This is a genomic window from Bradyrhizobium sp. UFLA05-109 (genome assembly GCF_054185165.1).
Window position 1 is genome coordinate 53,928 of record NZ_JBBIAR010000032.1, and the last position, 52,869, is coordinate 106,796.

The following is a 52,869-nucleotide window of genomic DNA, read 5'->3' on the forward strand; positions in this document are numbered from 1 at the left end:
CGCGCCGCCGCCGCCGCCCAAGGTGGATGTCGCAGTGCCCGTGCAGCGCGCGGTGACTCGCTATGTCGAGGCCACCGGCAACACCGCGCCGATCAAGAGCGTCGACCTCGTCGCACGCGTGCAGGGCTTCTTGCAGACGATCGACTACCAGGACGGCACCTTCGTCAAGGAAGGCACACAGCTCTTCACGATCGAGCCCGAGACCTACAAGCTCAAGCTCGAGCAGGCGCAGGCGGCGGAAGTCGGCGCGCAGGCTACGGTCAAGCAGGCAGAAGCCGATTTCAAGCGGCAGACCGAGCTCGTGCAGCGGCAGGCGGTGTCGCAGTCGACGCTGGATACCTCCACTTCCACCCGCGACAATGCCCAGGCCAGCCTGCAGCAGGCCCAGGCCAATACGCGTCTCGCGGCGATTAACTATGGCTACACCAAGGTCAGCGCACCGTTCGACGGCATCGTCACCGCGCACCTGGTCTCGGTCGGCGAGCTCGTCGGCGTCTCTTCCCCGACGCAGCTCGCGACCATCGTGGCGCTGGACCCGATCTGGGTGAACTTCACGGTCAACGAGCAGGACGTCCTGCGTATTCGCGCCGAGGCGCTGCGGCGTGGACTGACCGTCGCCGACCTCAAGCAGTTGCCGGTCGAGGTTGGGCTGCAGACGGAGACGGGCTATCCGCATGAGGGCCACCTCGACTATGTCTCGCCCACTCTCAATTCGTCGACCGGCACGCTCGCCGTGCGGGGCCTCGTTCCCAATGACAAGCGGGTGTTGCTGCCCGGCTACTTCGTCCGAGTCCGGGTGCCCTTCGAACAGGACAAGAATGCGCTCCTTGTTCCTGACACCGCGCTCGGCAGCGATCAGGGCGGCCGTTATCTCCTGGTGGTCAACAAGGAGAACACGGTCGAGCAGCGCAAGGTGCAGATCGGCGCCCTGGACAATGGTCTGCGCGTGATCGAAAGCGGCCTGCAGCCGGACGACCGTATCGTGATCGCTGGGCTGCTGCGGGTCATCCCGGGCCAGAAGATCGATCCCCAATTAACGAAGATCGAGCAACCACAGGCGTCTGCCAAGTAGGAGCAGTCGGCCATGATCTCAAAATTCTTCATCGAGCGGCCGGTCCTCTCGAACGTCATCGCGCTCCTGATGATCCTGATCGGCGGCGTCGCGCTGTTCAATCTCGCGATCGCCCAATATCCCGACGTGGTGCCGCCCACCGTTCAGGTCACCACCCGCTACCCCGGCGCCAGCGCCAAGACGGTGATCGACACGGTCGCGCTGCCGATCGAACAACAGGTCAACGGTGTCGAGGACATGCTCTACATGCAGTCCTACAGCGGCTCCGACGGCACCTACACGTTGACCGTGACCTTCAAGATCGGCACCGACCTCAACTTTGCGCAGGTGCTGGTGCAGAACCGCGTCTCCAGCGCGCTCGCACAACTGCCGCAGTCCGTTCAGAACCAGGGCGTCACCGTTCAGAAGCGGTCGACCGCGATTCTGCTGTTCGTGACGCTCACGTCGCCGGATTCCCGATTCGACAGCCTGTATTTGAGCAACTACGCCACCATCAATATCCGCGACGAGCTGTCCCGCCTGCCAGGCGTCGGCAACGTCACGGTGTTCGGCGCCGGCCAGTATTCGATGCGGGTATGGCTCGATCCCAACAAGCTGCTGGCCCGCGATCTGGTGCCGCAGGACGTCATCAATGCGATCCAGCAGCAGAGCCAGCAGGTCTCGGCCGGCCAGGTCGGCGCCCCCCCGACGCCGCCGGGTCAGGCGTTCCAGTACACACTCAACGTCAGCGGCCGGCTCGACGACACCACCCAGTTCGAGAACATCATCGTCAAGACCGGCACCAGCGGCGATGTCACGCGCGTGCGCGACGTCGGCTGGGTCGAGCTGGGCGCGCAGACCTACAGCCAGATCTTCTCGCTCAACAAGCAGCCCGCCACCGGCATCGGCGTATTCCAATCGCCCGGCGCCAATGCGCTGCAGGTCGAGCAGGCCGTCGAAAAGAAGATGGCGGAACTCGCCAAGCGATTTCCGGAAGGCATCAAATACGACACACCGTTCGACACCACCAAATTCGTGCAGGCTTCCGTGCATGAGGTCTACATGACCCTGATCGAGGCCGGTCTGCTCGTGCTGGTCGTGATCCTGGTGTTCCTGCAGGACTGGCGCGCGATGCTGGTGCCGGCGACGACCGTGCCGGTGACCATCATCGGCGCCTTCGCCGCGATGGCTGCGCTCGGCTTCACCATCAACATGTCGACGCTGTTTGCGATCGTGCTCGCGATCGGCATCGTCGTCGACGACGCGATCGTCGTGGTGGAAGGCGCCGCCCACAACATCGAGCAGGGCATGAACGGTCACGATGCCGCGATCCGGGCGATGGACCAGCTGTTCGCGCCGATCGTCGGCATCACCTTGGTGCTGATCTCGGTGTTCCTTCCGGCGTCCTTCCTCGCTGGGCTCACGGGTCGCATCTATTCACAATTTGCACTGGTGATCGCCGCGACCGCGCTCCTGAGCGCCATCAACGCGGCGACGCTGAAACCGACGCAGTGCGCACTATGGCTACGGCCAACGGTGCCGCCCGAGCAGCGCAACTTCTTCTACCGCGGCTTCAACGCCATCTATAACCGCGTCGAGCGGGGCTATATCCGGCTGATCGGCGCGCTGGTCAGGAACAGCACCATCTCGGTCGCGGTTGCGCTGATTCTGATCGGCATCGGCGGCTACGGCCTGTCGCGCGTGCCGACCGGCTTCCTGCCGATCGAGGACCAGGGCTATCTGATCGCTGCTGTGCAGCTTCCCGATGGCGCATCGCTCGAGCGGACCCAGAAGGTGCTCGACAAAGCGAGCGCGCTCATCACGGACACGCCGGGCGTTCAGCAGGTCATCACCATTGCCGGCATCTCCGCGCTCGATAACAGCGCGAGCCTCGCCAACGCGGGCGTCGCCTACATCATCCTGAAGGACTGGGACGCGCGGGGCAAAGGCGAGGATCTGCGCTCGCTGGTGTTTGGCCTGAACGACAAGCTCGCGACCGTCATGGAGGCGCGCACGCTGGTGCTGCCGCCGCCGCCCATCCAGGGCATCGGCAACGCGGCCGGCTTCTCGATGCAGGTCGAGCTGCGCGACGGCAATAGCGACTTTGCAAAACTCCAGGCCATCACCGGCGCGATGGTATCTAACGCCCAGAGCCAGAGCGCGCTCCAGCGCGTCTCGTCCTCGTTCCGCTCGGCGGTGCCGCAATTCAACGTCGAGATCGACCGCATCAAGACCCAGACCCTGCACGTGACGACGGACCAGGTGTTCTCGGCGCTGTCGACCTATCTCGGCTCGTCCTACGTCAACCAGTTCAACAAGTTCGGCCGCGTGTTCCAGGTCTATACACAGGCCGACCCGGCGTTCCGCGTCACCGAGCGCGACATCGCCAACATGCAGGTGCGCAACTCGAACGGCGACATGATCCCGATCGGCACCGTCGCCACGATCACGCCGGCCACGGGCCCGTCGCTGATCAGCCTCTACAATCTCTATCCCTCCTCGACCATCGTCGGCCTGCCGGCGCAGGGCTATTCCTCCGGCGAATCCCTGCAGCTCATGGAGGAGATCGCTGACAAGACGCTGCCGCCCGGCACCGGCTTCGAATGGACCGCGATGTCCTATCAGGAGAAGGCCGTCTCCAACCAGATCTACTGGGTATTCGGCCTTGCCATGCTGCTGGTCTATCTCGTGCTCTGCGGCCAGTATGAAAGCTGGTACGCGCCGATCTCGGTGATCCTTGCCGTGCCTCTGTCGCTGATCGGGCCGATGCTGGTGCTCAATGGCCTCAAGATCGACAACAACCTCTATTGCCAGATCGGTCTGATCCTCCTGATCGCGCTGTCGGCGAAGAACGCGATCCTGATCGTCGAGGTCGGTCTGGAGCTGCACGTCCGCGACGGCAAGCCGCTCGTGGAGTCCGCAATCGAGGCGGCGCGCGCCCGCTTCCGGCCGATCCTGATGACGTCGTTCGCCTTCATCCTCGGCGTCGTGCCGCTGGTGCTCGCAACCGGTGCCGGCGCCAGCGCCCGCAAGTCGATCGGCATCACGGTGTTTTCGGGCATGCTGGCCTCGACCTGCCTCGCGGTACTGTTCGTACCCGCCTTCTTCGTGGTGGTGCAACGCTTCGAGAACTGGCGTGGGTCGAAGAAGAAAGCGCCGGTGGCGCAGCCGGTCGCGGAGGCGAAATCCTAGCGTTCTCCTCTCCCATCGGGGAGAGAAACAAAAAGTCGAAAACAACCCCATGCAAAGTAGCCGATGACGCCGGCACGGCAACTTCGTATTTTACGAAACAATTTGACACGTCGGGCAAATCAGGTGCATGATGTCATCATGGCAGCACGTGAGGGACGACCCAGCCGGACCCGCTGCTGGCTCTCGCGACTAGCAGGCGGCTCTCGGACGAAGATGGTGATGTCCGGTGTTGTGCATGGCCGACGAGAGAGCGGAAGTCGCGCTCGGTGCGGCGTCCACTTTGCCGCCGGCTGTCGCTTCGGCGATGCCGCCAGTTCCGCAGACAAAGAAGCTGCATCCGTTCGAGGCGCAACTGTTGAACTCAACAAGGTTCGAAAATCTTGGCCCCGGGTATGCTCGCCGGGCGTACGTAACCACCAACTCTCGATCCTGAGTCTCCGGGAACGGCGTTCGGATCTGGCACGCCCCCACGATCAGTGTGCACCGCGCGTGTAGAGCGGCGATGCTTGTGACACACGACCCAACTCGGACATGAGCCATGTGCTTCCCACAAATAGATAAACATGGCTGACCAGTCGACGCCGGCGCGGCATGTTATCCTGGTGTTGAGTGCGAAGGGGCGACCGGATAATTTCTTCTCATTGGTATTTGAACCCACTATTCGAACCTCCATTTAAGGCGCCCCGGTCATTTAAGAATCTCCGGTCATCGACGAGGGAGGGTCAACATGACCAAGAGCACGATCTCGGAGAGCATGCCGACGATAGCGCTGCACGATCAGGGCGTGCCCGACACGCCGCTTGCGAAAAAACCGCTCGTCCCGAAACCGGGCGCAGCGAGCAAGGGCCGGAACCTGCGCGCGCGGCTCCCTTTCGATCGCGTCGTTCTGCTGCTGCAGGGGGGCGGCGCGCTCGGCGCCTACCAGGCGGGCGTCTATCAGGCCTTGGCCGAGACCGGACTTCATCCCGACTGGGTCGTCGGCATTTCGATCGGCGCCATCAACGCCGCCATCATCGCCGGCAATGCGCCCGAGAGACGCGTCGACAGGCTGCGCGAATTCTGGGAGGAAATCACTGCCTCTGCCATGGGATTCGACGCCGACGTCGTCGGTCTTTTTGAACGAGGCGAGGCTGCGCGCGCTCTCGCCAATCAGGTGAGCGCGGCCACGGTTGCCTGCGCGGGAACGCCGGGATTCTTCAGGCCGCGACTCCCTAATCCGTGGCTTCATCCGCCCGGTACGATCGAGGCGACGAGCTACTATGACACGCGGCCGCTGAAAGCCACGCTCGAGCGCTTCGTCGACTTCGACCTCGTAAACTCCGACAATTGTGACACGCGTCTCAGCCTCGGCGCGGTGAATGTGCGAAGCGGCAACCTGGTTTACTTCGACCCCGGGACGCAGGTGATCGTACCCGAGCATGTGATGGCCAGCGGCGCGCTGCCGCCCGGCTTCCCTGCCATCGAGATCGAGGGCGAGCACTATTGGGATGGTGGCCTCGTCTCGAACACGCCGCTCCAGTGGCTTGTGACGAACACGCGCGTGACGGGCCAGCGGATGCCTGACGCTCTCGTGTTTCAGGTCGATCTGTGGAGCGCACGCGGCGAGTTCCCGCGCAACCTCGCGGAAGTCGCGACCCGTCAGAAGGAGATCCAATACTCGAGCCGCACCCGCGCCTTCACGAATTTCCTCAAGCTGCTGCACAGGGTGGAATCTTCCGTCGCCACGCTCCTTGACCAGCTGCCGGACGAGTTCAAGCGAAGCGATGAAGCCAAGTTCCTGGCCTCGAGCTCGCAACGCCGTGCTTACAACCTCGTGCACCTCATCTATCGACCGAGGGGCTACGAAGGCGACTCGAAAGACTATGAGTTCTCCCGGATGTCCATGGCGGAGCATTGGCGTTCCGGCTACCACGACGCCATGCGCACGCTGCGCCATCCCGAGGTACTCGAGCGCGCCGGCAATGGCCACGAGTTGACCATCTTCGACTTTAGCGGTGATCGCGATTGAGCCGCGGGCCGCGAGACGCGGCGCCCCTTCGACACACATACATCAGGAGATTCAGCGATGAGAGAAAACGACATTCGCGAGCGAGCATTTGCGATGCCATTGACGAGCCCGGCCTATCCGCCGGGGCCCTATCGCTTCGTCAATCGCGAGTATCTGATCATTACCTACCGAACCGATCCGGAGAAGCTGCGCGCACTGGTGCCGGAGCCACTTGTGTCGGACGGCGACATAGTCAAATACGAGTTCATCCGCATGCCGGATTCGACCGGCTTCGGCGACTACACCGAGACGGGCCAGGTCATTCCGGTCACGTTCCGCGGCCGCCAGGGCGGCTATTCGCACTGCATGTTCCTCAACGACGAGGGGCCGATCGCCGGCGGCCGCGAGCTCTGGGGCTTCCCCAAGAAGCTCGCCGATCCTACGCTACACATCGAGATCGACGCGCTTGTCGGCACGCTCGACTACGGCCCGGTGCGCATCGCCACCGGCTCAATGGGCTACAAGCACAAGACTTCGGATTTGGCGGCGGTGAAGGCATCGCTCGCGGCGCCGAACTTCCTCCTCAAGATCATTCCGCATGTCGACGGCACACCGCGCATCTGCGAGCTCGTCGAGTACTATCTCGAGGACATTACCGTCAAAGGCGCCTGGACCGGCCCGGCCGCGCTCGACCTCCACGCGCATGCGCTGGCACCGGTGGCCGAACTGCCAGTGCTCGAGGTCTTGTCGGGCGTCCACGTTATCGCCGATCTGACCCTCGGCCTGGGCAAGGTCGTGCACGACTACTTGCGCTGAAAGGCGAAGGCTGGCTCATGCAGCCCGCGCGCGTCTCAAGCGCAGTTCGCCGTCTTCAAGGACGTCTTGCGGGCGGTCCCACCTCACGCCTGAACTGAGAGCGCCGACCTACGCCGCATTGGTGATGACGTCGTTCGCCTTCATCCTCGGCGTCGTGCGGCTGGTGCTCGCAACCGGCGCTGGCGCCAGCGCCCGCAAGTCGATCGGCGTCACCGTGTTTTCGGGCATGCTGGCCCCGACCTGCCGTGTTACCCTCCGTTGGTCGTCCTCAAGCGTTGATTGAGGATCGAATGAAGCGGCGGGAGTTCAGAGCACCAAGAGGAGGGTGAAATGAACAAACTGTTCAACACTGCGCTCACGTTGGTTGGTACAGGTGGGTTCGCTATCTCGTTTGTCACTCCGGTACCGGCGGAAACCGAACAAGTTCACTTCTACAACTCGCCTGCGGCGGCAGCGGCGAAATTGCCATTCAGTCAGGCAGTACGGGTTGGAGACGTTTTGTATATGTCAGGGGCAATCGGCGTCTTGCCGGGCAAAATGGAGTTGGCTTCGGGTGGGATAGAACCGGAGACGAAGCAGACGATGGAGAATATCGGAGAGGTCTTGAAGGGAAACGGCCTGACTTTCGACGACGTTTTCAAATGCACCGCAATGCTCGCGGACATGTCAAAATGGGGTGCATTCAACAAGGTTTATGTGACGTATTTCAAACCAGAGCATATGCCCGCGCGTTCCGCGCTGGGCGCTAACGGTTTGGCTTTGGGTGCCCAAGTAGAGTTGGAATGCTGGGCGTTCGCCCGCAAATAGGTGGTTGGTCGGATGCGATCACTCTGACGCTGGATGACCGCTTCTGGCCCATGACGTCGATCCCGGAAGTGCTCGGTATGGCCGCTGTTGAAGGATAACCGGGCCACCTTGCGAAAGCGCGAGGTCCACGACGCGTAGTGCAAGATCGTGGTGTGTTACGGACTTGCCGATTGGTGTGGGTGGCGGGCTGCGGCGACACAGCGCCACGGGAGGCAGTAATGCCATCGTCATCGGCCGTGCCGCGGCGCTCGGCAAGCCAAGCACAGAGCACGCGGTGCTCCCACGCGCACAACGCCTCAGATGTCATTGCTTGCTGGCTGCCGATGCCGACATCGTGGCGGCTTGGAGGCTCTGCTGCCAATACAACTCGATTTGCTGAATCAACGCGGCCGGCAAGGGAACGTAGTTGAGCATTTCTGCCTGGGATCTGCCGCTTTCTAGGGACCAGCGAACGAAGTCGACGGTGGTTTCCGCCCTCTCCGGCGACTTCGGTTGCTTGTGCATCAACACGAATGTCGTGGCCGTGATGGGGTATGCATCTTCCCCGGGAGCATTGGTGAGAACGAGATAGAAATCTTTCGCCGTCGTCCAGGCTGCGCTCGAGGCTGCTGCCTGGAATGATGCGGCATTGGGGCTGACGAAGTTGCCGGCGCTGTTCTGCACCGCGCCGAAGGAGATCCTGTCGAGCCGTTGCAGCGCGTAGGAATATTCAAGGTAACCGATCGAGCCGGGGACCAGACTGACGAGCGAGGCGACGCCATCATTGCCTTTCCCGCCCAGCCCGAGTGGCCACTCGACCGAGGTGCCCTCTCCTACGCTCGCCTTCCATTGCGAACTGACCTTCGAGAGATAGTTCGACCAGTTGAACGTTGTCCCGGACCCATCGATGCGATGGACGACGGTGATCGACTTGGCCGGCAGCTTCAGATCAGGGTTGATCGCCTGAATGGCCGGATCATTCCATGATCTCAGCCTGCCGAGGTAGATGTCCGCGAGCATCTGCCCTGTGAAGCGAATCTGGCCCGGCTTCACGCCCTCGATATTGACGACCGGAACGACGCCCCCGATCACGATCGGGAATTGCAACATGCCGAGTTTCTCCAGCTCTTTCGGATCGAGCGGCATATCGGTCGCGCCAAAATCGACGGCTTCCTTCTTGATCAAGCCGACGCCGATGCTCGAGCCCACCGCTTGATAAGTGACAGTGTTGCCGGTTGTCGCCTTGTAGGCGTCGATCCATTTCGCCATCACGGGCGAAACGAAAGTGGAGCCCGCACCCTTGGTCTCGGCGGCCAGGCTTTGGGTCGCAATGACAAGGGCGGTGAAAATGAACGGTAGCCGGAAAAGCGCCATCATGGACTCAACCCTATCAAGTCGAGCAAGCAGCACGTGTGGCATATGTCACAAAAATGTAACAAAAACGAAATGTCGGCGCCAGCAAATTTCGCGTTTCACTTTGGGTCCAAAGTGGCCCCGCTTGTGAGTGGCCGCCACACGCACGGGTTAACCAAGACTGGTGAGCCCGACCTGGAAGCCGCCGAGGTGAAGTCCTAGGCTTTCTCTGCGGGCGTCTGGCGTGCCTCTCCGCTTGATACCAGAAGCACCGAAACCTTCGACTGCCTGAGCACCGCATCAGCAACGCCGCCCAAGGAGAGACGATCGGCCTGGATGCGGTCGACGCCCATGACCACGAGATCGACATCGGTGGTTTCGATTTCCCGGAGGATCGCCGCCTCCGGCGCCCGGCTCACGCGCAACGTCGTTGTGATGTCAACGTCGTAACGGGCGGCGAGATCGCTGGCGTCCTTCAGAATGCCTGCCTCCTGGCTCAATCCGCGCGACGCACCGCGCTGCGCGCCTTTGTCCCGGGTCGTCGCCACATAGATCACGCGGAGCGAGCCTGATCCCGCCTGCGCCAGCGCGACCGCGACTTCCGCGCCGCGCTTGGAGACGCCGCTGCCGGAGACCGGAACGAGAATGTTGAGCGCGTCGGGCATCGGTTGCTTCAAGTGCTTGCCCTTGGCTGCCACGATCGCAAGCGGTCCTTCGAACTGCGCTGCGATGTCTTCGACCTTCCGATCGAAACGGTCCTTGGTCGCGGTGACCTTGTCGACGCCCACGACCAGCAGGTCAAAACCCTTCCGCGCTTCGTCGGCGATCGCCTCGCCCAGCTCCGCCCGCCTGGTTCGCGTGATCACGTCGACATGGCCACCCTCTCCGCCGCCATCGCCGGCGACGGCTTCGGCAGCTTTCTTCACCACGGCTTCGTGACTCTCCCCTTCGCTGGCTCCCTTTTCCTTTCTTTGTTCCTCCGCTCGTCGGCCAATATGCAGCACCGTGATCGGCAGGCCGCGCGTGCCGGCGATCAGGCCCGCGATGTGGGCAGCAAAGGTGGCATTGACGCTCTCGTCCAGCGCCAGCAAGGGCCGCTCGAGATTGGCTACAAAACCGCGTTTCTCGAATTCCTCGCGCTCCAGCCGCTCCCTCTCTTCCTTGTTCATCGGCAGCTTCGACAGCGCCGCGCGCAGCATCGGCGGCATTGCCATTGTCGTCACGATCGCCATCGTCACGATCATCGTGAACAGGTTCTGGCTGAGCACGCCGATGGAGAGGCCGATGGTCGCGATGATGACCTCTGTCGAGCCGCGCGCGTTCATCCCGCTCGCGAGCGCCAGCGATTCCCGGTAGCTCAGACCGCCTACGGTGCCGCCGACAAACGCGCCGCCGAACTTGCCGACGCTCGCGATCAGGACGAGCAGCCCGGTGAGCATCAGCAGATAGGGATCGCGAAGCACCGAGAGATCTGCGCTGAGCCCGGCGAGACCGAAGAACACCGGCATGAAGAAGCTCGAGATCAATCCGCGCAGTCGCTCGTCGATCTGCCGGGTCAGGATCGGGGACTCCCCGACCAGGATGCCGGCGACGAAGGCGCCGAGCACGGTGTGCACGCCTATCAGATGTGTGATCAGCGCCATGGCGCCCATCAGCAGCAGGATCACGGTAATAACCGGCGCGGTGCTGACGAGGGTATCGTTGGCCCAGCGGATGAGCTGGAACACCAGCCGCCGGCCGACGGTGAAGCTGACGGCGAGGAAGGCCAGCGTACCGATCACGGCCTTGGCGACGGAAGCGACATCGAGCGTGCCTTGCGATGCGAGGCTGAAGATAACAGCGATGATGATCCAGCCGATGGTGTCGTCGATGACGGCGGTCGCGACGATGATCTGGCCGACATTGCGGCGCATGAAGTTCATCTCGCGTACGACCACGGCCACGATCTTCACCGACGAGATCGACAGCGCCGTGCCCATGAACAGCGATGCCACCAGCCGCTGCTGCGGATTGGGCAAGAGCGCATCGGGCAGGAATTCGCCGAGCGCGAAGCCGCAGGCGAAGGGAACGATGATGCCGGCAATCGAGATCACGATCGCCGCCTTGCCAATCTTCCTGACCAGCTTGAGGTCGGTTTCCATGCCGGTCAGCAGCAACAAGAGCAAAATGCCGAACTGGGCGATGCCATCGATCATCGCCTTCTGCTCCGGCGTCTTCGGGAAGACCGCCTGCTGCGCTTCGGGCCAGATCCAGCCGAACAATGACGGCCCGAGCAGGATGCCGGCAAGCAATTCGCCGATCACCGAAGGCTGCCCGGCGCGCTGCATGACCTCGCCGAGGCCGCGGCCCACGGCGATCAGGACCACGATCTGCGCCACGAGAAGAAATTCAGACGGAGCCGCGGATTTGCCGCCCTCGGCACTGGCCGCAATGGTCGTGAGGACAAGCGCCGCGGGGACGAGGCCGACCGGTCGGAGCAGGCTCCACTGCATACAGATATCGTCCCCTTCGGCTGGTCCGGAGCGGCGCCGGCGGCGACTAAAGCGCGATGGGGCTGAATCGTCAGCGCGCTTCAGGTCGTTGTTCGAGCTTGATCTCCGCGCAAACGCGTTCCGCGTTTGTCGCGCCGGAAAACCGCTTCACACTTTTCCAGATCATGCTCTAGGGGTAGAACCCGCGGGAGGCGGAGCGAGTTCCCGCCTCCGGTGGACGCGATGCGTCAGGCCGGCTGCGGCGTCCTGATCTCGCGCGGCAGGATGATTGCAGCGGCGATGGCGAGCAGGCAGAGCGCGGGCCGCACGATCTCAGTCCTCCTGCCGGACGGACGTCACAAGCACTGGATTGGTCCGTCGACTGCGCCGAGTATCACAATTTGCGTTGCGACCTGTATCATAATCAGATGGAGCATTCCTTGAGCAGGAGATACGGATGAAAATCCGGCCATTCCTTTCAGCGCTCATCATGATGGTGCTTCCGCTCGTGCTGATGACGGTCGCGGGCCGTTGCCTCGCCGAAACGAGGGTCGCGTTGGTCATTGGCAATGGGGCCTATCGCAATGTCCCGCGGCTGACCAACCCGGCGAACGACGCCGCCGACGTTGCGACCGCGCTCAGATCCGTCGGGTTCGAGACGATCGTGGCAACCGATCTCGATCGGGCCGGGATGGACGAGGCTGCGATCCGCTTCTCGCGCGCGGCACGGGACGCCGACATTGCATTGTTGTACTACAGCGGCCACGCGCTTCAGTTCGGAGGAGTCAATTACCTGGCCCCGATCGACACGCGATTGACTGACGTGGCAGACTTGCGACGTCTGGTCCGCCTGGACGACATAGTCGCCGACCTGCAACAGGCCAGGAACCTGCGCATTCTCGTGCTCGATGCCTGCCGTGACAACCCTTTTGCCAACGAGTTGAGGCGTTCGCTCGGTACCAACCGGGCCATTCCACTCCAGCGAGGATTGGCCAAGCTGGATAATGCGCAAGGGATGATCGTCGCCTACGCCACCCAGGCCGGGCAAACCGCAGAGGATGGCGACGGACGCAACAGCCCGTACACCACTGCGTTTCTCGAGAACATCAAGGCGCCGGAGGAGATCGGGACGATCTTCCGCAGGATCAGCTCCGACGTCTACGAAACAACCAAGCACAGCCAACTGCCCGAGCTTTCACTGTCGATCATCGGTGAGTTCTATTTGCATGGCAAGGTGGACATCTCTCCCACGCCTGGGCAGTCGGTCCTGACGCGCACTTTGCTGGGTACGCCGTTCAATCCCGACGAAGTCCCGTTCTTGTGCGATCAATGCCGTGCGCAAATCAAAGCCGGCTTCGTCGGCAAGCCCTTGCACTCAGCTCTGGTGCTGTCGTTTGACGGCGGCTCCTACTGGGCGACGGGACGGCACACTGCCCTGGAGGCGCGTGCCGGCGCGCTGGCTCAGTGCCTGGACGCCAATCGGCCGGGCTGCTTCGTCTATGCCATCGATGGCCGCATCAGCTGGGATGAACCGCCGCCGCCCCTTCCGATCGAACCCTGGATTTCATCGAACTCCGGCGGAGCCCAGCCTTTGAACATCCAGGACATCGGCGCGATACATGCGAGTGACCGCGAGAGGGCCACCCGGATGTATCGGGAATTTCACGGCAAGGCTATCGCCGTCGGACCGGACTGGCAGTGGACAATGACGGGCCGGGCCGACGCCGACAACGAAGCCGCACGTGTGGTCCTGCAGCGATGCGGCTACATCACCCACTCTCCCTGTCGCGTGGTCGCAATCGGCGATTCCTTCGTCGTCGACCGCACCCTGAGAGAGTCCGTGCCTCGCTCGCTGCCCGCAAGGCCGCTGTTGCAGAACGTGACCGGTCCCGATTACGTATTGAGAGGGCCGCAACTTCGGACCAGCGAGATTCCCTTTGTCTGCGATCAATGCCGCAAACAGATCGAACAGGATCTCAGCACCAAGCCCGCCCATACGGCGCTCGCAATTTCCTTGTCCGGCCGCTACTGGACCACGTGGGGACGCGGTAGCGCCGAGGAAGCCCGAACGCGTGTCCTCGGCTCCTGCCTCGGTGCATCACAATCAATGTGTTTCGTCTATGCCGTCGACGGAGAGGTGGTTTGGAAGGAAGCGCCTTTGGATGTTCCGCCTGCGCCCTGGTTCAACCATGCAAGCGAAAAGCCGTTGGCGGTGAATGAGCCAGGCCTCTTTGCCGATCCGGCGCGGAAGTTCATCGAGCAATTCTATTCGCCGGCGTCCGGCCCAAAAGCCATCGCGATGGGCCAAGGCGGTTACGTCGGATACGCGTTCGGGGCGCAAATGAAATCCGAAGACGAGGCGGCGCGCCTCGCACTCGAACGTTGCGGCTTTCTGATCCAGGCGACATGCAGCATCGTTGCCATCGGTGATAATTTCGTCATCGACATCGAGGCTATCAAGCGCCTGCGCCGTTGATCGGTTACGGACCGATCAAGCCCCGAGAACGCCGGCGCGGTGCGCCTCAGGTGGCCTGCGCGACCGGGTTGCGGATCTCGCGCGGCAGGATGATCGCAGCCGCGATGGCGAGCAGGCAGAGCGCGGCGAAGGCCCGCAGCATGGTGACGAAGCCGCCTTGTTCGTAAAGCCAGGCGACCAGGCCGACGGAGGCCCCGGCCGCAGTGAAGCCGACGAAATAGCGCACCGCATAGGCGCGCGAGCGCCATTCCTCGGTGGTGTATTTGCCGACCATGGCATCGTTCACCGTGACCTGCCCGAACGCGCCCATGACGATGCCGATCGAGACCACGATCAGCGGCAGGTTGGACAGGCTCGCCGCCAGATACAGGAACGGCGCCAGCATGAAGGACAGCGGCAGCGCCACCGTCTTCAGCGAATAATGATCGAGCAGCCGGCCGATCGTGTACTGCGTCATCGCTCCGAACACGTAGACGCAGGCTGCGATGACTCCTAACAGGGCCGGGCTTCTGGTGAGATCGGCGAGCCGCTCCGCAAACAATTTCGGCAGCGCCACCGTGACGGCATTGAAGGTCGTCGAGATCGCGATCACGACGATCAGCAGCGCAAGGACTACGCGCCACATGTCCTGCTTGGCCACCCGCGCCTGCGCGGCCGCCTGCCTGCTGCCCTTGCGATCCTCATGCGCGACAGTCATCGCGAAGGCGATGCCGATCAGCATCGTGACGACGCCTGGAACGATGAAGGCAAAACGCCAGCCGAGATATTGCCCGATCACGCCGGTGACCAGTGCGGACGACGCAACGCCGAGATTGCCCCAGACGCCGTTGAGCCCCATCTCGCGGCCGAGCCTGTCGGCATAGGACACGATCATCGCGGTGCCGACCGGATGATAGATCGAGGCGAAGACGCCGATTGCGAGCAGCGCCGTGCCGAGCTGCATCAGCGTCTGCACGAATCCGACTGAGATCATGGAGGCGCCGATGCCGATGAAGAAGATCACCATCATGTGGCGGCGGCTCCAGCGGTCGCCCAACCAGCCGGTGAGCAGCGATCCCGCGCCGAAGGCGATGAAACCCGGCGTCGCGTAAGGCAGCAGCTCGGAATAGGCCATGCCGAGCGCCGGCCCCATGATGATCACGGCGGCAGCGAAGATCAGCATCGCATAGTGATCGATGAAATGGGCGGCGTTGACGAAACCGATCACGCGGCCGGGGCTGTTCATGACGTGCGAATCCTCTCCTATCCCGAAATGGGTTATATGTCGGAGCCATGACGGGATGCCGCCAATGACTGTCGTCGAAACGCCAATCAAGGAAGTGCGCGGAAACCACCGCTCGACCGCGGGCGTGCACCTCGTCGCGCGCGACTATCCCAAGGGCCTGCGGCTCGACCCGCACATGCACCGCGAGGCGCAGCTCGTCTATGCCGCGAAAGGCACGATGCAGGTGACCACGCCCAAAGGACGCTGGCTGGTGCCGCCGGACCGCGCGGTCTGGGTCCCGGCCCACCTCGAACACGCCATCGACGTGCTCGCCGACATCGAGATGCGCACACTCTATTTCGACCTGCCCTGGCTCAAGCGCGAGCAGCGCGCCAAGGGGCTGGCCAAGGAGTTCGTGGTGCGGGTGTCGCCGCTGCTGCACCAGGCGATCCTGGCGCTGTTTGACTCTCGCAATACGTCGGAGCGCACGGAGCTTCTGGTTCGCCTGGTGATGCTGGAACTGCATCAGGCCGAGGATTCCGCGACCTTCGTGCCGCTGCCGCGCGAGCCGCGCTGCCGGCGCGCCGCCCTGATCGTGCTCGACGATCCGACCGGGAGCTACGAGATCGAGGCGCTCGCGCACGAGGTCGGAACCTCCGCGCGCACGCTGTCGCGGCTGTTCTCCTCCGAGACGCAGCTCAGCTTCAAGAGCTGGTGCCAGCGCGCCCGCATCGCAGCCGCGATCGAAAGACTGTCAACCGATGCCGACGTATCGGTCAAGCAGCTCGCCTCCCAGCTCGGCTATGCCAGCGTCCCAGCCTTCTCCGCCGCCTTCCGCCAGGTGACGGGCCGGACGCCGACGGAGTTTGCGCGGAAGGGGTAGCTCCACCGCGCGCCGTCATCACCCGCTTTCGCGCAGCATGACAGCTTTCTCGGGACGCATGGCATGGTTAAGATGCCAAATTCCCCCGCTTGATTGTGATAAGCTTGCGCCTAAATCCCGTGTAAGCTTCCGCACTGCACAAGCCAGATTCGAAAAGCCAAATGGCCAACGCCTTTTTCTCCGACCTGCTCGCCACCATCTCCGAGCGCGGCCGCACCCTGCTTCGCCGCGGTGACACCTCGGACACAAGACAGGACGCCGATGGCCTGATCGAGCTCTGCGAGGCGCTGCTGTCGGGCCGGGGCGAGGCCTCGGGCACCGCGATGGCGCGCGAGGTGCTCGATCACTATCAGGACCTCGATGCGGCCGGACGCCGTGCCTTCTTCGCGGCATTGGTGCGCGATTTCGGCCCCGATCGCGAGAAGCTCGCCCAGACGGTCGAGAAATGGCGCACCCAACCGAGCGACGAGGACGCCAGCGACCTGCATTTCGCCTCTGAGCCGCGTCGACAGGAATTAATCCGCCGCCTCAACCGCGCACCGGGCGGCACCGGCGATCTCGTCGCCATGCGCGCCGACCTGCTCGGCATGATGAACGGGCACACCGACCTCGCCGCGCTCGACCGCGACGTCGTGCATCTCTTGAGTTCGTGGTTCAACAGGGGGTTTCTCGTGCTGCGAAGGATCGACTGGTCGACACCGGCCAACATCCTCGAAAAGATCATCCGCTACGAGGCCGTGCACGAGATCAGCGACTGGGACGATTTGCGCCGCCGTATCGATCCGGTCGACCGCCGCTGCTACGCTTTCTTCCATCCGGCGCTGGTCGACGAACCCCTGATCTTCGTCGAGGTGGCGCTGACCGAGACGATCCCCGGCGCAATCGCGCCCCTGCTTGCGGTCGACCGCGAGCCGGTGCCGACCGAGCGCGCGCGCACGGCCGTGTTCTACTCGATCTCGAACACACAACGGGGCCTTGGCGGCATCTCCTTCGGCAGCTTCCTGATCAAGCAGGTGGTCGAGGAGCTACGCCGCGAGCTGCCCAAGCTCGACACCTTCGTGACGCTATCGCCAGTGCCGGGTTTCATGCCATGGCTGAAGCAGGACAAGGACCTGCCGCTGTCCGATGAGGATCGCGAGGTGCTGAAGCATCTCGACGAGCCGAAGTGGTTCGAGAATGCGGAGCTGACCGCGCAGCTTCGCGGCGTGATCGAGCCGCTCGCTGCCTATTATTTCCTGAAAGCGCGCACCTCGAAGGGCCGGCTGATCGATTCCGTCGCCCGCTTCCACCTCGGCAACGGCGCGCGACTGGAGCGCGTCAACTGGCTGGGAGACCTTTCGCCCAAGGGCCTGCGCGAATCCGCCGGTGTCATGGTCAACTATCTCTACCGCCTCGAGGACATCGAGAAGAACCACGAGGCCTACGCCAACGACGGCACGGTCGTCGCGTCGAGCGCGGTGAAGAAGCTGCTCAAGGGCGAGCGGCGGCTGTTGGATATGCGGTTGTCGTAGGCCTACTCAATCGTCCCGGACAAGCGCAGCGCAGATCCGGGACCCATAACCACGGGATTGAGTTTGACGAAGACTCGGAGTTACCCGCTCGCTCCATAGCTCCTCCCTGTGGTTATGGGTCCCGGCCTTCGCCGGGACGACATCGAGTAGTTGGCGCGACCTCGCGTCCCAACCTTACTCCGCCAGCGCCTTCATCTCCTTGTAGAGATCCGTTTTCCCCTCGAACCCGATGCCCGGCAGGTCCGGCATGGTGATGTGGCCGTTCTCGACACGGACGCCGTCGGGGAAGCCGCCATAGGGCTGGAACAAGTCGGGGTAGCTCTCATTGCCGCCGAGGCCCAAGCCCGCCGCGATGTTGAGCGACATCTGGTGGCCGCCATGCGGGACGCAGCGGCTGGGCGACCAGCCATGGGTCTTCAGAACTTCCAGTGTGCGCTGATATTCGCAGAGGCCGTAGGAGAGCGCGCAGTCGAATTGCAGCCAGTCGCGATCGGGGCGCATGCCGCCATGGCGGATCAGGTTGCGGGCGTCCTGGTGGCTGAAGAGGTTTTCACCGGTCGCCATCGGCGCCGGATAAAATTCTGCGAGTGCAGCCTGCAGCGAATAGTCGAGAGGATCGCCGGCCTCCTCGTACCAGAACAGCGGATAATCCCGCAGCATTTTTGCGTAGGCGATCGCGGTTTCGAGATCGAAGCGGCCGTTGGCGTCGACGGCGAGCTGCGCGTCCCTGCCGATCTCCTTCAGCACCGCTTCGATGCGCGTACGATCCTCCTCGATTGGCGCGCCGCCGATCTTCATCTTCACGACATTGTAGCCGCGGTCGAGATAGCCGCGCATCTCGCCGCGCAGCATCGAGAGGTCCTTGCCGGGATAGTAGTAGCCGCCGGCGGCATAGACGAACACACGCGGATTGGCCTTGACGCCATGGCGCTCGGCAAGCAGGTGAAACAGCGGCTTGCCGGCGATCTTCGCCACCGCATCCCACACCGCCATGTCGATGGTGCCGACCGCGACCGAACGCTCGCCGTGACCGCCCGGCTTCTCATTGGTCATCATCGCGGCCCAGACCTTGTCCGGGTCGAGATTGTCGCCGGCAGCATCGAGCAGCGACTTCGGATCGGCTTCGAGGATGCGCGAGGCAAAGCGCTCGCGGATCAGGCCACCCTGCCCGTAGCGACCGTTCGAGTTGAAGCCATAGCCGACGACGCGCTTGCCCTCGCGCACGACGTCGGTGACGACCGCGACCAGGCTCGTCGTCATCCTGGTGAAATCGATATAGGCGTTGCGGATCGGCGAGGAGATCGGCTTGGTGATCTCGCGGACGTCGACGATGCGGACCATGGGCTTGGCTTTCAATTTGTCAGCGCGTCATTCCGGGATGGTCCGAAGGACCAGACCCGGAATCTCGAGATTCTCAGGTGCGCAATTGCGGACCATAATTCTCGCTTCGCGAGCCCCGGAATGACAGTGTTCTATTTCTTATCCCTGAAATACGGCTCGACCGGCCCGTGCACCTTGATCGTGAGCGGATTGCCGTGGCGGTCCTTGGCGTTGCCGGCGGTGACGCGCACCCAGCCCTCGCTGATGCAATACTCCTCGACATTGGTTTTCTCGATACCCTTGAAGCGGATGCCGACGTCGCGCGCCAGGATGTCGGCGTTGTAATACGGGCTGTTCGGATCGACCGACAGGCGGTCCGGAAATTCATCGCTCATGATTGTCTCGCTCACAACAGTGTTTCGATTTGTTGGCGCAGCCCCTCGGGCCGCGCGGTCGGCGCATAGCGCGCCACCACCTTGCCTGCACGGTCCACCAGGAATTTCGTGAAATTCCATTTGATGGACGCACCTAACAGGCCGGATTGCTGACGTTTCAGGTACTCGTAGAGGGGATGCGCGTTGGCGCCGTTGACGTCGATCTTGGCGAACAGCGGAAAGGTGACGTCATAGTTGGTCGAGCAGAACTGCTGGATCTCGCTTGCCTTGCCCGGCTCCTGGCCGCCGAACTGGTTGCAGGGAAAGCCGAGCACCGTGAAGCCACGCGGGCTGAGGTCGCGGTGCAAGTCCTCGAGCCCACGATATTGCGGCGTGAAGCCACATTTGCTCGCGGTGTTGACGATGAGCAGCACCTGTCCCTCAAAGCGTCGCATCGGCACGTCCTCGCCGAGAAGCGAGTTGGCCGAAAAATCGTAGATCGCCGACATCGTTGTCCTTTAGCCCACGGGATCGATCGGTGACGGCGGCACGCCGCCCGCCTCGATCGCCTCGCCGGCGAGCAGGCAGAGGTCCTCGCGATAGCGGCCGGAGACGACATGCACGCCGACGGGCGCCTTGCCGACGAGACCGGTGGAGACGGCGAGGCCCGGCAGTCCCATGAAGGGAATAGCGATCTGTGGCAATTGCGCGTGCCAGACCCGCTTGAAGGATGCCTCGTCCTTGCGATCGAGATGGTCAGGAAACGGCAATTCGCCGGAGACCGGCGTCAGCACCACCGCGTATTTCTCGAAGAACAGCATCCATTCGCGAGTTAGCGTTGCCCGGCGCATCAGTGCCTTGGCATAGGTCGCCTGGTCGAACGGGGTGACCTTGGCGCGGTTGCCGCGCAGGCAGGCGAGCGCGCCGGGATCGCCCTCGCGCTCGGCGGCTTCGAGCGCGGCCTCATAGCCGTCACCGATCCAGAGCTTGGTCTGCCATTCGGCAGCTTCCCGCATCGGCGGGGTATTCTCGATCACCTCCACCGTCCAGCCTGCCCGCTCAAGCCGCTTGCCGGCGTCGCTGACCGCTGCCGTCACTTCCGGTGCAGTCGCGAGCCCGTCTGGCTTGAGGCACAGCGCCGCGCGCTTGGGCATCGCCGGTCCTTCGAGCGGCGCCGGCACCCACCAGGGGTCGCGCACGTCACGGGCCGCCATCGCGGCGAGCGAAATCCGCAAGTCGTTGATGGTGCGCGCGAGCGGCCCGGAGACCGCGCTGATCTGCGGCCCGATCGGGCGCTCCGGCAGGGCAGCGTTGAAGGCGGGAATCCGGCCCATGGTCGGCCGCAAGCCATGCACGCCGCAGGCATAGGCGGGGTAGCGGATCGAGCCTGCGATATCGGTGCCGTGGGCGATGTGGCCGATGCCGGCCGCGACCGCCGATCCGGCGCCGCCCGAGGAGCCGCCCGGGGTCAGCGAGGCATCACGCGGGTTCTTGGTGTCGCCGTGGATCAGGTTGGTGGTGAACCAGCGGTAGGAGAAGGCAGGGCAGTTGGTGCGACCGAGGATGACGGCGCCCGCCTTGCGCAAATTGGCGACGACCGGATTGTCGGCCTTCGCGATCACCTCGCGCTGGATCTTCAGGCCATTGGTGGTGGCAAAGCCCTCCTGGTCGACATTGACCTTCACCGTGACGGGGACGCCGGCCAGGAGTCCCGGATCCTCGCCACGGGCGATCGCGCCGTCCACCACTGCCGCCTGCTTGAGCACATCCTCCGGCCGGTGATCGATCACCGCATTGAGCCTGGGATTGACGGCATCGAGCCGGGCAAGGCCCGCATTGGCGGCTTCGGTGGCGGAAATCTTCCTGGACCGGATGAGAGTGGCGAGGTCGGCGGCCGACAGGCGCCAGAGATCTTGCATGGCATGCTCCGTGTGACCGGGTCTTTTAGCGCCGGTCAGCCGGCAAAGCCATGCGCATTGCGCAGGGGCGGAATCCGGATCGTCAGTGCCGCGTGGCGGATTGATCCGGCAGGTCCAGGAGCGCCTCGGTGAAGGGAAATTCCAGCACGATCTCGCCGTCGTCGTCGGTGACCTCGATGACGGCCTCGAGCAGCGCCGGCTGGGTGCCTTCCGACTTCAGCACCTCCAAAATCATCTGGCGCGCCACTTCCCAGGCGCGATCGGGATTGCGCAGGTCCTCGCCGTCAGGATCCACGATCAATTCGTCGCCGATGCGGGTGTTGAAGAAATATCTGGGCATGCCTGATCCAATGGGGTCGCCTGTAGCGGATTGAAAGCCGCTTCATACTCACAACTGCTTTATCCGGACAGGGATCACGCCCTATCGTCGTTCTTATCGTCATGCTTAGCATGGGGTTGTTTTGCTGTTTTTGCGTCATCTCCGCGGCACGGGCGTGCCTTTCTGCGTTTGCAGCGCAGCATTGCACCAGCCTACTACCTAGGTCGCGGAAGATTTAACTGGCGAACTTTTCCGCCCGCAGTAGTTTAACCGGGGGCGGACACGTCCGATTTCTCAGAAAAGGAGAGCCACAATGGCCTGGAAAGCACCGAAAATCGTCGAAGTGCCGTGCGGCATGGAAATCAACATGTATGTGAGCGCCACCCGCAAGTAAGGGCGGCAATTTCACGTTGAGCGCAGGTGGATCCTTCGGGTGCGCAACATTCCCCGACGAAGGGAGTTGTGTCGGCCTGAGATCCACCTCGACACGTGCCTCCAGGAGACGGATCCATGCTTCGCGTCGTCGTCCTGGGCGCCGCGGCTGGCGGCGGGGTCCCGCAGTGGAACTGCGGGTGCACAGGCTGCCGGACAGCGCGCGCTGACCTCCGACAATTGCAGAGAACCCAGGCTTCGGTCGCCTTCAGCGCCGATGGTGACAACTGGTTCCTGATCAACGCCTCTCCCGATCTTCGACAGCAATTCAACGCCACGCCGCAGCTTCACCCCAAGCCGGGCGAGCTGCGTCACACGCCGGTTGCCGGCGTGATCCTGACCAATGGTGAGGTGGACGCGGTGGCGGGACTTTTGTCGATGCGCGAGGGCTCTCCTTTCACGATCTACGCCCATGACAAGGTGCTGGCGATCCTGAAGGCCAACAGCATCTTCAACGTGCTGAACGAGAAGAACGTGAAGCGCCAGCCGATCGGGGTCGACGAGCCGTTCGAGCCGCGCCTTCCCGACGGCGCACGCTCCGGCATCGAGGTGGTTGCGTTCGAGGTAGCAGGCAAATCGGCCTGGTACCTGGAAGGCAAGGCTCATCCCGGCGGGAGCAGTGGTGCCGGCGACACGCTCGGTTTGAAGATCACGGACAAGTCGACCGGCAGGAGCTTCTATTTCCTCGCCGCCTGTGCCGAGGTCACCGACGCGCTGAGAGCGCAGATTGCCGGCGCGTCGCTGGTGTTCTTCGACGGCACGGTGTGGCGCGACGACGAGATGATCCGGGCCGGACTCGGCCAAAAGACCGGCAAGAGCATGGGACATGTCGCCATGTCCGGCGAGGATGGCGCGATCGCGCGGCTTGCCGACCTCGATATCGACAGCAAGATATTTCTGCATATCAATAACTCGAACCCGGCGTTGCTGCCCTCCTCGCCCGAGCGCAAGGCGGCCGAACATGCGGGCTGGCAGATACCCGCCGATGGAACGGAGATCGTGCTGTGAACGCGATGACGCTGCCCGGAATGACCGCACTGTCGATCGGCAAGGACATCAGGCTCAACTCTGCCGAGGAGCTCGAGGCGACGCTGCGCCACATCGGCGCGACGCGCTATCACAACCTGCATCCGTTCCATAAGCTCCTGCACGGCGGCAAGCTGAACAAGGGCCAGGTGCAGGCCTGGGCGCTCAATCGCTACTATTACCAAAGCACGATCCCGCTCAAGGATGCGGTGGTGATCTCACGCTTCCGCGACCGCGCCACGCGGGTGGAATGGCGGCACCGCATCGAGGACCATGACGGCGATATCGGCAGCGAGGGCGGCATCGAACGCTGGCTCAAGCTGACCGAGGGCCTCGGCCTCGACACGGCCTATGTGGAATCGACCGAAGGCATTCTTCCCGCAACACGCTTTGCGGTCGAGGCCTATGTGCATTTCTGCCGCGAGAAGAGCCCGCTCGAGGCCATCGCCTCCTCGCTCACCGAATTGTTCGCACCGAACCTGCACGAAGAGCGCATCAGCGGCATGCTGGAGCACTATGATTTCGTCAATCCTGATATCATGAGCTACTTCAAGCGCCGCCTGGCCCAGGCGCCGCGTGACGCCAATTTCGCGCTCGACTATGTCAGGAAGCACGCCAGGACTCCGGAGGAACGCGCGTCCGTCTGCAATGCGCTGATCTTCAAGACCAACGTGCTGTGGGTGCAACTCGATGCGCTCTATCATGCCTACGTCGATGGACACATTCCGCCGGGCGCTTTCGTGCCCAAAGCGAGCTGAGAGGAAACAGGAAATGGCCGGGCCGCGTCACATCAGCGTCAGCGAAGCGAGCCGGCCCGTGCTGCCGCGGCATGCCAAGCTGAAATACGACGAGACGCGGAAGGTCTGGGTGATCCTGGCGCCGGAACGGGTGCTGGCCCCCGATGAGATTGCGGTCGAGGTCCTGCAGCTCTGCGACGGCATCCGCAACGTCGGCGATGTGGCTGACCAGCTCGCCGCGAAGTATGCTGCGCCGCGCGAGGCGATCCTGACTGATGTGATCGGCATGTTGCAGGATCTTGCGGACAAGGGCTTTCTCACGGAAGCCCGGGAGAAGACGTCATGAGTGACGTGCTCGGCGACCCCGGTGTTCCCCACGACGTCAGCGATAGCCTGGCGGTACTCGAAAAGCAGCGCTCGACGGCGGAGACGTTTGGCATTCCGCTCGCAGTGCTGCTCGAGGTGACGCATCGCTGCCCGCTGCAATGCCCCTATTGCTCGAACCCGGTCGAGCTCGACCGCGCCGGCAAGGAACTGACGACCGAGGAGTGGAAGAAGGTCTTGACCGAGCTCGCCGAGATCGGCGTGCTCCAGGTCCATTTCTCCGGCGGAGAGCCGACTGCGCGGAAAGACCTCGTCGAGCTCATCAAGCATGCGAGCGACGCCGGCCTCTATACCAATTTGATCACCTCTGCCGTGCTGCTGACGCGCGACAAGCTGCGCGAGCTGGCGGATGCCGGCCTCTGCCATGTGCAGATCAGCTTTCAGGGTACCGAAGATATCGCCGCCGATCGCGTCGCAGGCTACAAGGGCGCGCATCACAAGAAGCTCGAAGTCGCGAAGTGGACACGCGAGCTCGATCTGCCGCTCACGGTGAACGCGGTGATGCACCGCCAGAACCTGCACCAGCTCCCCGACATCATCCAGATGGCGGTCGATCTCGATGCCGACCGGCTCGAAGTCGCCAACGTCCAATACTACGGCTGGGCGCTGAAGAACCGCGCCGCGCTGATGCCGACGGTTGCGCAGCTCGACGAGACCACCCGTCTCGTCGAGGAGGCACGCGAGCGCCTCAAGGGCACGCTCGCCATCGACTACGTCGTGCCGGATTACTACGCGCTGCGGCCGAAGAAGTGCATGGGCGGCTGGGGCCGGCAGTTCTTCAATATCTCGCCAGCCGGCAAGGTGCTGCCCTGCCATGCGGCCGAGAGCATCACCGGGCTCGACTTCGAGTCCGTGCGCTCCAATCATTCGATTGCCTGGATCTGGCAGAACTCGGACGCCTTCAACCGCTATCGTGGCACCGGCTGGATGAAGGAGCCGTGCAAATCCTGCGAATTCCGCGAGATCGATTTCGGTGGCTGCCGCTGTCAGGCCTTTGCACTGACGGGCGATGCGGCCAATACCGATCCGGCCTGCGCGCTGTCGCCGCTGCACGAGACCATCTTCAAGCAGGCCGAGCGCGAAGCCGAAGGCGAGACCAACCGCTTCCTCTACCGCAACTTTGCCGGTGGCACTTTGGAGCCTGACCCTGGGGAGTCCGGCAAGCATGGCGCCTGACGCCGACGCGGCCAAATCGGCCAAACGCGCCGATCCCTTTGCGCCGCTGACTTCGGAAATGCTCGCCGTCTCCGACGGTCACGAGATCTATGTCGAGAGTGTCGGCCGCACTGACGGCATCCCTGCCGTCTATCTGCATGGCGGTCCCGGCGGCGGCTGCCAGCCCGACCATCGCCGGCTTTTTGATCCTGAACGCTTCCATGCCGTGCTGTTCGACCAGCGCGGCGCCGGCCGCAGTTGGCCGAAGGGCTCGCGCGAGCACAACACCACGCAGCATCTCGTCGCCGACATGGAGTCGATCCGCCAAAGGTTCGGTTTCGAACGCTGGATGGTGATCGGCGGTTCCTGGGGCGCGACGCTGGCGCTGGCCTACGCGCAAGCTCATCCTGAGCGCGTTTCGGGCATCGTGCTGCGCGCAACCTTTCTCGGCACACGAGTGGAGGTCGAGACCGGCTTCACGTCGCGGCTGCCGCAACTCTATCCCGCGCTCAACGAGGACTTTTTGAGCCTGCTGTCGGCCGAAGAACGAGAGCAGCCGATCGAGGCGTACTGGCGCCGCATTCTCGATCCCGACCCTGACTTGCATGGCCCCGCTGCGCGGGCCTGGCACGACACCGAGCGCACGCTGTCCGAACACAAGCCGGCGCGCACGCGGCTCGATCTCGCCACGCTCAACGTGTGGCGCACGCTGCCCGCGACGCCGTTCATGGAAGCACACTACTTCATCAATGACTGCTTCATGGTGCCGGATCAGCTGCTCCGAAATGCCGGCAAGCTCGCCGGCATTCACGGCATCATCATCCAGGGCCGCTATGATCTGTTGTGCCCGCCTGAGACATCCTGGGCGCTCGCGAAAGTGTGGCCGGGTTCCGAGATCCGCATCGTGGAAGAGGCCGGGCATTCTCTCTATGATCCCGGCGTGAGGGACGCCGTAATGAAAGCGATCGCGGACCTCGGCTCGAAAGCCGCGCGCTAGAACTATCTCCTCATCCTGAGGAGCGCTCCGAAGGAGCGCGCCTCGAAGGATAGAGGCCGAGATGCTGCAGTGGGGCCTTCATGGTTCGAGACGCGCGAAGACGCGCTCCTCACCATGAGGGTCTGCAAGAAGGACAACAAGAAGAATGCCACTCGCCGGGAAGGGCATGCTGCTGACGTCGATGAATATCGACGCGGAGCATGAGGCCGATTTCAACCGCTGGTACGATCGCGAACATCTGGAAGAGCGCGTCGCGATCGAGGGTTTCCTGGAGGCGCGGCGCTATATCGCGCACGCAGCCAGCCCCAAATATCTCTGCCTCTATTCGACCACGACGCTCGACGTGCTCGACAGTCCCGCTTATCGGGCGCAGCTTGCAAGCCCGACCGACTGGTCGCGCCGGACCATGGCGCGGTTTGAGAACATGATCCGCGCAGTGGCGCGTATCACCATCAGTCGCGGCACCGGACGCGGTGTCGCGCTCGGCGTGGTACGGCTGCGCCCGCCCCCCGACAATGCCGGTCGATTGCGTGATGCATTGCGGGAAAAGCTCGCGCCGGAAAAACACGACGGCATCATCTCCATGCATCTGCTCGAGAGTGATGCAGAGCTTTCCGGCCCGACGTCGGAGATTCCGTCGGTGCGTAATGCAGACGCCAACGATTGGTTCGTGCTGATCGACGGTACGCGTGTCAGCGCCGTCTCTGCCGTGATTGCCGAACGCTTCACCGGCCCAGCAGCATCACCGTCTTCGCTTCCCGTCTCCGTCGGCACCTACTGCCTGATGTGGGATCTTGCGAAGAGCGACATCGCACGCGGCTGACATCATCACACGCATCACGAGATGCTGCACCGCCACATAGAATGCGCGACTGTTAATGCTATGCGTGCGTAGCTCCTATGAAAGCAGGGCATCGCCCAAATTTGCCTTTGTGCGCGCCTCGGAATGGTTCTAATAAGGTAAGCCTATGATCCAATTTAAGAACCATATCGACGCGTAAGCGTTCGCCAAGCTCAAGAAGGCCGCCGGGTCTTTGGGCCTGTGCGGACAGGGTAGGAATGAAACCGACCGATATCGCGGCCCCCGACTACTTTCACAAGGTAGTCGATTGCCAGTGGGCCTGTCCTGCGCACACCCCGGTTCCCGAATACATCCGTCTGATCGCACAAGGCCGCTACAGCGACGCCTATATGGTCAATTGGAAATCGAACGTGTTTCCCGGAATTCTGGGACGCACCTGCGATCGTCCATGCGAGCCGGCGTGCCGCCGCGGACGCGTCGAGGAAACTCCGGTTGCGATCTGCCGCCTGAAACGCGTCGCGGCCGACTTCAAAGATGACATCAAGCAACGCCTGCCGCGTCCCTCGCCGAAGAACGGCAAGCGCATCGCGCTGGTTGGCGGTGGCCCAGCGTCGCTGACGGTGGCGCGCGATCTCGCGCCGCTCGGTTATCACTGCACCGTGTTCGATGGCGATCCCGAAGCCGGCGGCATGATGCGCACGCAGATCCCGAAATTCCGCCTGCCCAATTCCGTGATCGACGAGGAGACCGGCTACATCCTCGAACTCGGCGTCGAGTTCAAAGGCGGCCACCGCATCGAGAGCATGAAGGCCCTGCTCGCGGACAAGTACGACGCGATCTTCGTCGGCTCCGGTGCGCCGCGCGGCCGCGAGCTCGACATTCCCGGCCGCAAGGAGGCGGCCGCGAACATCCATATCGGCATCGACTGGCTGTCCTCCGTTTCCTTCGGTCACACCAACAAGATCGGCAAGCGCGTGATCGTGCTCGGCGGCGGCAACACCGCGATGGATTGCTGCCGCACGGCGCGCAGGCTCGGCGGCGAGAATGTCAAGGTCGTCGTGCGCTCCGGCTTCGAAGAGATGAAGGCTTCGCCCTGGGAGAAGGAAGACGCGATCCACGAGGACATCCCGATCCTCAATTACATGGTGCCGGTAGAATTCAAGCATGTAGGCGGCAAGCTCATTGGCGTTACCTTCCAGAAGGTCAGGGCCGAATACGACGCCAAGGGCCGCCGCAATCTCGTCCCCTCAGGCGAACCGGACCAGACCATTCCCTGCGACGACGTGTTGGTCGCGGTCGGCCAGGAAAACGCGTTTCCCTGGATCGAGCGCGACTGCGGCATCGAGTTCGACAAGTGGAATATGCCGAAGGTCGATACCAAGACCTTCGTCTCGACCAACCCGAAGGTCTTCTTCGGCGGCGACGCCGCCTTCGGGCCGAAGAACATCATCTGGGCGGTCGCACACGGCCATGACGCCGCGCTGTCGATCCACAGGCTGCTCTCGGGCGAGGACATCAACGAGCGCCCGCTGCCAGAGGTGCACGTTACCTCCCAGAAGATGGGTATCCACGAATGGAGCTATGACAACGACATCTCGCCGGAGAAGCGCTTCAAGGTGCCGCACCGCGACAAGGTGGTGGCCCTGAAGGACATCCGTGCCGAGGTCGAGCTCGGCTACGACGTCAAGCTCGCGCTCGGCGAGGCGCATCGCTGCCTGAACTGCGACGTGCAGACGGTGTTCTCCACCTCGCTGTGCATCGAGTGCGATGCCTGCGTCGACATCTGCCCGATGGATTGCATCACCTTCACGGAGAACGGCGAGGAGGCAGATCTGCGCCAGCGCCTGAAGGCGCCCTCACCGCATCCCGACCAGGATCTCTACGTTTCCGGCGATCTCAAGACCGGGCGCGTGATGGTGAAGGACGAGGACGTCTGCCTGCATTGCGGTCTCTGCGCCGAGCGTTGTCCCACCGGTGCCTGGGACATGCAGAAATACCTCATCGATATGACTCACGCAGGATCATCATGTCCGACAAAAAGCCGATCAGCAGCGTAAACGACTTCGTCGTCCGCTTCGCCAACGTCAACGGCTCGGGCTCGGCTTCGGCCAACGAGCTGTTTGCCCGCGCGATCCTGCGCCATGGCGTACCGGTCTCCCCGCGCAATATCTTCCCCTCCAACATCCAGGGCCTGCCGACCTGGTATGAGGTACGGGTGACGGAAGCCGGCCATCTCGGCGCCCGCGGCGGCGTCGACATGATGGTGGCGATGAACCCGCAGACCTGGGACAAGGACATCGCCGGCATCGAGCCTGGCGGCTACCTGTTCTACGATTCCACCAAGCCGATGCCATCGACGAAATTCCGTGGCGACATCACCGTGATCGGCGTTCCCCTGACCGCGATCACCAACTCGACCTATACCGATCCGCGCCAGCGCCAGCTGTTCAAGAACATCATCTATCTCGGCGCGCTCGCTGCGCTCCTCGACATGGATCCCAAGGTGATCGAGCAGCTGATCGGCGAGCAGTACAAGGGCAAGGAGAAGCTGCTCTCCTCCAACGTCCATGCGCTGCATCTCGGTCGCGACTGGGCGTTGCAGAACCTGAAATGCCCGATCGGGCTGCGGGTGAAGAAGGCCGACAAGGTCGGCGACCGCATCTTCATCGAGGGCAACAGCGCCGCGGCGCTCGGCGCCGTCTATGGTGGCGCGACGGTGTGCGCCTGGTATCCGATCACGCCATCCTCGTCGGTTGCGGAAGCCTTCACCAGTCACTGCAAGAAGTACCGGCACGATCCCGAGACCGGCAAGGCGAAATACGCGATCGTGCAGGGCGAGGACGAGCTTGCCTCCATCGGCATCGTGATCGGTGCCTCCTGGAACGGCGCACGTGCCTTCACCGCGACGTCGGGCCCGGGCATCTCGCTGATGACGGAGTTCATCGGCCTCTCTTACTTCGCCGAGATCCCGGCCGTGATCATGAACATCCAGCGCGCCGGCCCCTCGACGGGCATGCCGACCCGCACGCAGCAATGCGACATCATCGCCTGCGCCTATGCCTCGCATGGCGACACCAAGCACGTGCTGCTGTTCCCGGAAGATCCGGCCGAGGCCTTCGAGTTCGCGGCGGCCGCGTTCGATCTCGCCGAGCGGCTTCAGACCACGATCTTCCTGATGCTCGATCTCGATATCGGCATGAACCACCGCCTCTGCCGTCCGCTGAAGTGGGACGACGCGCGGCAATATGACCGCGGCAAGGTAATGACCGCGGAGATGCTGGAAGAGGGCCGCGACTTCGGCCGCTACCTCGACGTCGACGGTGACGGCATCCCCTACCGCACCTATCCCGGCACGCATCCGACCAAGGGCTCCTATTTTACCCGCGGCACCTCGCGCGACCGCTATGCGCGCTACTCCGAGGAAGGCACGGTTTACGCCGACAACATGCAGCGCCTGGTGCGCAAGTTCGAGACCGCGCAGGATCTCGTGCCCCGGCCGCTCCAGGCCAATGCGGAACGGCCGACCAAATATGGCGTGATCTATTTCGGCTCTACGGCGCCGGCGATGGACGAGGCGATCGGCCTTTTGGAAGCGCGCGGGCATCAGCTCGACAGGTTGCGCATCCGCGCATTCCCGTTCCATTCGAGCGTGGCGAGCTTCCTCGCCGAGCACGATTTCGTCTACGTCGTCGAGCAGAACCGCGACAGCCAGCTCCGTCAGCTCATCGTCAACGAGAACGGCATCGACCCGGTGCGTCTCGTACCGATCGTACATTACGACGGCTCGCCGATCACCGCCCGCTTCATCGCAAAAGCCATTGGCGACCACCAGGATCACCTCAAGGTGACCCCGCTCCGCAAGGCCGTGTCATGACCTACATTGCAAAGCCGAAATTTCATCACCCGGGCCTGAAGAAGAACGAGCTCGGCTACACGCATCGCGACTACGAGGGCAAGATCTCGACGCTGTGCGCCGGCTGCGGCCACGACTCGATCACGGCCTCGATCATCGAGGCGTGCTACGAACTCTCGATCGAGCCACACCGGGTGGCGAAGATCTCCGGCATCGGCTGCTCGTCGAAGACGCCCGACTATTTCCTCGGCAATTCGCACGGCTTCAACTCCGTGCACGGCCGCATGCCGTCGGTGCTGACCGGCGCCAACCTCGCCAATCGCGACCTGATCTATCTCGGCGTCTCCGGCGACGGCGATTCCGCCTCGATCGGTTTCGGCCAGTTCGCACACTCGATCCGGCGCGGCGTCAACATGACCTATATCGTCGAGAACAACGGCGTTTATGGCCTGACCAAGGGCCAGTTTTCGGCGACCGCCGACCGCGGCTCGAAATCCAAGAAGGGCGTCACCAACACCGACAACGCCATCGACCTCGTCGCGATCGCGCTGCAGTTGGGGGCGACCTTCGTCGCGCGCAGCTTCTCCGGCGACAAAACGCAACTTGTACCACTTATCGCCGCGGCGATCCGCCACAAGGGTGCGTCCTTCATCGACGTCATCAGCCCTTGCATCGCCTTCAACAATCATGCCGGCTCGACCAAGAGCTTCGACTATGTCCGCGAGCACAATGACGCGGTGAACCGGCTCGACGTGCTGGTCGGTCGCGACCCGATCGCCGTCGACTACGCGCCTGGCTCGGTGCAGGTTGTCGAGCAGCATGACGGCAGCAAGATCGCGCTGCGCAAGATCGATGCCGACTACGATCCGCATGACCGGTTAGGGGCGATGACCTTCCTGCAGAAGCACGCCGCCAAGGGGCAGATCGTCACCGGGCTGCTCTATGTCGATCCGGACGCGGAGGATTTGCACGAGCATCTCAACACGGTCGAGACGCCGCTGAACAGGCTGGAGGCAGACGATCTCTGCCCGGGCTCAACCGTGCTGGACAAGATCAACGCCAGCCTGCGCTAAAGCGCGATGAGATCAGGACGAATCGTCATCGCGCTTTAGGTTGTTGTTTACGCATGATCTCCGCGCAAACGCGTTCCGCGTTTGTCGCGAGGGAAAACCGCTTCGCACTTTGCGCTAACGCGGCCCTTCGGGTCCGGATCATGCTTTAGCCAGCAGACCGGACGAAACCCTATCTGACCCGGACGCTGACCTTGCTCGACACAACGGGCGGGTCGAACGGATAGTGCTTCGCGTCGCCGAGCACCAGCTGAAGCGTGTGGGTGCCTGGCGGGAGCTCGAGAAAGGTCTCGGTCTGCCCCGCTCCAAAGTGAAGATGCGACTTGTCCTGCGGAATCGGCTCCTTGGGATCGATCGGGTCGTTGACGTCGATCAGCAGATGATGATGACCACTGTTCTGGTAATCGTCGCCGGCATGCGTCACGCCCATGTTGCGCAAGCCGAACCGGACCCAGAATCCGCCCCTGATCTTCTGACCATCATGCGGCGTGATGAAATAGAGCTTTGCGTCCTTCGGCGCCGGCTTGCCTTGCGAATAGGCTGCGTTGGAGGACAATGCGAGCAGTGCTGAAAGCGCGAGGCAGCAGACGATCTTCATCGATCTCCCTCCGCGCCTACGGACCAAGCGCTATGCGGAAGCCGTGGGTCGGATAGCGAACATTGGTATCGTAGCTGTCGCGGTTCGCCGGTCGCACATAGCGCGCGTCGTTCTTCCAGGACCCCGAGCGCAGAACATGCGAACCGCAGTCGCCGCCGATCCAGGCTGAGCCGTCGGCCGGAGCGCCCTGGTAGTTCTTGTGCCAGCAATCGGCGACCCACTGATCGACGCCGCCTCCCATGTCGTAAAGCCCAAAGGGATTGGGCTTGAAACTGCCGACCTTGACCGGTTGATCGGCCGCCACGTCTCCGCAATCCTTGCAAGCCGCCATGCCCGGCTGCGGCTTGTCGCCCCACCAGTATTTTGTCTGGGTACCGCCGCGGGCGGCATACTCCCATTCAGCTTCGCTCGGAAGCCGGTACGGCTTCTTCGTCGCCTGCGCGAGCCAGCCGGCATATTGCTGCGCGTCCGTCCAACTTACATTCGTGACGGGAGCGTCGTCCTTTCCGACTGCCGCAAATCCGCAGGCCTTCGCCGCCGCACATTCGTTCCATTCACGGACGGTCACGGGATATTTTCCGATCGCAAATGGTTTGATCGCAACCTGGTGGATCGGTCTTTCCGTCGGATCCTCGTTGCTGCCCATCGCAAAACTGCCGGCGCGGATCGCAATCACTTCCGGCTCCTGGACCTGTGCCGTGGATTGCGTCGCTGGTGGAGGCGAGGCTGCGGGCGCTGGCATTGCTGTCGGCGACGGAGAGGCCACGGGAGCGGCCTGCGGCGCCGGCGCCGTCGAGCCGGGTTCGGTTTGACCGGATTGCGGCGCCGGGGATGCTGGCGGAGCCGCGGCGGGGGGAGCTGCCGCGTGCTGATCGAGACGGGGGCCTTGCTGCGCGAGCAGGTACCAAAGCACGCCGCTCGCAATCACGAGCAAGGTCAGGCCGAGGAGAAACAGCAGGACGGTCTCGCGCCGGCCTCGCGTCCTGCCGACGGCGTCCGCGTCCGGCAGCACGCGATAGACGCGCACGGGATCGGTGATGTTCTTGACCTTGCGGTCCCCGAGCGATTCGTAGCCGCACACGACCTTGTGCTTGATCTGCTCATAGATCGCGCCTGAGATGAAGACCTGACCGGGCTCGGCAATCCCTTCAATCCGCGTCGCGATGTTGACGCCGTCGCCATAGACGTCGTCCGGCTCCACGATGACATCACCGAGATTGACGCCAATCCGGTATTCGATCCGTGAATCCTTCGGAAGCGTGGCATTGCGGCCGACGAGGTTCTGCTGGATGACGATGCTGCACCGAACAGCCTCGACGGGACTGTCGAAAATCGCGATGAAGCCGTCGCCCGTCGTCTTGATCAGCGTTCCGTGGTGCTCGACGATGCTGGGCTGGATCAGATCGCGCTCGATCCGCTTGACGCGGACATGCGTGCCTTCCTCGTCGGCCTGCATCAAGCGGCTGTAGGACGCGATGTCGCCGACGATAATGGCGGCGAGGCGGCGAGGCATCCTGTTATTCGGAGGCGGCTCACCCTGATTCCCCGATTTGAAGTTGCGAATTTCGCCCATTGCTGGGGCTCCACAAACTTGCAAATGGCGGCATGCACGTTCAGCCTCAATGGAGGCTGCGTACAAAATGCAGGCTATCACATCGCGCAGTACGGACAAGCAAGGTGCGACCGGATCAGAGCTTCTCGCGAAGTATCGGCATCGGGTTCCGGTCGAAAATGCCGCTGCGCCCTTTGAACTTTCTCAATGCCGCGAGCGACTAAAGCTTGCAACGGAACTTCGTCGCGCCGAGCGAGACTTCGCTCACTCGATGGCTTCGTCGGCGCTCGCAAGCAGGTCCGGCGGCACCTCGATCCCCAACAGCTTCGCCGTCCTCAAATTGATGACGAGCTCGAATTTTGTCGGCGCCTGCACCGGTAGATCGGCCGGCTTCGTTCCGCGAAGAATGCTATCCGCATAGGAAGCGACCTGGCGGAACAAGTCCGGGAAATCCAGCCCGTACGACATCAGCGCACCGCCTGTCGGAAAGCTGCGGAACGGATGGATGCTGGGAATACGCAGCTCGTTGGTCAGGCTGACGATCAGATCCTGATGCAGGATCGGCAGGGAGTCGGGTAGCGTCATCAGCCCGGCCCTGGGCAAACCTCCCGCGCCGCGAATGGCGCGCTCGATCTCGCCGGCATCGCCGACGTAGATGGTCTGCACGTTCACGCCGGTTTCGCGTCCGTCGCTCTCGATCTGGCGAGCGAACGGCGCGCTGGTGTTGTTGTCGGGATTGGCGATCAGGACGATACGTTCGATCGTCGTGTCGATGGCCTTCAGCAGATCGACCCATTTGCCCCCGACCGCGAGTTCGAAATTCGTAAAGCCGGTGAGGCTTCCTCCGGGGTGCGACAAGGACGCCACCACCCCGAGCTCGACGGGATCAGCCACCAGCAGGAAGACGACGGGTATCGCGCCTGAATACTTGCGCATTGCCTCGAGTGCAGGACTTCCCTGCGCGATCAGCAGGTCCGGCTTCCGCTGCACCAGCGAAGCCGAGGCCTCCGACAGGGGGGATGCCATCGGTTTGGCCAGCCGCAGGTCGAACTCCAGATTATCGCCGTCGCGCCAGCCGAGCTCGCGCAGCCGGTCCAGGAGTGCGGCGCGAAGCGGCAGCAATTGCTGCTCGCTGAACGAGGAGACCATGCCGACGAGCTTCCTGCGCGGCGCCGGCTGGGCGTTCGCCGCAAGCCACGGCGCGGCCGCCAGGAGCCCGATTGCGCGGATGAAGGCACGCCGGATCATGCGCGGCCCGGATTGGCTAGAATGCATCATGCGCGTGTATCAGCATTCGGCCATCCAGGGGATGGGTAAATCCGGGGCTTGCCCGGCGCACCAGGCCATCGCGGGCAAGTGAACGCATCCTGCCCGCGTGGCGACTAACCGCCATATCCCGCCGGCCGGCAGCCGGACACCTCACCGGTTCGAAGCGCTCAGGACCAAACATGAAACTTCCCCTCCTCGTCGCTTTCACCCTCGCCGCTCTCGCCGGCACCGGCCAAGCCCAGGAGGCGACCAAGGCCCAGTCCGATACTTTTGACGCGCGAATGTTTGCGGGCGCTCCCGGCCACAAGGCCTATGCCTGCTTCGTCCGCCGCTACGATGCCGACCATCTGGCTCACCATCCGAAGCAGAAAGTTGCCTCCATGAAGCTGCTGGTCTCGGCCGAATACGAGAAAGAGGACAAGGAGCTGCACTACGCCTTCCGTCTGGGCTTCCGATACCGGCACCGCTCGGGCGAATTCGATTCCTCCGGCTCCTGCGGTCACGCGCTGTTTCAGGACAATGGCGACGAGGTCCGCTTCGGCTGCGGCGTCGATTGCGACGGCGGCGGCATCGGGATTGCGCTGTCGAAAGACGACAAGTCGGCTATCGTTCGGCTCGAACGCGTCAAGGTCTGGCAGAACAACAAGCTCGACGACGACGCCGAGGAATCGCTGGTCGCCGGCGTCGATGACAAGATTTTCCGGCTCGACCGCACCGATGCCAGCGAGTGCGCCTCGCTCGTGACCGACCGCAAGGAACTCGCCGCGCTTCGCCACAAGTGACAGGTTCGACCCGAACTCGAGAGACCCGCGATGAACCGACGTAGTATTCTGTGGAGCGCAGTATCAGCGTTGGGCACGGCCTTCGCCGCGTCGCGCGCGAAGGCTGCGACCGAACCGACGCCCGCGGACAGGCTGAAGGTCGTCTATCATTTGAGCGATGCCGAGAAGGTCAATTTCGTGCTCGGCAATATCCAGAATCATATCGACGGCGTCGGCGGTCCAGAGCACGTGACGATCGCGCTCGTCGTCCACGGGCCGGCGCTCAAGGCGTTTCATTCGGCGCGAGCCAATCCCGACGTCAGCAAGCGCGTCGGCGATTTCTCCAGGGATGGCGTTGAGCTCGCTGCCTGCAGCAATACCATGAGGGCGCAGAACATCACGCTGAAGGATCTCTTGCCCGGCTTCGTCGCCGCGGAGAAAGGCGGCGTGGTCCGCCTCGCGGAGCTGCAAGCGCGGGGGTATTTGTATTTGCGGCCGTGAGGCCAATGCAAGCCGCCTTCCCGTCTCCTCTTGGGGAGAAGGTGCGCATCCTGTGAATTGCCTACGCCGCCGCGGGGATCGGCCGCGGGCTCACGACGTACTCCCGCAAAACCTTGTCGTTGGCATCCACCTCGATCAACGACACGTCGTAGGTCCAGAGATCGGCGAGATGCTGGAGCACGCGCTTGGCGTCGGTCTCGTTGAGCTGCGAGCCCTTGATGACGTGGTGATGCAGGATCAGCCGGCGGTCGCCGGCGAGGTCGACGTCGACCACCTCGATATTGGCATCGATGAAGCCGACATCGTGCTGCCGTGCGAGCTCACGGCGGACGCGACGGAAGCCGCGCTCGTCGTGGATGGCATCGACCCGGATGCCGGCACGCTCCTCCGGATTGTCGTGGAGATGGAACATGCGCAGGTGCCGCATCAGCCTGGGACTGAGGAACTGCCCGATGAAGCTCTCATCGCGGTAGTTCGCCCAGACGTCGCGCAGCACGCCCATGGCGTCGCCCTTGCCGGCAATGTCCGGGAACCACTCCCGGTCCTCGGCCTCGGGATTTGTGGCGATCCGCTCGATATCCTGCATCATCGCAAAGCCGAGCGCATAAGGATTGAAGCCGGAGAAGCGCGGATCGTCGAACTCCGGCTGGAACACCACGTTGGTGTGTGATTGCAGGAATTCGAGGAAGTTGCCGTCGGTGATGCGGCCCTGCTTATGCAGGGTCGACATGATGCGATAGTGGACGTAGGTCGCCGTCCCCTCGTTCATCACCTTGGTCTGGCTCTGCGGATAGAAATACTGCGCGATGTGGCGGACGATCCGCAACAATTCACGCTGCCAGGGCGCCAGCCGCGGCGCGCTCTTTTCCAGGAAGTAGAGCAGGTTTTCCTGCGGCAGGCCGAGCAGCTTGCGACGCCGCTCGATGCTCAGCACCGACCGGCTCTTGCTCGGACCTGTCGGCACGGTGCGCCAGAGGTCGTTGAAGACCTCCTCCTCGTGCTGGCGACGGCGGCCGGCGCGCTTTTCCTCGGCCCGCAGATCGATATTCTTCTTGCCGGGATACCGGTCGATGCCGTGCGACATCAGCGCATGCGCCGCGTCGAGCGTGCGCTCGACCTCGACGCGGCCAAAGCGCGCCTCGCATTGCGAGACGTAGTTCTTGGCGAAGTCGAGGTAGTCCAGGATGCCGTCGGCATCGGTCCACTGCTTGAACAAATAGTTGTTCTTGAAGAAGTGGTTGTGGCCGAACGCGGCATGCGCGATCACCAGCGTCTGCATCGTCGCCGTGTTCTCCTCCATCAAATAGGAGATGCAGGGCGAAGAATTGATCACGATCTCGTAGGCGAGGCCCATCAGGCCCTTGCGGTAGGAGGCCTCGTGAAACGCAAAATGCTTGCCGAAGGACCAGTGCTTGTAGAACAGCGGCATGCCGACGGATGAGTAGGCGTCCAGCATCTGCTCGGCGGTGATCACCTCGATCTGGTTCGGATAGACGTCGAGGCCGAGCACCTTCTTCGCGACATCCTCGCAGGCATCGTGGATACGCTGCAAGGTGAGGAAGTCCCAGTCCGCGCCTTCGAACAATCGCCCGGTCTTGTCCGTCATGGAGCGGCCTTCTCCTGATTTTCGCGGCGCTGGAACAGGTCGTGGAACACCGGGAAGATTTCGCCGCGCTCGCTGACCTTGCGCATCGACAGCGGCGCGCCGCTGTTGCGCAGGCGCTCATAAAGCGTCCAGAGCGAGGAATCGGAGAGATCGAAGGCGCTGCCGCCGGACTCGCCAACCTCGAGATAAGCGAAGAACTGGCAGACCGGCAGGATTTTCTCGGTCAGGAGCATGCCGGCGAGTTCGCCGTCGGAATAGGAGTTGTCGCCGTCGGAGGCCTGGGCGGCATAGATGTTCCAGTCCGATGGATTGAAGCGCTCGCGCACGATCTCATGCATCGCCTGGAGCGCGCTCGACACCAGCGTGCCACCCGATGCCGGACCATAGAAGAAGGTCTGCTCGTCCACCTCCTCCGCGCGGTCGGTGTGGCGGATGAAAACGATCTCGACGTGCTTGTAGCGACGCTTCAAGAAGACGTAGAGCAGCATGTAGAAACGCTTGGCGAGATCCTTCATGTGCTCGGACATCGAGCCGGAGACGTCCATCAGGCAGAACATCACCGCCTGCGCTACGGGCTTCGGAACCGTCTCGAAGCGGCGATAGCGGATGTCGAGCGGATCGATGAAGGGGATGCGCTTGGATTTCACCTTCAGCTTCTCGAACTCGGCGACGAGCGCCGCGCGCTCGACTTCGTCGGTGCATTCGGCGATCCTGGCTTCCAGCTCATCCATTTCGCTCTTGCGCGGACGGCGCAGCGCGATACGGCGGGCGAGCGCGAGCTGGACAGTCCGGTTGACGGAGATGTTCGCAGGTGAGCCAGACGTGGTGTAGCCGGCGCGCTGGAGGCCCTCGCTTTCGGTCTGGGTGATCTTGCGCTTGGCGAGATCGGGAAGCTCGAGATCATCGAGGAAGAGATCGACGAACTCGTCGCGGCTCAAGACGAAGCGAAAGGCGTCCTCGCTGTCGCCTTCACCGGGACCGGAGTCCTTGGCGCTGCCCTGCCCCTGGCGCTGCAGATAGTCGCCCTCGACGAACTTCTTGTTCCCGGGCAGCACCATGTCGCGCGTGCCACCTTCGCGGCGGAAGCGCGGCTCGTGCATCCCGTCGAGGGGGATCGTGACCTCCCCTCCCTCCAGGACGTCCTTGATATCGCGTTCCTGCGAGGTCTTCTTGACGGCGCCCTGCACCAGGGATTTGGCTCGACGCAAGAACCGCTGGCGGTTCTCAAGACTCTTGCCGCCCGGATTCAGGCGCCTGTCAATAATGTGGGCCACGTTCTCATCCGCCTCAACCGGCCTGCTTCACACGCATATACCACTCGACCAGCCGGCGAACCTGACGCTCGGTGTAGCCGCGCTCCACCATGCGTGCGACAAACTCGCCGTGCTTCTTCTCGGTCTCGCCGTCCTTCTTGGACCCGAACGAGATCACCGGAAGCAGGTCCTCGACCTGAGAGAATATCCGCTTTTCGATCACGTCGCGAATCTTCTCGTAAGAGGTCCAGTTCGGATTCTTGCCGCTGTTCTGAGCCCTGGCCCGTAACGAGAATTTGACCACCTCGTTCCGGAAGTCCTTCGGGTTGGCGATGCCGGCCGGCTTCTCGATCTTGGTCAACTCCTGGTTCAAGAGTTCGCGATCCAGGAGCTGTCCCGTATCGGGATCCTTGAAGTCCTGATCCTCGATCCAGGCATCGGCATAGTCCACGTAGCGGTCGAACAGGTTCTGGCCGTAATCCGAGTAGGATTCGAGATAGGCCTTCTGGATCTCGTTACCGATGAACTCGGCGTAACGCGGCGCAAGCTCGGCCTTGATGAATTCCAAGTAGCGCTTCTCGGTCTCCTCGGGAAGCTGCTCGCGGCGGATCGCCTGTTCCAGCGCGTACATCAGATGCACGGTATCGGCTGCGACCTCCTGCGGATCGTGGTTGAAGGTCGCGGCCAAGATCTTGAAGGCGAAGCGAGTGGAAACGCCGTCCATGCCCTCATCGACACCGGCGGCATCACGATATTCCTGGACGCTGCGCGCCTTGGGATCGGATTCCTTCAGGCTTTCGCCATCGTAGACCCGCATCTTGGCAAACAGCGTGGAATTTTCGTGCCTGCGCAGACGTGACATCACCGAGAACCGCGCCATCGTCTCCAGCGTCGCGGGCGCGCAAGGTGCCGAGGCAAGCTCTGAGCCCTGGATCAGCTTTTCGTATATCTTCTGCTCCTCGGTGTATCGCAGGACATAGGGCACCTTGATCACGCAGATGCGGTCGATGAAGGCTTCGTTGTTCTTGTTGGACTTGAAACTCGCCCACTCGGCCTCGTTCGAGTGCGCGAGGATGATGCCGGTGAAGGGGATCGCACCGATGTTCTCGGTGCCGATATAGTTGCCCTCCTGCGTCGCGGTGAGTAGCGGATGCAGCATCTTGATCGGCGCCTTGAACATCTCGACGAACTCGAGGATGCCCTGGTTGGCGCGGTTGAGACCGCCGGAATAGCTGTACGCATCCGGGTCGTTCTGCGCGTAGGTCTCGAGCTTGCGGATATCGACCTTGCCGACCAGCGAGGAGATGTCCTGATTGTTCTCGTCACCGGGCTCTGTCTTGGCGATCGCGATCTGGCGCAGCCGCGACGGCTGGATCTTGGCGACGCGGAATTGCGAGATGTCGCCGCCGAAGGCCTCCAGCCGCTTGTAGCACCACGGGCTCATGAGGCCGGTGAGACGCCGGCGTGGAATGCCGTACTTCTCTTCCAACATCGGCCCGAGCTGCTCGGGATCGAACAGGCTGAGCGGGCTTTCGAACACCGGGCTCAGTTCATCGCCAGCCTTCAGCACGTAGATGGGCTGCACCTCCATCAACGACTTGAGCCGCTCCGCGAGCGAGGATTTGCCGCCGCCGACCGGGCCGAGCAGATAGAGGATCTGCTTGCGTTCTTCGAGGCCTTGCGCGGCGTGACGGAAGAAACCGACGATGCGCTCGATCGTTTCTTCCATGCCGTAGAAGCCGGCGAAGGCTGGATAGGTGCGGATCGTGCGGTTCAAAAAGATACGGCCAAGGCGTGGGTCCTTGGCCGTGTCAATCGTCTGGGGTTCACCGATCGCAGCTAGTAGTCGCTCGGCTGAGTTCGCGTACTTCATGGGATCGCTTCGACACGATTCCAGATATTCCGCCATCGACAAGTCGTGCTGGCTTCTCGCCTCGAACGACCGAGCGAAAGCGTTGAACAAAGAATCGTTGTACATGATCCCTCTCCGCGTGATTTCCGCTACTCAAGCTGAAACGAAAGCAGTTACCGGACCGTTCCTCAGCGCCCGTCTCGAATCAGCGTGAGCACATGATGATCATTGGACACCCGAGCGCCTTCTTGGCGCAACGCACGACGTAGGCACCGGATGAGTTACGAACAGGCACTTGCCTGTTATTTATGCGAATCTATACCCGTACCTGATAATTTCCAGCAAATGTCGCCCCGCCGCAACATCCGGGCGTTACCGGGGATGAGACCATCCGGCAGCGCAACATGGTTGCCCCGCCGGCGGCAAACTTATGACGCTTTGACGGCGAAGCTTTGAGCGTCGTGACAGCCCTTCTGCTGCAATGCGGTGCGCCGTTCGCTCGCGTCGTAACGAGCCTGGTAGGCTCGCAGCAGCGTCGCGAAGTCCGTCGCCAGTCCGGCCGGATCGATGTCGATGAAATCCGCATCACTCTGTGGCGAGATCGCGCGTCTGCTCCTGACGCAGCGAAGTCGCCGCAGCAGCGCCGGCGTGTGCGTCAGCATCACGGCTTTGCATCCGCGGCTTTGGTGCACCGAAACGTCTTCGAAGGAGTCCCAGAACCGGCATTCATTGCTAATACGCAAGGCCAGGATGCCGTAGCGGCTGACTATCACGACCGCGCCCCGCTCGGCCGGCAACATCCAGATCAGTCGGCAGGTGACGAGCCCGAACAGCAGAACACCCGCGCAGTCTGCCGCCCGCTCCGAGGCGCCAAGGCCACCCCACAACTCGAAGGCAAACGTGGCGCTGACAAGGGTCATGACAAACCCCAGCGCAATCAGCCCTCCGAGGTGGGAAACGCCATAGCCGATATCGAGATCGTCGGTCGCACCGGGATCGGCAGGAAGGCCAGATCGATGCGGCGTGACGGCAATCGCAAGGCCGTCAGAATTTGCGTTCATGCTTATCCCCCAGCACGGCAGTTCATGAATGAACCAACGCAACCCGCCACACGGGCAAATGCTTGAGCCCGCAGGACGAAACTCCGTTCGGCGAAGGCTCACGTTCCGCTCAGAACTCTGGCCGAAAAGCGCGGCCAAGAACTTTCACGCAACGGGACGACCGATCGGCTGGATCGCTATGATCTCAGTAGAGTTATGCCGAGAGTATGACGCACATACCCTTGATTGGTTCCCTCCCAAGGTCATGTTAACACACCATAGCGCGTCAGGACCGGCGCTGGAACCCCTCGCCCGCCACCGGCTCGGAGAAAAGAGAGACCATGAATCCCGTCAAAGAACTGGAAAAGCGCGGACAGGCCGTCTGGCTCGACTTCCTGGCCCGCGGCTTCATCGCCAAGGGCGACCTGAAGCGGCTGATCGAGACCGACGGCGTCAAGGGCGTCACCTCCAACCCGTCGATCTTCGAAAAGGCGATTGGCAGCTCGGACGAATATGACGCCCCGATCGGCAAGGCGCTGAAGCGCGGCGACCGTCCGGTCGCCGACCTGTTCGAGCAGCTCGCGGTCGAGGACATCCAGAATGCCGCCGACGTGCTGCGTCCGGTCTATAACCATCTGAAGGGCCAGGACGGCTTCGTCAGCCTGGAGGTATCGCCCTATCTGGCAATGGATACCAAGGGGACGGTCGCGGAAGCCCGGCGGCTCTGGAAGGACGTCGATCGCAAAAACTTGATGGTCAAGGTGCCGGCAACGCCGGAGGGCCTGCCGGCCATCGAGCAGCTCATCGGCGAAGGCATCAGCATCAACATCACCCTGTTGTTCTCCAAAGAGGTCTATCTGGAGGTCGCCGAGGCCTATCTTGCAGGCCTCGAAAAATACGTGGCCGGCGGCGGCGATCCGTCGCATGTCGCAAGCGTCGCAAGCTTCTTCGTTAGCCGGATCGACACCTTGGTCGACAAGCAGCTCGACGAGAAGATCGCCCGCGCCAATGACCCCAATGAAAAAGAGCGGCTGGCGGCACTCAAGGGCAAGGTCGCGATCGCGAACGCGAAACTCGCCTACCAGGACTATAAGCGCCTGTTCTCCGGGCCGCGCTGGGACAAGCTCGTCGCCAAGGGCGCGAGGCCACAGCGAATGCTGTGGGCTTCCACCGGCACCAAGAACAAGGACTATAGCGACGTCCTCTATGTCGAGGAATTGATCGGCCCGAACACCATCAACACCGTGCCGCCGGCCACGCTCGATGCGTTCCGCGACCACGGCAAGCTCCGCGACAGCCTGGAGGAGAACGTCGAGGAGGCCGCCCGCGTGCTGGAGGAGCTCGAGCGCTCCGGCATCTCCCTCGACGAGATCACGGAGGAGCTCGTCAAGGATGGCGTGAAGCTGTTCGCCGACGCCGCCGACAAGCTCTATGGCGCGGTCGCCTCCAAGCGCGCCACCGTGCTCGGGGCAGCGATCGACCGCCAGCACTTTGCCCTTGGCGAGGGGCTCGGCAAGGCCGTGACCAAGAGCACCGAGGAGTGGCGGGTCTCGGCAAAGATCCGCAGGCTCTGGCAGCACGACAAATCGGTCTGGACCGGTGCGGACGAGAACAAGTGGCTTGGCTGGCTCGACTGCGCGGCGAAGGCCGACATCGCCGACTATGCGGATTACGCAGGCCGGGTGAAGGGGCAAAAATTCTCCGATGCCGTCGTGCTCGGCATGGGGGGATCGAGCCTCGGGCCCGAAGTGCTGGCCGAGACGTTTGCGCGGAAGGCCGGCTTCCCGAAGCTGCATGTGCTCGACTCTACCGACCCGGCGCAGGTACGGGCGATGGAAGCCAAGATCGACATCGCCAACACCGTATTCATCGTATCCAGCAAGTCCGGCGGCACCACCGAACCGAACGCGATGAAGGACTATTTCTACGACCGTGTCGCGCAAGCGGTCGGCTCCTCCGTCAAGACCGGCCATCGCTTCATCGCGGTCACCGACCCCGGCTCGTCGCTGGAGAAGGCTGCCAAGACGCTGAACTATGCCCGCGTCTTCCACGGCGAGCCGTCGATCGGCGGCCGTTATTCCGTGCTGTCGCCCTTTGGCCTCGTGCCGGCCGCGACCGCCGGCATCGATGTCGGAAGCTTCATCAAGCACACGCTCGCCATGGTGCGCTCCTGCGGACCGGACGTGCCGCCGCATGAAAATCCCGGCGTGCAGCTCGGCCTCGCCATGGGGCTCGCCGGCCTCGAGGGCCGCGACAAGGTGACGATCTTTTCGTCGAAGAAGATAGCTGATTTTGGCGCCTGGGCCGAGCAGCTCATCGCGGAATCGACCGGCAAGGAGGGCAAGGGCCTGATCCCGATTGACGGCGAACCGCTCGGAGATCCTTCGATTTACGGCAACGACCGCTTCTTCGTCGATATCCGTACCGAGAGTGAGACGGACGATGCTCACGAGGAGAAGCTCGCCGCACTCGAGCGCGCAGGTCACCCCGTGGTACGCATCGTCACGAAGTCGGTCGACCATCTTGGCCAGGAGTTCTTTCGCTTCGAGATGGCGACCGCGGTCGCGGGCTCCATCCTCGGCATCAACCCGTTCGACCAGCCGGACGTGGAAGCAGCCAAGATCAAGACCCGCGAGCTCACCGCCGCGTTCGAGAAAGCCGGCGCGCTGCCGCCCGAAGAGCCGGTCGTCAGCACCGCGGACGCCGATCTCTACACCGACGAAGCCAACGCCGCGGCGCTCCGTGCGGCCGGCGCGAACGGCGACCTCACCTCGTGGCTGCGAGCGCATCTCGGCCGCTCCCGGCAAGGCGACTATGTCGCCCTGCTCGGCTACATCGCGCGTGACAAGGCAACGATCGAAGCCTTGCAGGCGATGCGGACGGAGGTGCTCGAAAAGCGCCATGTCGCCACCGCCGCGGAATTCGGTCCGCGCTTCCTGCATTCGACCGGACAGGCCTACAAGGGCGGGCCTGACAGCGGTGTGTTCCTGCAAATCACGACCGACGACGCCAAGGACCTTCCGGTGCCGGGCCAGAAGGCAAGCTTTGGCGTGATCAAGGCGGCGCAGGCGCGCGGCGACTTCGACGTGCTCACCGAGCGCGGACGACGCGCGCTCCGCGTGCACCTGAAGGGCGGGCTAAAGAAAGGCCTCGCCGCGCTGAACGCCGCGCTCTCGCAAGCGTTGAACTGAAAGAGGATACGTCAATGCAGCTCGGCATGATCGGCCTCGGCCGTATGGGCGGCAACATTGTCCGCCGGCTGATGCGGAACGGCCATTCGGCCGTGGTCTATGACAAGGACGCCAAGGCCGTCGCCGACCTTGCCGCGGACGGCGCGCAAGGCGCGAGCACGCTGGAAGAGTTCGTCGCCAAGCTCGACGAGCCGCGCACCGCCTGGGTGATGCTGCCCGCCGGCCGCATCACCGAGACGACGATCGAGACGATCGCAAAGCTGATGCAAGCCGGCGACGTCATCATCGACGGCGGCAACACGTTCTGGCAGGACGATGTCCGCCGCGGCAAAGCGCTCAGGGAACACGGCATCCACTATGTCGACGTCGGCACCTCCGGCGGAGTCTGGGGGCTCGACCGCGGCTATTGCATGATGATCGGCGGCGACAAGGCGGTCGTCGACCGGCTCGATCCGATCTTCGGCACGCTTGCGCCGGGCGCCGGCGACATTCCACGCACCCCGGGGCGCGAAGGCCGCGATCCCCGCATCGAGCAGGGCTACATCCATGCCGGCCCGATCGGCGCCGGTCATTTCGTCAAGATGATCCACAACGGCATCGAATACGGCCTGATGCAGGCCTATGCCGAGGGTTTTGACATCCTCAAGAACGCTGACATCGAGGCGCTGCCGGCGGATCATCGTTTCGATTTCGATCTCGCCGACATTGCCGAGGTGTGGCGGCGCGGCAGCGTCATCCCGTCCTGGCTGCTCGACCTCACCTCGACCGCACTCGCCGACAGCCCGGCCCTGTCTGAGTATTCAGGATTCGTGGAAGATTCCGGTGAAGGACGCTGGACCGTGAATGCGGCGATCGACGAGGCGGTGCCGGCCGAGGTTCTGACCGCAGCGCTATTTGCCCGCTTCCGCTCGCGCAAGGAGCACACTTTCGCGGAGAAGATCCTCTCCGCCATGCGCGCCGGCTTCGGGGGGCACAAGGAGCCGAAACAACCGGGCGTATCCAAGCCCAAAGCCTGAAGGCCCGCCATTCGTGACAAAAGACCCGCAGCCCAAACGCAAGCCCGAAAATTGCGCCTTCGTCATCTTCGGCGTCACGGGAGATCTCACCCATCGCCTGGTGATCCCATCGCTCTACAATCTCGCCGCCGAGAACCTGTTGCCGGAGAAATTCTGCGTCGTCGGCGTCGCGCGCAAGGGCATGTCGAATGACGAGCTGCGCGACGGCCTGTTGAAGGGTCTGCGCGAGCATGCCACCCGTCCGGTCGATGACGTCGTCGCCCAGCAACTCCTGCAATGCGTGACTTTCGTCGAGGCCGATACGAAGGATCCACAGTCCTTCGATACGCTACGCGAGCATCTGGACGCGCTCGAATGCTCACGCGGCACCGGCGGCAACCGGCTGTTCTATCTCGCGACCCCGCCGGCGGCGTTTGCACCGACCGCGCGCGAGCTCGGCCGCACCGGATTGATGAAGGAGGACAACGGCGCCTGGCGGCGCCTCGTGGTCGAAAAGCCATTCGGCACCGACCTTGCCTCGGCGCGCGCGCTGAATGCCGAGCTCCTGAAGATCATGGAAGAGCACCAGATCTACCGGATCGATCACTACCTCGGCAAAGAGACGGTGCAGAACATCCTGGTACTGCGCTTTGCCAACGGCATGTTCGAGCCGATCTGGAATCGCAACCATATCGATCACATCCAGATCACCGTGGAGGAACGGCTTGGCGTCGGCCATCGCGGCGGCTTCTACGACGCAACGGGCGCGCTCCGCGACATGGTGCCGAACCATCTGTTTCAGCTGATGTCGCTGGTCGCGATGGAGCCGCCGAGCCGTTTCGATGCGCACTCCGTCCGCTCTGAAAAAGCAGAGGTTCTCTCCGCGATCCAGCAGCCGAGCGAAGAGGAAGCGCTGAAGAGCTCGGTTCGCGCGCAATATCTGGCAGGCCACATCGGCGATGCCGATATCCCGGACTACCGCAAGACGGAGGACGTCAAGTCCGGCAGCACGACCGAGACTTATGTGGCGCTGAAACTCCTGATCGACAACTGGCGCTGGGCCGGTGTGCCCTTCTACCTGCGCACCGGCAAGGCGCTGGCTCACAAGCGCACCGAGGTTGCGATCAAGTTCAAGCAGGCACCGCTGTCGATGTTCAGCGGCACCACGGTCGACCGCCTGTCGCAGAATTTCCTTACCATCGGAATTGCGCCGACCGAGACCATCGAGTTGCAGTTCAACGCCAAGATTCCGGGACCGAGCGTCACGATCGACGGCGTCGAGATGAAGTTCCGCTACGGCGACTATTTCAAGGCCGATCCAAGCACCGGCTACGAGACGCTGATCTACGACTGCATGATCGGCGACAACATCCTGTTCCAGCGCGCCGACGGCGTCGAAGCCGGCTGGCAGGCCGTGCAGCCGTTCCTCGATGCCTGGAAGAAGGCGGGCACCAACGGCATCGAGACTTATCGCGCCGGGAGTGACGGCCCCTCCTGCGCCGACGAGCTACTCCGGCGCGACGGGCGCAGCTGGCGGAAATATTCGTAATGGCTGCCGCCGACCAGCCGAAACTGATAGTAGCCGCCGACGCCGATGCGCTGGCGCAGGCCGCAGCCGAACGCGTGATGGCGCGCATCGCGGCCAATCCGGGCCGCATTGCGATCTGCCTTACCGGCGGATCGAGCCCGAAGAAACTCTATCAATTGCTCGCAAGCGAGACCTGGCGCGACAAGATCCCCTGGGAGCGCGTGCACTGGTTCATCGGCGACGAGCGATTCGTGCAGGACGATGATCCCCTCAACAACATGACGGTGGCGCGCGCGATCCTTCTCGATCGCAGCGCGCCACCCGGCCATGTCCACCCGATCCCCACCGCGACCGAGAGTCCCGATCAGAGCGCCTTGGCCTATCAGCGCGAGCTCCAATCCTTCTATGGTGGGGACCAGCTCGATTCGTCACGCCCACTGTTCGACCTGGTCCTGATGGGCGCGGGGCCGGACGGCCACACCGCCTCGCTGTTTCCCGGCTATCCCGCGGTCGAGGAGACAGAACGCTGGGTCGTTGGCGTGCCCAGGGCCAATGTCGCGCCTTTCGTGCCGAGGGTCTCGCTCACCTTGCCCGCTTTGGCGTCATGCCACGAAATGCTGTTCGAGATTGCCGGGCACGACAAGCAAGCGATCTTGACGCGGCTCCTCAATGGCGAGAACCTGCCGGCCGTACGCGCGCGCTCGAATGGTGAGACCGTCTGGCTGGTCGACCAGGCCGCGCTCCCGGAGGGGATTCGTGGCGGGCAGTGAAGTACCTTGTGCATTGATCGTGATGGGCGTGTCGGGCTCGGGCAAGAGTACGGTTGCGGAAGCACTCGGTGAGCGGCTCGGCTGGCGATTCGAGGACGGCGACAGTTTCCATCCGCCGAGCAATGTCGCGAAGATGAGCGCCGGCCACCCGCTCACCGACGAGGACCGCTGGCCCTGGCTCAACGCCATCGCCGACGAGATTGCGCGTGTCTGCGAGGCCCGCGAGCACGTCATCATCGCCTGCTCGGCGCTGAAGCACACTTATCGCGACGTGCTCTTGCGTGGACGCGATGACGTCCGCTTCGTGTTCCTGAGGGGCACCCAGGAGCTGATCGCCGACCGGCTCGCCCACCGCAAGGGGCACTTCATGCCGCCCGGGCTGCTGACCAGCCAGTTCAAGGCGTTGGAGCCGCCGGAAGCGAGCGAACACGTGATCACCGTCTCGATCGACGAGACCGTCGAGGCGATAGTTGATGGCGTCTTGCGGCAGTTGAAATTCGGCAGCGAGCAGCACAAGGCAATGTCATGACGCCCATCTCACTCGTGGTCTCCGACGTCGACGGCACGCTGGTGACCAAGGACAAGACTCTCACCGAGCGCGCCAGGGCCGCGGTGCAGCGGCTGCGTGATGCCGGGATCGGCTTCACCATCACCTCCAGCCGCCCCAGCATCGGCATGCGCTTCCTGATCGAGCCGCTGGCGCTCTCACTGCCGGTCGGCGCCTTCAACGGCTCCTCGATCGTCGATCCGCAGATGAAGCCGGTCGAGCAGAATCTGATCCCGGCCTCAGCCGCCGAGCGCAGCGTCAAGATCCTCGACGAGTTCGGCGTCGATATCTGGCTGTTCACATCGGACAAGTGGCTGATCCGCAATCCGGAGGGGAAATACGTCGGTCACGAGCAGCACACGATCCGCGCCGATCCGACCGTCGTCAGCGACTTCTCGCCCTATCTTTCGAGCGCGTGCAAGATCGTCGGCGCCAGCGCCGACGCGCCGCATCTGGAGGCCTGTGAAAAGGCGATGCAGGAAGCGCTGGGGACTCAAGCCGAGGCGATCCGCTCGCAGACCTATTATCTCGACGTCACTCCGCCCGGCTGCAACAAGGGCACTTTCGTCCAGTCGATCGCGCGACGACTCGGCATCTCGACCGATGCGGTCGCGACGATCGGCGACATGCAAAACGACCTTGCGATGTTCCGCGTCAGCGGCCTGTCGATCGCGATGGGCAATGCAACCGATAATATCAAGCAGCAGGCTACTTACGTCACGACGACCAATGAGCAGGAAGGCTTTGCCGGCGCCATCGAGATGATCCTGAAGCGGAACGGGATCCGTTAAGCCAGCTATTGCGACCGCTGCACCGCCGGCTTCTCGGCGTGGGTCCTTGCGGCCGACAGATTATGCGCCGTATTGATCAGCGCGATGTGGGTCAGCGCTTGCGGGAAATTTCCGGTCTGGCGTCGCGCCACCGAGTCGTATTCCTCCGCCAGGAGCCCGACGTCATTGGCGATGCCGACCACGCGATCGAACAGCGCCTGCGCCTTGTCGAGGTCGCCGGCGAGCACATGAGCATCCGCAAGCCACAGGCTGCAGGCGAGGAACGCCCCCTCGATCGGCTGTGTCTCCTCGGACACTTCGCGGGGATCATGCCGCAGGACGAATCCGTCGCGCATCAGGTGCCGTTCGACCGCCGCGATGGTTCCGCGCACCCTGGCATCCTTTGCCGGGAGGAAGCCGACCGCGGGCAGCAGCAGCGCGCTGGCGTCGAGAACCTTCGAGCCATAAGATTCGACGAAAGCGTTCGCCTCGGCGTCGAAACCTCTCTGACAGACGTCCCGGTGGATGGCGTCGCGCAAGGCGCGCCAGTGCAGTAGCGGCGCCTTGAAGCCGAAGGTCTCGGCGCTCTTGATGCCGCGGTCGAAGGCAACCCAGGTCATCACCTTGGAGAAGACGTAGTGCCTGGGCTTGCCGCGGCGCTCCCAGATGCCGTGGTCGGGATGATCCCAGACCTCGGCAAGATGCTGGAGCACGGCGCATTCCAGCGCCCAGCTTTCGTCGTCGAGCTTCAACTTCGCCATGCGCGACTGGTGGAACGCGTCGATCAGCTCGCCATAGACGTCGAGCTGCAATTGCGCGTGGGCGGCATTGCCGACGCGAACCGGCTTCGCTCCCTCATAGCCGTCGAGCCATCCGGCCTCCCATTCGAGCAGCCGCCGCTGGCCCCAGATGCCGTACATGATCTGCATGTTCGCCGGTGAACCGGCGGCCGCGCGCAACAGCCAACTGTGCCAAGCCGATGCTTCCTCGGTATAGCCCGAGTTCATCAGCGCGAGCAGCGTGAAGGTGGCATCGCGCAGCCAGCAGAAGCGGTAGTCCCAGTTTCTGGCGCCGCCGAGCTTCTCGGGCAGCGAGGTCGTGGGCGCCGCGACGATGCCGCCGGTCGGGTCGAAAGTCAGCGCCTTCAGCGTGATCAGCGAGCGCATGATCAGATCGTGATACTCGCCGTCGCTATTGACGTGGCTGCACCAGTCCTTCCAGAAGGCTTCGGTCTCCGCGAGTGCGCGCTCGGGATCGATTGCCTCGGGCGGAGCGAGATGCGACGGCCCATAGGTCAGCACGAAGGGGATGGTCTCGCCCGCAGCGACCTCGAACTCCGCGACGGTGGTCAAGTCCTCGCCGCGGGTCTCGACGGGCGTGCGGAGCACCGTCATGTCCTGCCCGCAGATCGCAAGCACAGTGGAGCGATCCTCGGTGCGCCTGACCCAGGGGATATCGACGCCGAAGCCGAAGCGGATGATGAGCTCCATCCTGAGCTTGACGCGGCCCTTCAGGCCGCGCACCAGCCGGACGATGTCGGACGCCTTGCCGCGCGGCGGCATGAAGTCGATCAAGGCGACGGAGCCGCCGTCCGTCTCGAAACGGGTCTCGAGGATCAGCGTGTTGCCGAGATAGCGGCGGGCGCGAGCCGTCAGGGCTTCGCTTGGCGCAATCTGCCAGCGCCCGTTTCTCCTGGTGCCGAGGATTGCGGCGAAGCAGGCGTCGGAATCGAAGGCCGGCCAGCACAGCCAGTCGATCGAGCCGTCGTGGCCGACGAGGGCCGCGGTCTCGCAATCGCCAATCAGCGCATAATCTTCGATCTTCTGTGACAATTCCGTGTAACCCACCTGAAATTGTCGTGCTGGACTCTAACCGTGCGACCGCTCCCGCGTTGCGGCTTTCAGCGCCGCGCGATCGATGCTCGACGCAATCTTGTCCAGCGCGAGCGGCAGCCGCTGGCGCCAGTTGGGGTGCTCGTCGATCGTGCCGGGGATGTTCGGCTGGTCGATCACGCCCAGGAGATCCTCGAGCGACACCGCGAGAAGGCGGGAGGGCGTCCGGGACAGGAACGCCAGCACCGAATAGAGATCGTTAGCCTGAATGGCGTTGAAGCGCAGGATCTCGTCGAGCATGCCGAGGGCGTGCCAGCGCGCCTCCTCGTTCTCGCCGGGGTCGAGCCCGAGCGAGAGCTTCATCTTGAGATCGCTGAACGAGCGCCAGCCGGCATAGGTACACAGATCGTGCGTGTTCAACGTGACGAGCGCGTTGGACCTGTAGTGATCGAGATTGCGGAAACGCCCGGCGTCATCGCGCTCGAACATCATCACGAGATAGGACCAGATGCCCCAGTCCTGCATGGTCTCGCGAAAACCTTCCGGCACGGTGCCGAGATCCTCGCCGATCACGATGCATTTGTGCGCGGCGCTCTCGCGCGCGACCGCCGCCAGCAGCGCCTCGAATGGCATCTGCACATAGGCGCCGTTGTCCGGCTTGAAACCGCGCGGCACGAGGTAGAGCC

44 protein-coding genes and 1 pseudogene (1 of these 45 cut by a window edge) are annotated in these 52,869 nt (G+C 63.2%); 28 read left to right on the top strand and 17 right to left on the bottom strand.

Going from position 1 to position 52,869, the window contains the following annotated elements:
* The 6 genes and pseudogenes from Q3C01_RS23420 to Q3C01_RS23445 form a co-directional block, all read left to right on the top strand.
* Positions 1-1,072, top strand: the 3' portion of a protein-coding gene (locus Q3C01_RS23420) for an efflux RND transporter periplasmic adaptor subunit (RefSeq protein WP_458147663.1). It extends 122 nt beyond the left edge of the window; the window shows 1,072 of its 1,194 coding nt (coding positions 123-1,194); its start codon lies off the left edge, out of view; the stop codon is at positions 1,070-1,072.
* A 12-nt stretch (positions 1,073-1,084) separates the two neighbouring features.
* Positions 1,085-4,243: an efflux RND transporter permease subunit gene (locus Q3C01_RS23425; protein ID WP_458147664.1), complete on the top strand. Its 3,159-nt coding sequence runs from the start codon at positions 1,085-1,087 to the stop codon at positions 4,241-4,243.
* A gap of 727 nt (positions 4,244-4,970) precedes the next feature.
* Positions 4,971-6,251 (top strand): patatin-like phospholipase family protein, encoded by a 1,281-nt coding sequence (locus Q3C01_RS23430; protein WP_458147665.1) that lies wholly within the window; start codon positions 4,971-4,973, stop codon positions 6,249-6,251.
* Between the two features lie 57 nt (positions 6,252-6,308).
* Positions 6,309-7,046, top strand: coding sequence for an acetoacetate decarboxylase (locus Q3C01_RS23435; protein ID WP_458147666.1), 738 nt, complete (start codon positions 6,309-6,311; stop codon positions 7,044-7,046).
* Between the two features lie 121 nt (positions 7,047-7,167).
* Positions 7,168-7,302, top strand: a pseudogene (locus Q3C01_RS23440) (efflux RND transporter permease subunit); the annotation flags it as partial.
* A gap of 74 nt (positions 7,303-7,376) precedes the next feature.
* Positions 7,377-7,853: a RidA family protein gene (locus Q3C01_RS23445; RefSeq protein WP_458147667.1), complete on the top strand. Its 477-nt coding sequence runs from the start codon at positions 7,377-7,379 to the stop codon at positions 7,851-7,853.
* Between the two features lie 303 nt (positions 7,854-8,156).
* On the opposite strand, the gene pstS is transcribed toward Q3C01_RS23445, so the two are convergent.
* Together pstS and Q3C01_RS23455 are read right to left on the bottom strand one after the other, a co-directional pair.
* Positions 8,157-9,206 carry a phosphate ABC transporter substrate-binding protein PstS gene (pstS, locus tag Q3C01_RS23450; protein ID WP_458147701.1) on the bottom strand — a complete coding sequence of 350 codons (1,050 nt, stop codon included), beginning with the start codon at positions 9,204-9,206 and terminating at the stop codon, positions 8,157-8,159.
* A 197-nt stretch (positions 9,207-9,403) separates the two neighbouring features.
* Complete coding sequence (locus Q3C01_RS23455) at positions 9,404-11,677, bottom strand: cation:proton antiporter domain-containing protein (protein ID WP_458147668.1); 2,274 nt, start codon at positions 11,675-11,677, stop codon at positions 9,404-9,406.
* Between the two features lie 493 nt (positions 11,678-12,170).
* Here Q3C01_RS23455 and Q3C01_RS23460 point away from each other — a divergent pair, with 493 nt between their 5' ends.
* Entirely contained in the window at positions 12,171-14,132 is a 1,962-nt protein-coding gene (locus tag Q3C01_RS23460) for a caspase family protein (RefSeq protein WP_458147702.1), read from the top strand.
* A gap of 46 nt (positions 14,133-14,178) precedes the next feature.
* On the opposite strand, the gene Q3C01_RS23465 is transcribed toward Q3C01_RS23460, so the two are convergent.
* Entirely contained in the window at positions 14,179-15,357 is a 1,179-nt protein-coding gene (locus Q3C01_RS23465) for an MFS transporter (RefSeq protein ID WP_458147669.1), read from the bottom strand.
* A gap of 64 nt (positions 15,358-15,421) precedes the next feature.
* On the opposite strand from Q3C01_RS23465, the gene Q3C01_RS23470 reads away from it, so the two are divergent.
* Both Q3C01_RS23470 and Q3C01_RS23475 read left to right on the top strand, forming a co-directional pair.
* Positions 15,422-16,219 carry an AraC family transcriptional regulator gene (locus tag Q3C01_RS23470; RefSeq protein ID WP_458147670.1) on the top strand — a complete coding sequence of 266 codons (798 nt, stop codon included), beginning with the start codon at positions 15,422-15,424 and terminating at the stop codon, positions 16,217-16,219.
* A 161-nt stretch (positions 16,220-16,380) separates the two neighbouring features.
* Entirely contained in the window at positions 16,381-17,730 is a 1,350-nt protein-coding gene (locus Q3C01_RS23475) for a malonyl-CoA decarboxylase (RefSeq protein ID WP_458147671.1), read from the top strand.
* Positions 17,731-17,904: 174 nt separating this feature from the next.
* On the opposite strand, the gene tarD is transcribed toward Q3C01_RS23475, so the two are convergent.
* The 5 genes from tarD to Q3C01_RS23500 form a co-directional block, all read right to left on the bottom strand.
* The gene (gene tarD, locus Q3C01_RS23480) at positions 17,905-19,071 is read right to left on the bottom strand and encodes a D(-)-tartrate dehydratase (RefSeq protein ID WP_458147703.1); all 1,167 of its coding nucleotides are present in this window, start codon (positions 19,069-19,071) and stop codon (positions 17,905-17,907) included.
* 131 nt (positions 19,072-19,202) lie between these two features.
* Positions 19,203-19,445: a DUF3297 family protein gene (locus Q3C01_RS23485; RefSeq protein WP_029674077.1), complete on the bottom strand. Its 243-nt coding sequence runs from the start codon at positions 19,443-19,445 to the stop codon at positions 19,203-19,205.
* A gap of 11 nt (positions 19,446-19,456) precedes the next feature.
* Complete coding sequence (locus Q3C01_RS23490) at positions 19,457-19,933, bottom strand: glutathione peroxidase (RefSeq protein WP_458147672.1); 477 nt, start codon at positions 19,931-19,933, stop codon at positions 19,457-19,459.
* Positions 19,934-19,942: 9 nt separating this feature from the next.
* Complete coding sequence (locus Q3C01_RS23495; RefSeq protein ID WP_458147673.1) at positions 19,943-21,343, bottom strand: amidase family protein; 1,401 nt, start codon at positions 21,341-21,343, stop codon at positions 19,943-19,945.
* An 82-nt stretch (positions 21,344-21,425) separates the two neighbouring features.
* Positions 21,426-21,683 carry a DUF6894 family protein gene (locus tag Q3C01_RS23500; RefSeq protein WP_027522469.1) on the bottom strand — a complete coding sequence of 86 codons (258 nt, stop codon included), beginning with the start codon at positions 21,681-21,683 and terminating at the stop codon, positions 21,426-21,428.
* A 292-nt stretch (positions 21,684-21,975) separates the two neighbouring features.
* Between Q3C01_RS23500 and pqqA the strand changes: the two genes are divergently transcribed.
* The 10 genes from pqqA to Q3C01_RS23550 all read left to right on the top strand — a co-directional run bounded on the left by pqqA (position 21,976) and on the right by Q3C01_RS23550 (position 32,121).
* Positions 21,976-22,056 (top strand): pyrroloquinoline quinone precursor peptide PqqA, encoded by an 81-nt coding sequence (gene pqqA, locus Q3C01_RS23505; RefSeq protein WP_007595659.1) that lies wholly within the window; start codon positions 21,976-21,978, stop codon positions 22,054-22,056.
* 116 nt (positions 22,057-22,172) lie between these two features.
* Positions 22,173-23,102, top strand: coding sequence for a pyrroloquinoline quinone biosynthesis protein PqqB (gene pqqB, locus Q3C01_RS23510; protein ID WP_458147674.1), 930 nt, complete (start codon positions 22,173-22,175; stop codon positions 23,100-23,102).
* A gap of 20 nt (positions 23,103-23,122) precedes the next feature.
* Positions 23,123-23,878 (top strand): pyrroloquinoline-quinone synthase PqqC, encoded by a 756-nt coding sequence (pqqC, locus tag Q3C01_RS23515; protein WP_458147704.1) that lies wholly within the window; start codon positions 23,123-23,125, stop codon positions 23,876-23,878.
* 13 nt (positions 23,879-23,891) lie between these two features.
* On the top strand, positions 23,892-24,203 hold the full coding sequence (pqqD, locus tag Q3C01_RS23520) for a pyrroloquinoline quinone biosynthesis peptide chaperone PqqD (RefSeq protein ID WP_458147675.1): 312 nt from the start codon (positions 23,892-23,894) through the stop codon (positions 24,201-24,203).
* Complete coding sequence (pqqE, locus tag Q3C01_RS23525; RefSeq protein WP_458147676.1) at positions 24,200-25,417, top strand: pyrroloquinoline quinone biosynthesis protein PqqE; 1,218 nt, start codon at positions 24,200-24,202, stop codon at positions 25,415-25,417. The genes pqqD and pqqE overlap by 4 nt, the downstream gene beginning before the upstream one ends.
* A complete protein-coding gene (gene pip, locus Q3C01_RS23530; protein ID WP_458147677.1) occupies positions 25,407-26,393 on the top strand; it encodes a prolyl aminopeptidase in 987 nt (328 codons plus the stop codon). The genes pqqE and pip overlap by 11 nt, the downstream gene beginning before the upstream one ends.
* 145 nt (positions 26,394-26,538) lie before the next feature.
* On the top strand, positions 26,539-27,216 hold the full coding sequence (locus Q3C01_RS23535) for a hypothetical protein (RefSeq protein ID WP_458147678.1): 678 nt from the start codon (positions 26,539-26,541) through the stop codon (positions 27,214-27,216).
* A 236-nt stretch (positions 27,217-27,452) separates the two neighbouring features.
* Entirely contained in the window at positions 27,453-29,252 is a 1,800-nt protein-coding gene (locus Q3C01_RS23540; RefSeq protein WP_458147679.1) for an FAD-dependent oxidoreductase, read from the top strand.
* Positions 29,222-31,069, top strand: a complete 1,848-nt coding sequence (locus Q3C01_RS23545; protein ID WP_458147680.1) for a 2-oxoacid:acceptor oxidoreductase subunit alpha — start codon at positions 29,222-29,224, stop codon at positions 31,067-31,069. The genes Q3C01_RS23540 and Q3C01_RS23545 overlap by 31 nt, the downstream gene beginning before the upstream one ends.
* Entirely contained in the window at positions 31,066-32,121 is a 1,056-nt protein-coding gene (locus Q3C01_RS23550; RefSeq protein WP_458147681.1) for a 2-oxoacid:ferredoxin oxidoreductase subunit beta, read from the top strand. The genes Q3C01_RS23545 and Q3C01_RS23550 overlap by 4 nt, the downstream gene beginning before the upstream one ends.
* 169 nt (positions 32,122-32,290) lie before the next feature.
* Here the strand turns inward: Q3C01_RS23550 and Q3C01_RS23555 are convergent, their stop codons facing one another.
* The 3 genes from Q3C01_RS23555 to Q3C01_RS23565 all read right to left on the bottom strand — a co-directional run bounded on the left by Q3C01_RS23555 (position 32,291) and on the right by Q3C01_RS23565 (position 35,417).
* Positions 32,291-32,716: a DUF4399 domain-containing protein gene (locus Q3C01_RS23555; RefSeq protein WP_458147682.1), complete on the bottom strand. Its 426-nt coding sequence runs from the start codon at positions 32,714-32,716 to the stop codon at positions 32,291-32,293.
* 16 nt (positions 32,717-32,732) lie between these two features.
* Positions 32,733-34,289 (bottom strand): SUMF1/EgtB/PvdO family nonheme iron enzyme, encoded by a 1,557-nt coding sequence (locus tag Q3C01_RS23560; RefSeq protein ID WP_458147683.1) that lies wholly within the window; start codon positions 34,287-34,289, stop codon positions 32,733-32,735.
* Between the two features lie 243 nt (positions 34,290-34,532).
* Complete coding sequence (locus Q3C01_RS23565) at positions 34,533-35,417, bottom strand: ABC transporter substrate-binding protein (protein ID WP_458147684.1); 885 nt, start codon at positions 35,415-35,417, stop codon at positions 34,533-34,535.
* Here Q3C01_RS23565 and Q3C01_RS23570 point away from each other — a divergent pair.
* From Q3C01_RS23570 to Q3C01_RS23580, 3 genes are all read left to right on the top strand, one after another.
* Positions 35,416-35,628: a hypothetical protein gene (locus Q3C01_RS23570; protein WP_458147685.1), complete on the top strand. Its 213-nt coding sequence runs from the start codon at positions 35,416-35,418 to the stop codon at positions 35,626-35,628. The genes Q3C01_RS23565 and Q3C01_RS23570 overlap by 2 nt on opposite strands.
* An 88-nt stretch (positions 35,629-35,716) precedes the next feature.
* Positions 35,717-36,319: a hypothetical protein gene (locus Q3C01_RS23575; RefSeq protein WP_458147686.1), complete on the top strand. Its 603-nt coding sequence runs from the start codon at positions 35,717-35,719 to the stop codon at positions 36,317-36,319.
* 30 nt (positions 36,320-36,349) lie between these two features.
* Complete coding sequence (locus Q3C01_RS23580) at positions 36,350-36,799, top strand: DsrE family protein (RefSeq protein ID WP_458147687.1); 450 nt, start codon at positions 36,350-36,352, stop codon at positions 36,797-36,799.
* 61 nt (positions 36,800-36,860) lie between these two features.
* Here Q3C01_RS23580 and Q3C01_RS23585 read toward each other — a convergent pair whose 3' ends face one another.
* From Q3C01_RS23585 to Q3C01_RS23600, 4 genes are all read right to left on the bottom strand, one after another.
* Positions 36,861-38,405: a SpoVR family protein gene (locus Q3C01_RS23585; protein ID WP_458147688.1), complete on the bottom strand. Its 1,545-nt coding sequence runs from the start codon at positions 38,403-38,405 to the stop codon at positions 36,861-36,863.
* Positions 38,402-39,679, bottom strand: a complete 1,278-nt coding sequence (locus Q3C01_RS23590; protein ID WP_458147689.1) for a YeaH/YhbH family protein — start codon at positions 39,677-39,679, stop codon at positions 38,402-38,404. The genes Q3C01_RS23585 and Q3C01_RS23590 overlap by 4 nt, the downstream gene beginning before the upstream one ends.
* A 13-nt stretch (positions 39,680-39,692) precedes the next feature.
* Positions 39,693-41,636 carry a PrkA family serine protein kinase gene (locus tag Q3C01_RS23595; RefSeq protein ID WP_458147690.1) on the bottom strand — a complete coding sequence of 648 codons (1,944 nt, stop codon included), beginning with the start codon at positions 41,634-41,636 and terminating at the stop codon, positions 39,693-39,695.
* 302 nt (positions 41,637-41,938) lie between these two features.
* Entirely contained in the window at positions 41,939-42,709 is a 771-nt protein-coding gene (locus Q3C01_RS23600; RefSeq protein ID WP_458147691.1) for a TMEM70/TMEM186/TMEM223 family protein, read from the bottom strand.
* A gap of 182 nt (positions 42,710-42,891) precedes the next feature.
* Between Q3C01_RS23600 and Q3C01_RS23605 the strand changes: the two genes are divergently transcribed.
* The 6 genes from Q3C01_RS23605 to Q3C01_RS23630 are packed head-to-tail and all read left to right on the top strand — an operon-like array spanning position 42,892 to position 50,372.
* The gene (locus tag Q3C01_RS23605) at positions 42,892-45,741 is read left to right on the top strand and encodes a bifunctional transaldolase/phosoglucose isomerase (RefSeq protein ID WP_458147692.1); all 2,850 of its coding nucleotides are present in this window, start codon (positions 42,892-42,894) and stop codon (positions 45,739-45,741) included.
* A 14-nt stretch (positions 45,742-45,755) separates the two neighbouring features.
* Positions 45,756-46,757: a phosphogluconate dehydrogenase (NAD(+)-dependent, decarboxylating) gene (gene gnd, locus Q3C01_RS23610; protein WP_458147693.1), complete on the top strand. Its 1,002-nt coding sequence runs from the start codon at positions 45,756-45,758 to the stop codon at positions 46,755-46,757.
* Between the two features lie 13 nt (positions 46,758-46,770).
* Positions 46,771-48,285, top strand: a complete 1,515-nt coding sequence (zwf, locus tag Q3C01_RS23615) for a glucose-6-phosphate dehydrogenase (protein WP_458147694.1) — start codon at positions 46,771-46,773, stop codon at positions 48,283-48,285.
* Positions 48,285-49,034 (top strand): 6-phosphogluconolactonase, encoded by a 750-nt coding sequence (gene pgl, locus Q3C01_RS23620; RefSeq protein WP_458147695.1) that lies wholly within the window; start codon positions 48,285-48,287, stop codon positions 49,032-49,034. Before zwf ends, pgl begins: the two co-directional genes overlap by 1 nt.
* Positions 49,021-49,563: a gluconokinase gene (locus Q3C01_RS23625; RefSeq protein ID WP_458147696.1), complete on the top strand. Its 543-nt coding sequence runs from the start codon at positions 49,021-49,023 to the stop codon at positions 49,561-49,563. The genes pgl and Q3C01_RS23625 overlap by 14 nt, the downstream gene beginning before the upstream one ends.
* Positions 49,560-50,372: an HAD family hydrolase gene (locus tag Q3C01_RS23630; RefSeq protein WP_458147697.1), complete on the top strand. Its 813-nt coding sequence runs from the start codon at positions 49,560-49,562 to the stop codon at positions 50,370-50,372. Before Q3C01_RS23625 ends, Q3C01_RS23630 begins: the two co-directional genes overlap by 4 nt.
* Positions 50,373-50,377: 5 nt before the next feature.
* On the opposite strand, the gene Q3C01_RS23635 is transcribed toward Q3C01_RS23630, so the two are convergent.
* Both Q3C01_RS23635 and Q3C01_RS23640 read right to left on the bottom strand, forming a co-directional pair.
* On the bottom strand, positions 50,378-52,183 hold the full coding sequence (locus Q3C01_RS23635; RefSeq protein WP_458147705.1) for a glycoside hydrolase family 15 protein: 1,806 nt from the start codon (positions 52,181-52,183) through the stop codon (positions 50,378-50,380).
* Positions 52,184-52,219: 36 nt separating this feature from the next.
* On the bottom strand, positions 52,220-52,869 hold a 650-nt coding region (locus Q3C01_RS23640; protein WP_458147698.1), incomplete at its 5' end, for a 4-alpha-glucanotransferase.

Bases quoted from the DNA above. Each gene is read 5' to 3' on its own strand.
- Q3C01_RS23425 (WP_458147664.1), top strand. From the start codon at position 1,085: ATGATCTCAAAATTCTTCATCGAGCGGCCGGTCCTCTCGAACGTCATC.
- Q3C01_RS23430 (WP_458147665.1), top strand. From the start codon at position 4,971: ATGACCAAGAGCACGATCTCGGAGAGCATGCCGACGATAGCGCTGCAC.
- Q3C01_RS23435 (WP_458147666.1), top strand. From the start codon at position 6,309: ATGAGAGAAAACGACATTCGCGAGCGAGCATTTGCGATGCCATTGACG.
- Q3C01_RS23445 (WP_458147667.1), top strand. From the start codon at position 7,377: ATGAACAAACTGTTCAACACTGCGCTCACGTTGGTTGGTACAGGTGGG.
- pstS (WP_458147701.1), bottom strand. From the start codon at position 9,206: ATGGCGCTTTTCCGGCTACCGTTCATTTTCACCGCCCTTGTCATTGCG.
- Q3C01_RS23455 (WP_458147668.1), bottom strand. From the start codon at position 11,677: ATGCAGTGGAGCCTGCTCCGACCGGTCGGCCTCGTCCCCGCGGCGCTT.
- Q3C01_RS23460 (WP_458147702.1), top strand. From the start codon at position 12,171: ATGACGGTCGCGGGCCGTTGCCTCGCCGAAACGAGGGTCGCGTTGGTC.
- Q3C01_RS23465 (WP_458147669.1), bottom strand. From the start codon at position 15,357: ATGAACAGCCCCGGCCGCGTGATCGGTTTCGTCAACGCCGCCCATTTC.
- Q3C01_RS23470 (WP_458147670.1), top strand. From the start codon at position 15,422: ATGACTGTCGTCGAAACGCCAATCAAGGAAGTGCGCGGAAACCACCGC.
- Q3C01_RS23475 (WP_458147671.1), top strand. From the start codon at position 16,381: ATGGCCAACGCCTTTTTCTCCGACCTGCTCGCCACCATCTCCGAGCGC.
- tarD (WP_458147703.1), bottom strand. From the start codon at position 19,071: ATGGTCCGCATCGTCGACGTCCGCGAGATCACCAAGCCGATCTCCTCG.
- Q3C01_RS23485 (WP_029674077.1), bottom strand. From the start codon at position 19,445: ATGAGCGATGAATTTCCGGACCGCCTGTCGGTCGATCCGAACAGCCCG.
- Q3C01_RS23490 (WP_458147672.1), bottom strand. From the start codon at position 19,933: ATGTCGGCGATCTACGATTTTTCGGCCAACTCGCTTCTCGGCGAGGAC.
- Q3C01_RS23495 (WP_458147673.1), bottom strand. From the start codon at position 21,343: ATGCAAGATCTCTGGCGCCTGTCGGCCGCCGACCTCGCCACTCTCATC.
- Q3C01_RS23500 (WP_027522469.1), bottom strand. From the start codon at position 21,683: ATGCCCAGATATTTCTTCAACACCCGCATCGGCGACGAATTGATCGTG.
- pqqA (WP_007595659.1), top strand. From the start codon at position 21,976: ATGGCCTGGAAAGCACCGAAAATCGTCGAAGTGCCGTGCGGCATGGAA.
- pqqB (WP_458147674.1), top strand. From the start codon at position 22,173: ATGCTTCGCGTCGTCGTCCTGGGCGCCGCGGCTGGCGGCGGGGTCCCG.
- pqqC (WP_458147704.1), top strand. From the start codon at position 23,123: ATGACCGCACTGTCGATCGGCAAGGACATCAGGCTCAACTCTGCCGAG.
- pqqD (WP_458147675.1), top strand. From the start codon at position 23,892: ATGGCCGGGCCGCGTCACATCAGCGTCAGCGAAGCGAGCCGGCCCGTG.
- pqqE (WP_458147676.1), top strand. From the start codon at position 24,200: ATGAGTGACGTGCTCGGCGACCCCGGTGTTCCCCACGACGTCAGCGAT.
- pip (WP_458147677.1), top strand. From the start codon at position 25,407: ATGGCGCCTGACGCCGACGCGGCCAAATCGGCCAAACGCGCCGATCCC.
- Q3C01_RS23535 (WP_458147678.1), top strand. From the start codon at position 26,539: ATGCCACTCGCCGGGAAGGGCATGCTGCTGACGTCGATGAATATCGAC.
- Q3C01_RS23540 (WP_458147679.1), top strand. From the start codon at position 27,453: ATGAAACCGACCGATATCGCGGCCCCCGACTACTTTCACAAGGTAGTC.
- Q3C01_RS23545 (WP_458147680.1), top strand. From the start codon at position 29,222: ATGTCCGACAAAAAGCCGATCAGCAGCGTAAACGACTTCGTCGTCCGC.
- Q3C01_RS23550 (WP_458147681.1), top strand. From the start codon at position 31,066: ATGACCTACATTGCAAAGCCGAAATTTCATCACCCGGGCCTGAAGAAG.
- Q3C01_RS23555 (WP_458147682.1), bottom strand. From the start codon at position 32,716: ATGAAGATCGTCTGCTGCCTCGCGCTTTCAGCACTGCTCGCATTGTCC.
- Q3C01_RS23560 (WP_458147683.1), bottom strand. From the start codon at position 34,289: ATGGGCGAAATTCGCAACTTCAAATCGGGGAATCAGGGTGAGCCGCCT.
- Q3C01_RS23570 (WP_458147685.1), top strand. From the start codon at position 35,416: ATGCCGACGAGCTTCCTGCGCGGCGCCGGCTGGGCGTTCGCCGCAAGC.
- Q3C01_RS23565 (WP_458147684.1), bottom strand. From the start codon at position 35,417: ATGGTCTCCTCGTTCAGCGAGCAGCAATTGCTGCCGCTTCGCGCCGCA.
- Q3C01_RS23575 (WP_458147686.1), top strand. From the start codon at position 35,717: ATGAAACTTCCCCTCCTCGTCGCTTTCACCCTCGCCGCTCTCGCCGGC.
- Q3C01_RS23580 (WP_458147687.1), top strand. From the start codon at position 36,350: ATGAACCGACGTAGTATTCTGTGGAGCGCAGTATCAGCGTTGGGCACG.
- Q3C01_RS23585 (WP_458147688.1), bottom strand. From the start codon at position 38,405: ATGACGGACAAGACCGGGCGATTGTTCGAAGGCGCGGACTGGGACTTC.
- Q3C01_RS23595 (WP_458147690.1), bottom strand. From the start codon at position 41,636: ATGTACAACGATTCTTTGTTCAACGCTTTCGCTCGGTCGTTCGAGGCG.
- Q3C01_RS23605 (WP_458147692.1), top strand. From the start codon at position 42,892: ATGAATCCCGTCAAAGAACTGGAAAAGCGCGGACAGGCCGTCTGGCTC.
- gnd (WP_458147693.1), top strand. From the start codon at position 45,756: ATGCAGCTCGGCATGATCGGCCTCGGCCGTATGGGCGGCAACATTGTC.
- pgl (WP_458147695.1), top strand. From the start codon at position 48,285: ATGGCTGCCGCCGACCAGCCGAAACTGATAGTAGCCGCCGACGCCGAT.
- Q3C01_RS23630 (WP_458147697.1), top strand. From the start codon at position 49,560: ATGACGCCCATCTCACTCGTGGTCTCCGACGTCGACGGCACGCTGGTG.